The sequence below is a fragment of the Nocardioides sp. NPDC092400 genome, assembly GCF_040684155.1.
Taxonomy (GTDB): domain Bacteria; phylum Actinomycetota; class Actinomycetes; order Propionibacteriales; family Nocardioidaceae; genus Nocardioides.
Window position 1 is genome coordinate 418398 of record NZ_JBFBFJ010000001.1, and the last position, 53515, is coordinate 471912.

Here is a 53515-nt window from a genome sequence, read left to right on the forward strand (position 1 = left end):
CTCGCTGCGGCACCGCCTGGGCCGGCTCAAGGCCGCGCTGGCGGCCTGAGGCCCGGTGCGCCCGGGGCATCGCTGGCTCGCCCGCGGTGCGCCATAGTGGAGTGGTGAGCGAGCTGCGCGCGGGGAACCTGCTGGTGGCCACCCCTGCGCTGCTCGACCCGAACTTCGCGGAGTCCGTCGTCCTGCTGCTCGACGTCGACGCCGGTGGGGCGCTCGGCGTCGTGGTCAACCGCCCCTCGCCCGTCCCGGTCTCGGAGGTGCTGGGGAGCTGGGGCGAGGTGGTGGCCGAGCCCGAGGTCCTCTTCCAGGGCGGTCCGGTCGGCCCCGAGGGGGCGCTGGCGGTCGCGCTCCTGCGCGACGCCGAGGACGCCCCGGTCGGCTTCCGCGAGGTCGAGGGGCGGCTCGGCCTGCTCGACCTGGACACGCCGATGGAGCTCATCGACGGCACGCTCGTCGGCCTGCGCATCTTCGCCGGGTACGCCGGCTGGGGATCCGGCCAGCTCGAGGCCGAGATCGAGGAGGGCAGCTGGTACGTCGTGCCGGGGGAGCCCCGGGACGCGTTCCGGCTCGACCCCACCGGGCTCTGGCGCGACGTGCTGCGCCGCCAGCCCGGCGAGATGGCGTGGCACTCCACGCGACCGGTCGACCCCGACCTCAACTAGACCTCTGTCCCCGCCCCTGTCCACGCCGTGGGCATCCCGCGGCTGCCTCGTCCACGTCGTTCCTGACGTAGGCTGGCCCCGTGAGCCAGATCGGATTCGGGACCGGCACCGCCGTCGACGAGCGGGTCCGGGAGGACCAGCGCACCGTCCCCACCGACGACGGTGACCACGAGCGGTTCTCCCACTACGTGGAGAAGGACAAGCTCACCGAGGCGATGGTCATGGGCACCCCCGTCGTCGCACTCTGCGGGAAGGTGTGGGTGCCCAGCCGCGCCCCGGAGAAGTTCCCGGTCTGCCCCGACTGCAAGGAAGCCTGGGAGAGCATGCGCGACGACTCGGACGACGAGTGACCGGACGGCACGACCGCCCGACCGACCGCTCCAGCACCCAGCAGACCGAGGACCTCACCCTCACGCCGGCCCTGAGCCCGGCGTGGCCCGAGCGCGCCGCCTGGGGCACCGCGCCGTCGCTGCGCGCCTGGCAGCAGGCGGCGATGACGAAGTACTTCGCCGAGCAGCCGCGCGACTTCCTCGCGGTCGCGACGCCGGGCGCGGGCAAGACGACGTTCGCGCTGTCGGTGGCCTCCGAGCTCCTCGGCCGGCGCATCGTGGACCGGATCATCGTCGTCGCGCCCACCGAGCACCTGAAGCTGCAGTGGGCCGAGGCCGCCGCCCGTGCGGGCATCCCGATCGACCCGACGTACGCCGCGGGCAAGGGCAAGACCTCCGGTGACTTCGTCGGTGTCGCGGTCACCTACGCCGGTGTCGCGGTCAACCCGCTGGCGATGCGGATCCGCGCCGAGCGGTTCAAGACGCTGGTCATCCTCGACGAGGTCCACCACGCCGGCGACGCGCTGTCGTGGGGCGAGGGCGTGCGCGAGGCATTCGAGCCCGCCGCGCGGCGCCTGGCGCTGACCGGCACGCCGTTCCGCTCCGACATCAACCCGATCCCGTTCGTCACCTACGCGCCGGGGGCCGACGGCGTCCCGCGCTCGGTGGCGGACTACACCTACGGCTACGCCCACGCGCTGGCCGACCACGTCGTGCGGCCGGTGCTGTTCATGGCGTACTCCGGCGAGATGCAGTGGCGCACGCGCGCCGGCGACGAGATCTCCGCCCGGCTCGGGGAGCCGCTGACCAAGGACCTCACCAACCAGGCGCTGCGCACGGCGCTGGACCCGAACGGGTCGTGGATGCCGTCGGTGCTGGCCGCGGCGGACAAGCGGCTCTCGGAGGTACGTCGCCACGTGCCCGACGCCGGCGGCCTGGTGATCGCCACCGACCAGGACAGCGCCCGGGCCTACGCCAAGCTGCTCAAGCAGATCACCGGCGAGTCGCCGGTCGTCGTGCTCTCCGACGAGAAGCTGGCCTCGAAGAAGATCTCGGCGTTCACCGACAGCGACGACCGCTGGATGGTCGCGGTCCGCATGGTCTCCGAGGGCGTCGACGTCCCCCGCCTGGCGGTCGGCGTCTACGCGACCACGACGTCGACGCCGCTGTTCTTCGCCCAGGCCGTGGGCCGCTTCGTGCGGGCCCGGGCCCGGGGCGAGACGGCCTCGGTCTTCCTGCCCTCGGCGCCGTCGCTGCTCGGCTTCGCCTCCGAGATGGAGGTCGAGCGCGACCACGTGCTCGGCCGCAAGGTCACCGACGAGGGCGACATCTTCGCCGCCGAGGACGAGCTGCTGGCCCGGGCCAACGAGAGCGAGTCGGCGTCCGCGGAGCTGGAGATGTCCTTCGAGGCGCTCGGCTCGGAGGCACGCTTCGACCGCGTCCTCTTCGACGGCGGCGAGTGGGGTCACGCCGGCGAGGTGCAGGTCGGCTCGGAGGAGGAGATGGACTTCCTCGGCATCCCGGGCCTGCTCGAGCCCGACCAGATGCGCGAGCTGCTGCGCCAGCGGCAGAGCGACCGCGCGCGCAAGCAGAAGGCGGTCGCCACCCCGGCCGAGGCCGCCGGCGACTCCGTCGCGCAGCTGAGCACGCACGAGCAGCTCGCCGTGCTCCGCCGCGAGCTCAACGGCCTGGTCGCCGCCTGGCACCACCGCACCGGCCAGGCCCACGGCATCACCCACGCGGCCCTGCGCAAGGAGTGCGGCGGCCCGGCGGCCGCCGTCGCGAACGCCGAGCAGCTCCACGCCCGGATCGACCGGCTCCGCGAGTGGGCGGCGACGCGGAAGTCTTCCTGAGGCTCGCGTCTGCTGGGGTAGTCCGGCACGGGTGCGCCCTTCGTCGGGGTAGTTCGGCACGTCTGCGTCCTTCGCCGGGTAGTCCGGCACGGGTGCGCCCTTCGGCCGACCTCCAAGGGCGCGCACGTGGCGGACTACCCCGCCGAGCTCACCAAGGGCTCGTGCGTGCCGGACTACCCCGCCAAGGGCCCAGGAGACGCACCGACCCGGCCGAGGGTCCCTAGGCTGGCCCTGTGCCGGCCGAGACCTCCCAGACGCTCGACCGCGGGCTGCGCCTGCTCGGCCTGCTCGCCGGTGCGCCCGACGGGCTGACCGTCACCGAGGTCGCCGGCCGGCTGGAGGTGCCGCGCACCGTGGCGTACCGGCTGGTCAGCACGCTCGAGCAGCACGCCCTGGTCCGCCGGGACGGGCGGGGCCGGCTGCACGTCGGTCTCGGCGTCCTGCACCTGGCCTCGGCGGTGCAGCCGGTGCTGCGCGACCTGGCCGCGCCGGTGCTGCGCTCGCTCGCCGAGGCCGTCGGCTGCACCGCCCACCTGACCGTCGCCGAGGGCGAGGAGGCGCTGGCCCTGGCCGTGGTCGAGCCGTCCTGGACCGACTTCCACGTGGGGTACCGCGTCGGCTCCCGCCACCCCCTCGGCCAGGGCGCCGCCGGCCGGGCGATCCTGCTCGGGCGCGACCGCGACCCCGAGCGGCCCTCGTGGTGCGCGACGTCGGGCGAGCTGCAGGCGGGCGCCCGCGGGCTCGCCGCGCCGGTGCTCGGCGTCGACGGCCTCGCCGCCAGCATCGGCATCGTGACCCTCGGTGACCTCGACGCCGACCGGGTCGGCCCGCGGGTCGTCGCCGCCGCCGGTGAGGTGGCGGAGCGGCTGCGGCTGGAGTGAGGCGGAAGCTTCAGCGGCCGGCCGCTGGACCTGACGACCGCCCGGCCGCCATCGCGAGCGGCAACGTGCGGTACGGCACCTGGGTGGCCAGCGCGATGGTGGTCGAGCAGCGGACGACCGCGTCGGAGGCGACCACGGCGTCGATGACCCGTTGCAGGTCGGTGTTGGAGCGGGCGACGACCCGAACCAGCAGGTCGCCCGCGCCGGTGGTGGTGTGCGCCTCGAGCACCTCCGGGATCGTCGCGAGGTGCGCGGCGACGGCGTCGTGGCCACCGTGCTCGGCCCCGGAGCCCGACGCCGCCTGGCGGATCTCCAGGCTCAGGAACGCCGTCACCGGGTGCCCCAGGGCCGCCGGGTCCAGCTCGGGCCCCCATCCCGTGACGACCCCGCGCGCCTCCAACCGGTCGAGCCGGGCCTGGACGGTCCCGCGCGCGACGCCGAGCCGCCGCGACGCCTCCAGGACGCCGACCCGCGGCTCGTCGTGCAGCAGGGCGAGCAACCTGCCGTCCAGCTCGTCCATCGCGGTCCTCCCGGTTGAGCAGGTTGTCCACCCTGTCGGGCAACGATTGCACACTGTGCGTGACCTGGCCCACGCTGCGACCCATGACGACCACGCAGGACACCCCGACCACGGGCGGTGCGCTCACCGCTGACGAGCTCAAGGCCGACCTCACCCTCGAGCAGCTCCGCGAGCTGGTCGGCCTGGTGGAGTACGACGCCAGCCGCGACCCGTTCCCGGTGACCGCGATGGACGCGGTCGGGTTCGTCGTCGGCAACGCCACCCAGGCGGCGGCCTGGTACCAGCTCGCGCTCGGGATGGACCTCGAGGCGTACCGGGGTCCGGAGACCGGGTGCCGGGACAGCAAGTCCTACGTGCTGCGCTCCGGCAGCGCGCGCTTCGTGCTCACCGGCGGCGTCACGCCCGACAGCGCCGTGCTCGACCACCACCGGCGCCACGGCGACGGCGTCGTCGACCTCGCGCTCGAGGTCCCCGACGTCGACGCCTGCATCGAGCACGCCCGGTCCGTGGGCGCCACGGTGCTGGTCGAGCCGCACGACGAGACCGACGAGCACGGCACCGTCCGGCTGGCCGCGATCGCGACGTACGGCGAGACCCGCCACACGCTGGTCGACCGCTCCCGCTACTCCGGTCCCTACCTCCCCGGGTACGTCGCGCGCACCTCGACCCTGGTGCGGCCCGAGGGGCACCCGAAGCGGCTGTTCCAGGCCGTCGACCACTGCGTCGGCAACGTCGAGCTCGGGCGGATGGACGAGTGGGTGGACTTCTACCACCGGGTGATGGGCTTCGCGAACATGGCCGAGTTCATCGGCGACGACATCGCCACCGACTACTCGGCGCTGATGTCGAAGGTCGTCGCCAGCGGCAACCACCGGGTCAAGTTCCCGCTCAACGAGCCTGCCGTCGCGCGCAAGAAGTCGCAGATCGACGAGTACCTCGAGTTCTACGAGGGCGCCGGCTGCCAGCACATCGCGCTCGCGACCAACGACATCCTGCGCACCGTCGACGTCATGCGCGCCCAGGGCGTCGAGTTCCTCGACACCCCCGACTCCTACTACGACGACCCCGCGCTCCGGGCCCGGATCGGCGAGGTGCGGGTGCCCATCGAGGAGCTCAAGGCGCGGCGGGTCCTGGTCGACCGCGACGAGGACGGCTACCTGCTGCAGATCTTCACCAAGCCGGTCGGCGACCGCCCGACGGTGTTCTACGAGCTCATCGAGCGGCACGGCTCGCTGGGCTTCGGCAAGGGCAACTTCAAGGCGCTCTTCGAGGCCATCGAGCGCGAGCAGGAGGCCCGCGGGAACCTCTGACCCGCTCACCCCCACCCGGCGAGCGCCTGCGAGGTCAGCCCAGGTCGCCGACCAGCTCGGCCTCGGCCTCCGCCGGCGTGTGCGGGGCCGGGGCGTGCCCGGCCAGGGCGCGGCGCACGGTCGGCGTGCCGGCGAGCGCGATGACCACGCCGACGGCCACGGCGGCCGCCCCGAACCAGAACGGCGCGTGCACGTCGACGTGCTCGCCGAGCTTCAGCGCGACGTAGGGACCGACGGCGCCACCGGTGAACCGCAGGAAGGAGTACGCCGCGGAGGCGATCGGGCGCTCGACCGGGGCGGCGCCCATGACGGCCTCGGTGACCAGCGTGTTGGTCACGCCGAGGAACGCGCCGGCGACGACGATGCCGGTCGCGACGACCGGCTCGTGCTCGGCCAGCACCGCCATGGCGGCGAGGTCGGCGGCGAACAGCGCGAGCACGGCGACCAGCGTCGGCATCGTCCCGAACAGCCGCTGCAGCCACGGGGCCGCCACCACGGAGGTGAAGGCCAGCAGCAGGCCCCAGCCGAAGAACGTCCACCCGATGGCCATGATGTCGAACGTCGGCAGGGCGAACGGGCCGGCGGCCATCAGCGTGAAGAACCCGAGGTTGTAGCAGATCGCGACGAGCCCGATGAGCAGCAGTGCCGGGTGCTTGAGCGCGCGGAACGGGTCCAGCAGCGAGGTGCGCCGGCCCTGCGGGGGCGTGGTGGGCAGGAAGACCGCGGTGGCGACCAGCGCGATCGTCATGAGCACCGAGACGCCGAAGAACGGGCCGCGCCAGGACTGCTCGCCGAGCAGGCCGCCCACGAGCGGTCCGGAGGCGATGCCGAGGCCGAGGGCGGCCTCGAAGAGGATGATCGCCTGCGCGACCGAGCCCTTGGAGGAGCTCACGATGGTGGCCAGCGCCGTGGCCACGAAGAGCGCGTTGCCCAGGCCCCAGCCGGCACGGAAGCCGATGACCGCGCCGACGCTGTCGGAGGTGCCGGCGAGCCCGGCGAAGACGATGATCAGGACGAGCCCGGCCAGCAGCGTGCGCTTGGGGCCGATCCGGCTGGAGACCACGCCGGTGACGAGCATCGCGATGCCCATCACCGCCATGTAGCTGGTGAACAGCAAGGAGACCTGGCTGGGCGTCGCCTCGAGCTGGGCGGCGATCTCCTTGAGGATCGGGTCGACGAGCCCGATGCCCATGAACGCGATGACGCAGGCGAACGCGACGGCCCACACCGCGCGTGGCTGCTTGAGGATCGAGGGTGAGGTGCTCAACGAGCAGCTCCTTCCGAGGACGGTGGTTCTAGGGGGGACTCGACGAGGTCGCGGAGCACGGCGACGGCCGTGGCGACGTCCTCGGGGGTGCGGTGGGGGAGGGCGGCGAGCCGGGCGGCCACGGCCTCCCCGTGGGTACGGCGGATTCGGGCCAGCTCGTCGCGCCCGGCGGCGGTGAGGGTGACGACGCTCCCGCGGGCGTCGTCGGGGTTCGGCTGCTTGTCGACCCACCCGCGCTCGGCGGCCGCGGCGACGGCGGCCGACATCGTGGGCTGTGAGCACCGGTCCAGGGCGGCCAGCCGGCTCACGCCCAGCGGCCCGTGCTCGTCGAGGATCGAGAGCAGCCGCACCGCTGCGGGCAGGTCGACCATGCGGCGTACGGCGCGGACGAGGCGGGCGGCATGGACGACGAGGTCGCTCGCCAGCTCCAGGTCGGCGTCGGTGATCCTGTCCACTCGCTCCACTTTACATAGGCTGCCTATGTATCACGATGCACGGCGGGGGTGATCTGCGGCACGCGGTGCGCCACGATGGGCACGTGCCGACGTACCTCGCCTTCCTGCGTGCCATCAACCTCGGGGCCAGGCGCAAGTTCCCGAAGGGCGAGATCGTCGCGGCCGTCGAGGGGCTCGGCTGGACCGACGTGCGGACCCACATCAACACCGGGAACGTGCGGTTCGACTGCCCGCTGCGGTCGCGGGCGAAGGTGGAGGCGGCGCTCGAGGAGGCGTTCCACGAGCGGGCCGGGTTCGAGGTGCCGACCATCGTGCTCACGCCCGCGGAGCTGCGGGCGGTGGCCGAGCACGCGGCGTCGTTCGACCACGACGGCCGCCACTACGTGTCGCTGCTCAAGGAGGAGCCGACACCCGAGACGGTGCGGCTGCTGGAGGCCGCCAGCACCGCGGAGGAGGTGGTGAGGGTGGGTGGCCGGGGGGTGCACCTGATGCTGGGTGAGAACTACCACGAGGCCCGGCTGACCAACGCGACCGTGGAGCGCCACCTCGGCGTCGCCACCAACCGCAACCGGACCGTGGTGGACGCGCTCGTGGCGAAGTGGTGCTCCTGAGGTTCACCGGATCGTGATGCGTCCGGTGTCGAGAACGTCGGCGCAGTGGGATAGAACACTGCTCGCCCGGAATCCCGAGCCCCCCACACGAACCACACTCGGAGCACACATGAGCCAGCCCGTCCCCTCGCGCCGCGCCGTCCTCACCGGGACCGCCGCCCTGGCCGCCGCGGGGTACGCCGCGCCCGCCGTCGCCGCGGACGACCGCCTCCCGGCCGGTGCCGCCCGCAAGGGCAAGCGCGTCACCGTCTCGGTCCTCGGCACCACCGACCTGCACGGCAACGTCTTCAACTGGGACTACTTCAAGGACGCCGAGTTCGACAACGCCACCAAGGACGACATCGGCGTCGCCAAGGTCGCCACGGTGATCAAGGCGGCCCGCAAGGAGCTGCGGTCGAAGGGCCCGGTGCTCACCCTCGACGCCGGCGACACCCTGCAGGGCACGCCCCTGGCCTACTACTACGCGCGGGTCGAGCCGATCGGCGGGGCCGTCGTGCACCCGATGGCGCGCGCGATGAACCTCGTCGGCTACGACGCGGCCGCGCTCGGCAACCACGAGTTCAACTACGGCATCGACCTGCTGCGCACCTTCGAGGAGCAGGTGAGCTTCCCGCTGCTCGCCGCCAACGCGGTCGACCCCGCGACCAAGCGGCCGGTCTTCGAGCCCTACGTCATCAAGACCTACAAGGTCGGCCGCGGCCGCAAGGTGAAGGTCGGCGTGCTGGGCCTGACCAACCCCGGCATCGCGATCTGGGACAAGACCAACGTCGAGGGCCGGATGGAGTTCCCCGGCCTGGTGGAGCAGGCGCGGAAGTTCGTGCCGGAGATGAAGCGCAAGGGCTGCGACCTCGTCGTCGTCGCGGCGCACTCCGGCGCCGACACGTCCTCGTCGTACGGCGACGCGCTGCCGTTCCCGGAGAACGCCGCGTCCCTGGTGGCCGAGGAGGTCCCGGGCATCGACGCGATCCTGGTCGGCCACGCGCACAAGGAGATCGCGCAGCGGTTCGTGCGCAACAAGAGGACCGGCCGCCAGGTCGTGCTGTGCGAGCCGCTCTACTGGGGCATGCGCGTGGCCGTCATGGACTTCACCCTCCAGGAGGTCTACGGCAAGAACGGCAAGCAGAAGTGGGTGCTGGTCTCCTCCGGCTCCCAGGTGCTCAACTCCAACACCGTCGCCGAGGACCCGAAGGTCGCCGCGGCCGTGCGCCGGCAGCACGACACGGTCGTCGACTACGTCAACTCCGTCGTCGGCACCTCGGCCGTCGAGCTCCTCGGCGCCCGCGGCGTCGTCGAGGACGTCCCGATCATCGACTTCGTCCAGCACGTCCAGGGCGAGGCCGTGAAGGCCGGCCTGTCCGGCGCCGACGCGGCGCTGCCGGTGCTCTCGATCGCCGCGCCGTTCAGCCGCACCGCCCGCTTCCCGGAGGGCGAGATCACGATCCGAGACGTGGCCGGGCTCTACGTCTTCGACAACACGCTGCTCGGCGTGCGGATCACCGGCAAGCAGCTGCGCGAGTACCTCGAGTTCTCGGCCCGCTACTTCAAGCAGGTCACCGGCAGCGGCCCCTTCACGATCGCCGACCTGACCAACGCGGTCACCGCGTCCGCCCCGAACGGCACGCCGGACTACAACTACGACGCCGTCGCCGGCCTCGACGCGCCGCTGACCTACGCCATCGACGTCTCCAAGCCGGCCGGGTCGCGGATCACCGACCTCGCCTACGACGGGAAGCCGGTGACCGACGACCAGCAGTTCGCGCTGGCGGTGAACAACTACCGCCAGTCCGGCGGCGGCGGCTTCCCGCACGTCTCGACCGCGCCGGTGATCTACAACCAGCAGAACGAGATCCGTCAGCTGCTCATCGACTGGGTCGTCGAGCACGGCACGATCGACCCCGAGGAGTTCGCCTCGGTCGACTGGCAGCTGGTCTCCGGCGGCAAGCCGATCACGATCAGCTGACGGCGGCTGCTCCGGGCGGCCCGGGGGGGGTCGGGCTGCCCGGAATCGGCCATGTGACGCGACGTTCGCCGCTCTGTAGGCACGCTGCAGCGTGCCTACAGAGCGGGGAACAGCGCGTTGCAGCAGCGAACAGCGCGTTACATGCCCGGCGGCCGGCTCACTCGCCGCGGAACACCGGCGGCCGGCGCTCGGCGAAGGCCATGACGCCCTCGACGACGTCGGCGGTGCGCAGGAGCAGCGACTGTCCGGACCGCTCCCGCTCGAGGGCCGGGTCGAGCTGGGTGAGGGTGGCTGCGTTGACGGCCCGCTTGCTGGCGGCCAGCGCCAGGGGCGGGCCGGCGGCGAGCCGCGCGGCCAGGTCGGCCACCACGTCGGCGAACGACTCGTCGGGCGCCAGGTGGCTGACCAGCCCGGCGTCGTACGCCTCCCGGGCGCCGAGCGGCTCGGCGAGCAGGGCCATCCGCATCGCGCGGGCCCGGCCCACGGCCGCCGCGACGGTGGCGGACGCCCCGCCGTCGACCATCAGCCCGACCTTGGCGAAGGGCAGCAGGAACGACGCCGACTCGGCCGCGACGACCAGGTCGCACGCCAGCGCCGCGGAGCAGCTGACGCCGGCGGCGACGCCGTTGACCGCCGCGACGACCGGCTTGTCGCAGGTGGTGATGGCCCGGATCCAGCGGTTCGCGGTGTCCATCGAGGTGTCGTCGATCGTGTAGCGCCCGGAGATGTCCGCCCCGGTGCTGAACGCCCGGCCGGTGCCGGTGAGGACCACGACCCGCACGTCGTCGCGGGCGGTGGCCCGCTCGAGCTCGGCGGCCATCAGCACCGGCATGTCCGGGGTCAGCGCGTTGAGCGCCTGCGGCCGGTCCATGGTCAGCCGCAGCACCCCGTCGGTGAGCTCGACGCGGACCTCCGGAGCCGGCTCAGGCAACGTCGACACCGGCCTCGCGCAGCTCGGCCAGCGCGGCCTCGGTCGTGGCGGGCGCGACGCCGGCGCACAGGTCGAGCAGCACCCGCGTGGCGAAGCCGGCGGCCGCCGCGTCCAGGGCGGTCGCGCGCACGCAGTGGTCGGTCGCGATCCCGCAGACGTCGACCTCGGTGATCCCGCGCGCGCGGAGCCAGTCGGTCAGGGTCGAGCCGTCCTCGGCGAGCCCCTCGAAGCCGGAGTACGCCGCCGCGTGCTCCCCCTTGCGGAAGACCGCCTCGAACGGTGCGGGGTCGAGCTCGGGGTGGAAGTCCTCGCCGGTCGTCCCGACCTCGCAGTGCCGCGGCCAGGAGTGCACGAAGTCCGGGTCGTTCGACCAGTGGTCGCCGGGGTCGCGGTGGTGGTCCTTGGTCGCCACCACGTGCGCCCAGTCGGAGGCGCTCGGCCCACCGTCGGCCCGGCGCCGGAGCACCGCGGTCACGTCGCGGGCGACCTGCGCCCCGCCGGTCACGGGCAGCGATCCGCCCTCGCAGAAGTCGTTCTGGACGTCGACGACGACGAGCGCTCGAGTCATGCGGCGAGGCTAGTGCAGGCGCGGGGGCGCGCTCGCTCAGTCCAGCCGGACCGTCGGGATGACCGGCTCGCCGCGCGACATCTGCTGCGCGGCGAGGGGCAGCTCGGCGCGCGAGCGCAGGTGGCGGTCGCGGGCGGCCTCGAGCGGCTCGCGCCCGACCACCTCGCCGGCGCGCACCAGCGGCACGAGCAGCTCGCGGTCGTCGCCGTCGTCGTCGGGCACCCGGCCGGTCCCGACGACCTCGGCCTCGGCGGTGCCGTCGGCGCGACGGCGGCGCAGGGCGTACTTGCGGCCGCCGTAGGACACCTTGTCGGCGCTCCGCTTCGCCACCGGCACCATGGACCCGTCGTCGGCCTCGCGGGCGACGAGCTTGTAGACGAAGCCGCTGGTCGGGTGGCCCGAGCCGGTCACCAGCTGCGTGCCGACGCCGTACCCGTCGACCGGCGCCGCGGCGAGCGCCGCGATGGCGTACTCGTCGAGGTCGCTGGTCACGATGATCCGCGTGCCGGTCGCACCGAGGGAGTCCAGCTGGTCGCGGACCTGCTGGGCCAGCGAGCCGAGGTCGCCGGAGTCCAGGCGCACCGCGCCGAGGTCGGTGCCGGCGACCTCGACGCCCACCCGCACGGCCTCGGCGATGTCGTAGGTGTCGACCAGCAGCGTGGTGCCGGTGCCGAGCGAGGCGACCTGCGCGCGGAACGCATCGGCCTCGGTGTCGTGGAGCAGGGTGAAGCTGTGCGCCGAGGTGCCCGAGGTGGGCACGCCGTACCGCTGCCGGGCGGCGAGGTTCGAGGTCCCCGAGAAGCCCGCGACGTACGCCGCCCGCGCGGCCGCGACGGCCGCCTCCTCGTGGGTGCGCCGGGAGCCCATCTCCAGGCAGGGGCGCTCGCAGGAGACCATCGTCATCCGCGAGGCCGCCGACGCGATCGCGGAGTCGTGGTTGTAGATCGAGAGCAGCACCGTCTCCAGCAGCACCGCCTCGGCGAAGGTCGACTCCACCACCACCAGCGGCGAGTGCGGGAAGTACACCTCGCCCTCGGGGTAGCCCCAGACGTCCCCGGAGAAGCGGTACGACGCCAGCCACTCCCGCGTCGGCTCGTCGACGACGTCCTCGAGCACGGCCAGCGCCTGCTCGTCGAAGCGGAAGGACTCGATGGCGTCGAGCGCCCGGCCCACGCCGGCCACCACGCCGTACCTGCGGCCGTCGGGCAGGCGCCGCGGGAACAGCTCGAAGACCGAGCGGCGCTCGGCGGTCCCGGCGGCCAGCGCGGCCTGCAGCATGGTGAGCTCGTAGTGGTCGGTGAGCAGCGCCGTGGACGGCGCCGTGGACAGCACCGTGGACGCCGACGGCGCGGTCGAGGGTGAGGTGGTCACGGGAGAAGAGTGCCCACTTCCCGCTGTGACACCATGGCGGGGTGTCCGCCGCCAGTCCCGTCGAGGTCGAGCCGACCATCACTCCCGACGAGCTCACCTTCCTCTCCAAGCCCTGGGTGACCATCGTCTGGAACGACCCGGTCAACCTGATGTCGTACGTCACCTACGTGTTCCAGAAGTACTTCGGGTACGACAAGAAGAAGGCCGAGAAGCTGATGATGGAGGTCCACGAGGACGGCAAGTCCGTCGTCAGCCACGGGACCCGCGAGGAGATGGAGCGCGACGTGCAGGCGATGCACGAGTACGGCCTCTGGGCGACGATGGAGCGCGCCGAGTGAGCGGCTTCGCACGCCACCGACGCAGCGGGCGGGTCATCGCCAACTTCACCGGCTTCGAGGCCGACCTGCTGCGCTCGCTGGCCTCCCAGGTCGTCGAGCTGCTCCGCAACGAGGCGGCGGTGCCGAGCGAGACCCAGGACCCGTTCGAGGCCCTGATGGACTTCACCGGCCCCACCACCGAGCCGGACGACCCGGTGCTCGCGCGGCTCTTCCCGACGGCGTACCGCGACGACGCCGAGGCCGCCTCGGAGTTCCGGCGCTACACCGAGGGGGCGCTGCGCGATGGGAAGGCCCGCGCGGCCGCCACGATCATCGACGGCCTCGAGGAGGCCGGGCTGCCCGCGGAGCTGACCGAGGACGGCCTGATGATCGACGTCGAGCTCGACGAGCCGACCGCCGAGACCTGGATGCGGTCCTTCACCGACATCCGGCTCGCGCTGGCGACCCGTCTCGGCGTGGAGGACGGCGACGAGGAGTACTGGTACGCCCTCCCCGACGACGACCCCCGCGGCCAGGCCCACGACATCTACGAGTGGGTCGGCTACCTGCAGGAGACGCTCGTCGAGTCGCTGACCGCGCGTCGCTGAGGACCGGCCGCCCGGCGGGTGGGACACTCGGCGGCGTGCCGATCCCGCCCTTCGTCGCCGAGCTCCGCGAGCTCATCGGCACCCGGGAGCTGTGGCTGCCCGGCGTGACCGCCGTCGTGCGTCGTGGGGACGAGATCCTGCTGACCGAGCGGGTCGACAACGGCCGCTGGGCTCCCGTGACCGGCATCGTCGACCCCGGCGAGGAGCCGGCCGTCGCCGCCCGCCGCGAGGCGCTCGAGGAGGCCGGTGTCGAGATCTCGGTCGACCGGCTCGCGGCCGTCAGCGCCAGCCCGCGGATCACCCACCCCAACGGCGACCGGGGCGTCTACCTCGACCTGACCTTCGCCTGCTCCTGGGTCGCGGGGGAGCCGCACGCGGCCGACGACGAGAACACCGACGTGCGCTGGTGGCCGGTCGCGGACCTGCCGCCCATGCAGGACTGGATGCTCGCCCGGATCGAGGCCGGGCTGTCCGACGAGGTCGCCGCCCGGTTCATCGCCTGACCCGGCGCCGGGTCTCCGGCGCCGGGCGGCGCGCACCCGCCAGACGACTCAGACGACCCCGAGCGACAGCATCGCGTCGGCGACCTGGAGGAACGAGGAGATGTTGGCGCCGGCGACGTAGTTGCCGGGGGTGCCGTACTCGTCGGCCGCGGTCGCGCAGCGCTCGTGGACGCCGACCATGATGTCGCGCAGCCGCTCCTCGGTGTGGGCGAAGGACCAGGAGTCGCGCGAGGCGTTCTGCTGCATCTCCAGGGCGCTGGTGGCGACACCGCCGGCGTTGGCGGCCTTGCCCGGCGCGAAGAGCACGCCGCGCTCCTGGAACACGCGGGTCGCCTCGGGCGTGCACGGCATGTTGGCGCCCTCGGCGACGACGAGCACGCCGTTGTCGACCAGCACCTGGGCGGCGTCGGCGTCGAGCTCGTTCTGCGTGGCGCAGGGGAGGGCGACCTCGCACGGCACGTCCCACACGCGGCCGTCGGCGACGAACGTCGCGCCGGGGCGCTGGTCGGCGTACGCCGAGAGCCGGGCCCGGTCGACCTCCTTGACCTGCCGCAGCAGGGCGATGTCGAGGCCGGCCTCGTCGACGACGTACCCCGAGGAGTCCGAGCAGGCGACGACCTGCGCACCGAGCTCGGCGGCCTTCTGCGCGGCGTAGATCGCGACGTTGCCCGACCCCGAGACCACGACCCGCCGGCCCGAGAGCGACCGGTCGGAGGTGCGCAGCATCTCCTCGGTGAAGAACACCGTGCCGTAGCCGGTGGCCTCGGTGCGGACCTGCGAGCCGCCGTACGCCAGTCCCTTGCCGGTGAGCACGCCGGACTCGTAGCGGTTGGTGATCCGCTTGTACTGCCCGAACAGGTAGCCGATCTCGCGGCCGCCGACGCCGATGTCGCCGGCGGGGACGTCGGTGTACTCCCCGAGGTGGCGGTAGAGCTCGGTCATCAGGGACTGGCAGAAGCGCATGACCTCGGCGTCGCTGCGGCCCTTGGGGTCGAAGTCCGACCCGCCCTTGCCGCCGCCGATGGGCATGCCGGTCAGCGCGTTCTTGAAGATCTGCTCGAAGCCGAGGAACTTCACGATCCCGAGGTAGACCGACGGGTGGAACCGCAGGCCGCCCTTGTAGGGGCCGAGCGCGGAGTTGAACTCGACGCGGAAGGCGCGGTTGATCTGCACGCGGCCCCGGTCGTCGGTCCACGGCACCCGGAAGATCAGCTGGCGCTCGGGCTCGCAGAGCCGCTCGATGACGGCCTCGTCGACGTAGTGCTGGTGCTTGCGCACGACCGGTCCGAGCGACTCGAGCACCTCGAGCACCGCCTGGTGGAACTCGCGCTCGCCGGGGTTGCGGGCGAGCACCGTCTCGTAGTGCGGCTGCAGCAGCGGGTCCAGGGTGTCCATGGACCGAGCCTAGGCAGCGGCTCGGTCTGGTCCGGAGACCGGGCGGGGTGTCCGTCATGCGGGACGCCTCGCCTAGGCTCGTGACGTGCTCACCATCGACCAGGCGACGTACGACGCCATCGTCCGGCACGCGAAGCGCGACCACCCCGACGAGGCGTGCGGCATCGTGGCCGGCCCCGAGGGCAGCGACCGCCCCGAGCGGCTCGTCGAGATGGTCAACGCGGCGGGGAGCCCGACCTTCTACGAGTTCGACTCCACCGAGCTGCTCGAGCTGTACAAGCAGATGTGGGACAACGACGAGGAGCCGGTCGTGATCTACCACTCCCACACCGCGACCGAGGCCTACCCCAGCCGCACCGACATCGGCCTGGCCAGCGAGCCCGGCGCCCACTACGTGCTCGTCAGCACCCGGGAGCACGGGAATAACGAGGGCCCGGTGGAGTTCAGGTCCTACAGGATCGTCGCCGGCGCGGTGACCGAGGAAGGGGTCACCGTGGTCGCCGCGCTGCCCTGACCGACGCCCCGGCCCCACCCTGATCGCACCTATCGACAACCCCGTCACGAGGAGTCCGACGAACCATGGCCATCGAGGTCCGAATCCCGACCATCCTGCGCACCTACACCGACGGCGAGAAGGCCGTGACCGGTGACGGCGCCAGCCTGAGCGCGCTGATCGACGACCTGGAGGCGAACCACCCCGGCCTCAAGGACCGCCTCATCGACAACGGCGACCTGCGCCGGTTCGTCAACGTCTACATCAACGACGAGGACGTCCGCTTCATCGGCGGCCTCGAGGCCCCGCTCAGCGACGGCGACCAGGTCGTCGTGCTGCCCGCCGTCGCCGGCGGCTGCTGAGCGCGGACGACATGGCCGCGCAGGGAGACCGCCGCACGTTCGTCCTCGTCGACGGCGAGAACATCGACGCGACGCTCGGCAACTCCCTGCTCGGCCGACGGCCGCTCCCCGAGGAGCGGCCCCGCTGGGAGCGGGTGACGGCGTACGCCGAGCAGCTGTGGGGCCAGCCGGTCACCGGCCTGTTCTTCCTCAACGCCTCCAGCGGCCAGCTGCCCAGCAGCTTCGTGCAGGCGCTCCTGGCGATGGACTACCGGCCGGTCCCACTGGCCGGCCGCACCGACGAGAAGGTCGTCGACATCGGCATCCAGCGCACGCTGGACGCGCTGCTGCAGCGCGCCGACGACGTGCTGCTGGTCAGCCACGACGCCGACTTCGCCGAGCACCTCAACCGGCTGCTCGACGAGAGCGCCTACAAGCGCCGCGTCGGCCTCGTCGCCCTGCGCGAGTACGCCAGCGCCCAGTTCGACACCCTCGGCATCCGCGTCCACGACCTCGAGGACGACGTGCGGGCGTTCAACGTCCCGCTGCCCCGCGTGCGGATCATCCCCCTGGACGAGTTCGACCCCGAGCGCTTCCTGCGCTGACGCCCGCGCCGCGGGGGAGCGACCCGACGACCGGAAAGGCATGCTGCACCCATGCGCTACGACAACCTCCTCGCCTCGGTCGGCGGCACCCCGCTGGTCGGGCTGCCCCGCCTCTCGCCCTCCCCGGAGGTGCGGCTGTGGGCGAAGCTGGAGGACCGCAACCCGACCGGCTCGATCAAGGACCGCCCGGCACTGCGGATGATCGAGCAGGCCGAGGCCGACGGACTGCTCCGCCCGGGCTGCACCATCCTCGAGCCGACGTCGGGCAACACCGGCATCTCGCTGGCGATGGCGGCCAAGCTCAAGGGCTACCGGATCGTCTGCGTGATGCCGGAGAACACCTCCGAGGAGCGCCGCCAGCTGCTGCGGATGTGGGGCGCGGAGATCATCTCCTCACCGGCCGCCGGCGGGTCCAACGAGGCCGTCCGCGTCGCCAAGCGGGTCGCCGACGAGCACCCGGACTGGGTGATGCTCTACCAGTACGGCAACGCCGCCAACGCGCTCGCCCACGAGGAGGGGACAGGCCCCGAGCTGCTGGCCGACCTCCCCGGCATCACCCACTTCGTGGCCGGCCTCGGCACCACGGGCACGCTGATGGGGGTCAGCCGGTTCTTCCGCCGGGCCAAGCCCGACGTGCGGATCGTGGCGGCCGAGCCACGGTACGGCGAGCTCGTCTACGGGCTGCGCAACCTCGACGAGGGGTTCGTGCCCGAGCTGTACGACGCCGACCTGATCGACTCCCGGTTCTCCGTCGGCCCGCGCGACGCGGTGCGCCGCGTGCGGGAGCTGCTCGAGCTCGAGGGCATCTTCGCCGGCATCTCGACCGGTGCGATCCTGCACGCCGCGCTCGGCCAGGCCGCCAAGGCGGTCAAGGCCGGCGAGAGCGCCGACATCGCCTTCGTCGTGTGCGACGGCGGCTGGAAGTACCTCTCTACCGGCGCCTACGAGGGCACCGTCGACGAGGCCGAGGACCGCCTCGAGGGCCAGCTGTGGGCCTGACCCGGCTCCTGCTCGCGGTGCTCCTCGGCGCCGCGCTGCTGGTCGCGACGCCCGGGGCCGCCGGAGCGCAGCCGGTGCCGACGCAGCCGCCGCTGGTCAAGGGCGAGCCGGTGTACGGCGAGCGGCTCGTCGCCGGGGCGGGCACCTGGGACACCGGTGCCGGCTCCGGCTCCGAGGAGCTGACCCTCACCTACCAGTGGCTGCGTGCCGGCGAGGCCGTACCGGGCGCCACCGGCCGCACGCTCCGGCTCGGGCTCGACGACCTCGGCCGCCGCATCAGCGTCGCCGTCACCGCCACGGACCCGGCCGGGGAGAGCGCCACCGCGGTCTCCGCGCCCACCGCCCGGGTCGAGCGGGCCGACTTCGACGTGCGGGCGAGGCCGCGGGTCGCGGGCGTCGCCCGCTTCGGGCGCAGCGTCGCGCTGCGCGCCGGCGACGTCCGGCCCGCGCCGACGCGCACGCGCACCCGGTGGACCGTCGCCGGCGAGCCCGTCGCCGGCGAGCGCGGCCGGGCCTACCGCGTCCGGCCCGGTGACGTCGGCCGGCGGCTGCGGGGAGTGGTGACCCTCCGCGCGCCGGGCCATCGCACGACGGTCCTGCGCACCGCCGCGCGGCGGGTCGAGCACCGCGTCGACGTGCGCCGCACGGTCACCTACTCGGTGCAGACCCGCGGCCGGATCACCACCAGCCTCGCGACGTTCCGCCGCCAGGCGCAGGAGACCTACCTCGACGCCCGCGGCTGGCGCGGCGGGGGAGTCCGCTTCGTGCCGGTCCGGCGCGGTGGCTCGTTCACGCTCGTGCTCGCGGCGGCCGCGGAGGTGCCGCGGTTCAGCCCGGTCTGCAGCGCCACGTGGAGCTGCCGGGTGGGTCGCTACGTGGTGATCAACCAGGAGCGGTGGAAGCACGCCTCACCGGCCTGGAACGCCGCCCGCGGAGCCCTGCGCGACTACCGCCACATGGTCGTGAACCACGAGACCGGCCACTGGCTGGGCCGCGGCCACGCCTCGTGCGGCGGCCCGGGCCAGCTCGCCCCGGTCATGCAGCAGCAGTCCAAGGGGCTCGGCGGGTGCCGGTTCAACCCGTGGCCCACCCTCGGCGAGCTGCGCTGACCGAGTCGGCCCGGTCGCTCGATCGTCCGAGTCGGCTCAGTCGGCGGTGACGTCGAGCGGGTCGGTCCGGCCGAACGCGCTGCCCGGCACCGGGTCGAGCCCGAGCAGGCCGGTCACCACGTTGGCCAGGTCGCCGTTGCGGACCGGCTGCTTCCCGGCGTACGACGTGCGCGTGCGGCCGGGTGCCCTGCGGTCGGCGTTGAGCGCGTACAGGTCGGCCGGCTCGATGCCGGGCCCCCAGACCAGGAACGGCACCCGGTAGTTGGCGTACCGCGTCGCGTCGAAGTGGTCGCGGCCCTTGCCGCCGTGATCGGCGGTGAGAACGACGGTCAGCTCCCTCCGCAGCTCCTCGTCGGCCTCGACGGCCCGCAGGAGCTTGCCGAGCAGCCGGTCGGTGCGGGCGACGGCGTCGAGGTAGGGCTGGGACATGAAGCCGTTCGCGTGACCGGCGACGTCCGGTGTGGCGAGGTGGAGGAAGGTCAGTGCGCGGTCCTGGTGCAGCAGGTCGCGCCGGGCCGCCTTGACCAGCGCGAGCGGGTCCTCGTCGTAGGTCAGCGCGTCCACGCCCTGCGGCCAGGAGCGCTCGAAGAGCGTGAACTTCTCCTTCCCGGTGAAGACCGCCGACTCCCCGCCGCCGGCGTGCACGACGCTGAAGACCGAGGCGACGGCGTGGCCGGCGGCTCGCTGGACGGTCGTGCCGGGCCGGTGGGTGTTCCAGGTGACGCCGTGGCCGCCGCGCGCCCGGTCGACGCGCCGCCCGGTGACCATGCCGGTGTGGTTGGGCAGCGTCAGCGTCAGCTCCCGCTCGGTCCGGGCCGCCGTCGTCGCCGCGCCCTCGGCGAGCAGGCGGTGCAGCACCGGGGTGCGGGCCCTGCCGAGCCGGTTCAGCGCGGCGGGGTTCAACCCGTCGACGGAGACCGCCAGCACGCGGCCGTCCGGGGCGACGGCGCGCTCGGCCGGCTCCGCGCGCTCGGCCGGAGCCGGGGGCGCGGAGGTGCAGGAGAGGGACAGCAGGCCCGTGACGAGGGCGGCTACGAGGGAGGTCCGGCGCACCGGACCACGCTAACCCCGCCTCCGGCCCCGGTGTGACGTGCGCCGGGTTCCGGCGTGACGCTGCTCAAGAGTCCGTGCCTTCGGGGGTGGTTGCGCCTAACGTTGCGTCTCGTGCCGCTCGTGTCCAGTCCCGCAGCCGTCGGGGACCTCGACGCCCCCATCGGCATCTTCGACTCCGGCTTCGGCGGGCTGACGGTGGCACGGTCGGTCATCGACCAGCTGCCCCACGAGTCCATCGCCTACGTCGGCGACACCGCTCGCCAGCCGTACGGCCCCAAGCCGATCGGCGAGGTCCGGGAGTACGCCCTGGAGTGCCTCGACCACCTCGTCGAGCAGGGGGTCAAGGCGCTGGTGATCGCGTGCAACTCCGCCAGCGCCGCGATGCTGCGCGACGCCCGCGAGCGGTACGACGTGCCGGTCGTCGAAGTGATCTACCCCGCCACGCGGCGTGCGGTGGCCGCCAGCCGCACCGGGCGGATCGGCGTGATCTGCACCCGTGCGACCGCCGAGTCGATGGCGTACGACGACGCCTTCGCCGCGGCGCCCCAGGTCGAGCTCCTCACCCGGGCCTGCCCCCGCTTCGTCGACTTCGTCGAGGCCGGCGTGACCGGCGGCCCGGAGCTGATCGAGGCCGCGCACGAGTACCTCGACCCGCTGATCGAGGCGCGCGTCGACACGCTGATCCTCGGCTGCACGCACTACCCCCTGCTGACCGGTGTCATCTCCTACGTGATGGGCGACGCCGTCACCCTGGTCAGCAGTGCCGAGGAGTGTGCGAAGGACGTGTACAAGATGCTGACCGCCACCGGCCTGATGCGCGGCTCCGGGGAGCCGGCGTACTCCTTCGTCACCACGGGCTCGCCCGCCGAGTTCGAGACGATCGGCCGGCGGTTCCTCGGCCCCGAGATGGTCGCGGCCGGCCAGTTCGCCGGGGGCCTGCGGTGAGGCTCACGGTCGTCGGGTGCTCGGGGTCCTACCCGGGCCCGACGTCCCCCGCCAGCTGCTACCTGCTCGAGGCCGAGCACGACGACGGCACCGGTCCGCGCACCTGGCGCGTGCTGGTCGACCTCGGCAGCGGGGCGCTCGGACCGTTGCAGGCGGTCGTGGACCCGCTGAGCATCGACGCGGTGCTGCTCAGCCACCTGCACGCCGACCACTGCCTCGACCTGTGCGGCTACCACGTGCTGCGGCGCTACCACCCAGACGGTGCGCAGCCGCGGATCCCGGTTTACGGCCCCGAGGGGACCGCGGACCGGATGGCCCGGGCCTACGACCTGCCGCTCGAGACGGGCATGCACGAGGAGTTCGACTTCCGGGTGTGGGACGGCCCGGTCCGGGTGGGGCCGTTCGCGGTCGACCCGGTGCCGGTCGACCACCCGGTCCCGGCGTTCGGGCTGCGGATCGAGGCGGACGGCGCGGTGCTGGCCTACAGCGGCGACACCGGCCCGTGCACCGGCCTGGACCGCGTCGCGACCGACGCCGACCTCTTCCTCGCCGAGGCGTCGTTCGAGGAGGGCGTCGACAACCCGCCGAACCTGCACCTCACCGGCGCCGAGTGCGGCGACACCGCCACCCGCGCGGCCGCGCGCCGGCTGGTGCTGACCCACGTGCCGCCGTGGCACGACCCGGCCGTCGTGCTGGCCGAGGCGACCGCGACGTACGACGGTCCCGTCGAGCTCGCCCGCCCCGGCTCGGTCTACGAGCTCGGCTCCTGACGCCCCGCGCCGGTCCGCCTCAGACGAGCCCGGCGTCGTGCACGCAGATCGCGATCTGCACCCGGTTGGTGACGACCAGCTTGTCGAAGAGCCGGGACACGTGCGCCTTCACGGTCGGCACCGAGAGGTGGAGCTCCCGGGCGATCTCGGCGTTGCTCAGTCCGCGCCCGACCGCCAGGGCCACCTCGCGCTCCCGCTCGGTGAGCAGCGCCAGCCGCCGCTCGGCGCGGAGCGCGCGGTCGTCGGCGGGCTCGGCGTGCGCCGCGCGCAGCCGGTCGATGAGGGTCCGCGTCACCGAGGGGGAGAGCATCGGTTCCCCGTCGGCGACCTTGCGCAGCGCCTCGACGATCCGGGCCGGCGGGGTGTCCTTGAGCAGGAACCCGTCGGCACCCGCGGCCAGCGCCTCGACCACGTGCTCGTCGGCGTCGAACGTCGTCAGCACGATCACCCGCGGCGGGTCGGGCAGCCGGTGCAGCCGCCGGGTGGCCTCCAGCCCGTCAAGCACCGGCATCCGGATGTCCATCAGCACCACGTCGGGCCGCAGCGAGTCGCCGAGCAGCACGCCCTCGCGGCCGTTCCCGGCCTCGCCCACGACCTCCAGGTCGGCCTGTCCGCCGAGCATCAGCGACAGCGCCGACCGCACCAGCGGGTCGTCGTCGACGACCAGCACCCGGACCGGCCGCGCCGCGGGGCCGGCCACGGCACCGGCCGCCGGGCCGGTCACGCCGCCCACGGCAGCCACCCGTGCAGCACGAACGCCCCACTGTCGCGGCGGTGCTCCAGGCGCCCGCCGCGCAGCTCGGCGCGCTCCGACAGCCCGACCAGGCCGAGCCCGGCACCCGGGGTGACGCCCGTCCCGAAGCCGAGCGGGTTGCGCAGGCAGACGTCCACGCCGTGCTCGGGGGAGCCGCTCACCTCGATGGTCAGCAGTGCCCCCGGAGCGTGCTTGCGGGCGTTGGTGATCCCCTCTTGGACGATCCGGTAGACCGTGCGGCCGACGCCGTCGGGCACCGGGCCCGCCGTGCGGTCGACCCGGTCGAGGTGCTCGACGTGCAGCCCCGCCTCGGTCGCCTCGGCCACGAGCCGGGGGACGTCGTCGTACGTCGGCTGCGGGGTGTGGACGACCTCGCCGGTGTCCTCGTCGCGAAGGACGCCGAGCACGCCGCGCAGGTCGGTCAGCGCCTCGTGCGCCTTGTCCTGGATGACCGCCGCGCTGGCCCGCATCTGCTCGGCCGAGAGGTCCTCGCGGAAGCTCAGCGCCCCCGCGTGGAGCGAGATCTGGGAGATCCGGTGGGCCAGCACGTCGTGCATCTCCCGCGCGATGCGAGCCCGCTCGGTGCTGCGGGCGCGTGCGACCCGCAGCTCCTGCTCGGCCTCCGCGCGCTCGGCGCGGTGCCGCAGCGTCCAGAGCAGCTCGCGGCGGGAGCCGAGGTACATGCCCCAGCCGATGCACGCCGCCAGCACGATGACGTTGAGGGTGGTCAGCAGCCACAGCGGGTCGCCGCCGTCGTCCTGGGTGATCGTGAACAGCTGGGCGCCGGCCAGCCCCACGACGAAGACCACGGCGAGCTGCTGCCACCGCCGGCGGGTGGCGACGGAGACCGCCGCCAGCGTCGCCGGCCCGGCCGCCACGCCGGAGATCCCGGCGAACGCGCTGGTCAGCAGGGCGACCGCGAGCGGCCACTGCCGCCGCCGGGTCACCAGGAGGTAGGACACCAGCCCCAGGCCGAGGTCGAGCCAGAACAGCCAGCGGGCCTCCCGCAGCTGCGCCCCGGCCACCGGCAGCCACACGATCGCGGTCAGCGCGAGCATGGCGAGCAGCCGCCACGTCAGCCCCCAGGGCGTCAGCGGCGGCTGGAAGTCCTCGGGGCCCGGCCGGTCCACGGGGCCAGGCTAGGGCCGCCCGGCGACGTACCGTCAGCCTGCGCCGGTCGGCACCGGCCCCCTACTTTCGTCACCCCCGCCACCGCCGCGCGTCCGGTGCGCGGCGCCAAGCCCTTCGGGCAGGGTGGTCACCATGATCAAGGTCGACCGACTGACCAGGACGTACGGCGGCTTCACCGCCGTCGACGACGTGAGCTTCACCTGCCAACCCGGCCGCGTGACCGGCTTCCTCGGACCCAACGGGGCCGGGAAGACGACCACGATGCGGATCATGGTGGGTCTGACCCCGGCCACGAAGGGGCAGGTGACGATCGGCGGGCTGGACTACCACGACATCCCCAACCCCGGCCGCCACGTCGGGGTGCTCCTCGACGCCGGCGCCCAGCACGCCGGGCGCACCGGCCGCGAGATCCTCACCCTCGGCGCGAAGACGATGGGCCTGCCCATGTCGCGGGTCGACGAGATGCTGGCGCTGGTCTCGCTGACCGACGCCGAGGCCACGCGGCGGATGCGCAACTACTCCCTCGGCATGAAGCAGCGGCTCGGCATCGCCCACGCCCTGCTCGGCGACCCGTCGGTGCTGATCCTCGACGAGCCCGCCAACGGCCTGGACCCGGCCGGCATCCGCTGGATGCGCGACCTGCTCAAGGGCTACGCAAACCGCGGCGGCACCGTGCTGCTCTCCAGCCACCTGCTCAATGAGGTCGAGCTGGTCGCCGACGAGATGATCCTCATCGGTCGCGGCCGGATCGTCGCCCAGGGCGACAAGAAGACCCTGCTGGCCCAGTCGGGCCCGGCCGCGGCGTACGTCACCGCGCTCGACAACGACGCCCTGGCCGGCGCGCTGCGGGCCCAGGGCCACACGGTCACGCCGGCCGGCGAGGGCCTGCGGGTCGACGCCGAGCCCGTCGACGTCGGCCGCGCCGCCCTCCAGGCGGGGGTCGTCCTGACCGACCTGCGCAACGGCCGCCGCGGGCTGGAGGACCTCTTCCTCGAGCTCACCGCCGGCACCCAGCGCGAGGGCCACCCCGCCGCCGCGACCCAGCTCCAGGACCCGAACCAGCCGCAGCAGCAGCACCAGCAAGGAGCCCAGGCATGAGCACCGCACCCACCGCTCCCATGACCCTCGACGTCTCGGGCACGCCGAAGGTGCCGTTCGCCCGGCTGGTGTCGGTCGAGCTGCGCAAGATCTACGACACCCGCGCCGGCCGCTGGCTGCTGGGCGCGATCGTCCTGATCACCGCGGCGATCATGACGATCTTCTTCTTCGCCGCCGACCAGCCCGAGCGCACGTTCGGCAACTTCATCGGCATCTCCGCCACCCCGCAGGGCTTCCTGCTCCCGGTCCTCGGCATCCTGCTGGTGACCAGCGAGTGGTCCCAGCGGACCGCGATGGTCACCTTCGCCCTCGAGCCGTCGCGGACGAAGGTGATCGGCGCCAAGACCGTCGCCGCGCTCATCTTCGGCGTCGCGGCCTTCGCCGCCGCCCTCGTGGTGGCCGCCGTGTGCACGATGCTGGGCGGGGCCGACGGCGGCTTCGACGACGTCGAGACGAAGCTCTTCGTGCTGTTCCTCGCGCTGCAGCTGCTCACGATCCTGCAGGGCCTGGCCTACGGCCTGATCCTGCTCAACACCCCCGCGGCGATCGTGACGTTCTTCGTGCTGCCGATCGCCTCGAGCATCGTGTTCAGCCTGGTCTCGGCGCTGGAGGACCTCGCGCCCTGGCTGGACCTCAGCACCGCGCAGGCACCGCTGTTCAACAGCTTCGGCGGGTCCGGGCTGTCCGGTGAGGAGTACGCCCAGCTGGCCACGACCTCGCTGATCTGGATCGTGCTGCCGTTCGTCCTCGGTTGGATCCGCGTGCTGCGGGCCGAGGTCAAGTAGCCCGGTCCCGTCCCCGGCTCACCGTCGTCGGCCCGGCCCTCTAGCGTGGTCCCCATGACACGCGAAGACGGCCGGGCCGACGACGAGCTGCGCCCCGTGAAGATCACCCGCGGCTGGCTGGACCACGCCGCGGGCTCGGTGCTGGTGGAGTTCGGGAAGACCCGCGTCCTCTGCGCCGCCTCCGCCTCCGAGGGCGTCCCGCGCTGGCGCAAGGGCTCCGGCCTGGGCTGGGTCACCGCGGAGTACGCCATGCTCCCGGCCGCCACGAACACCCGCTCGGACCGGGAGTCGGTCAAGGGCCGCATCGGCGGCCGCACCCACGAGATCAGCCGGCTCATCGGCCGCTCGCTGCGCGCGGTGATCGACTACCAGGCGCTGGGGGAGAACACCATCGTCCTGGACTGCGACGTGCTCCAGGCCGACGGCGGCACCCGCACCGCGGCGATCACCGGGGCCTACGTCGCGCTGGCCGACGCCGTCGCCTCGCTGCGCGCCGCCGGCGCGCTGAAGGGCGAGCCGCTGACCGGCTCGGTCGCCGCGATCAGCGTGGGCATCATCGACGGCGTCCCCCGCCTCGACCTGCCCTACGTCGAGGACGTCCGCGCCGAGACCGACATGAACGTCGTGATGACCGGGGCCGGCAAGTTCGTGGAGGTCCAGGGCACCGCGGAGGGCGCCGCGTTCGACCGCAGCGAGCTCGACGCGCTGCTCGGGCTCGCCGAGAAGGGCTGCGCGGACCTCACCCGCCTGCAGCAGGAGGCGCTCGCCCGGTGAAGGTCTTCCTGGCCTCGCGCAACGCGAAGAAGCTCGCGGAGATGGAGCGCATCCTGCGCGAGCACGCACCCGCCATCGAGGTCGTCGGCCTCGACGACGTGCCGGCGTACGACGAGCCGGTCGAGGACCAGCCGACCTTCGAGGGCAACGCCCTGCTCAAGGCCCGGGCCGGCCTGGCCGCCACCGGGCTGCCCTCCCTGGCCGACGACTCGGGCATCTGCGTCGACGCGCTCAACGGCATGCCGGGCGTCCTGTCCGCCCGTTGGTCGGGACCGCCGAAGTCCGACGAGCGCAACAACGAGCTGCTGCTCGCCCAGCTGTCCGACGTGCCCGACGAGCGGCGGGGCGCCCACTTCACCTGCGCCGTGGCCTTCTGCCACCCCGGTGGCGAGCTGGTCGTGCACGGGCGGATGGACGGCCGGGTGCTGCACGGGGTCCGGGGGACCGGCGGCTTCGGGTACGACGTGCTGTTCGAGGCCGACGACCACCCGGGGCGCTCCACGGCGGAGCTGACCCGCGAGGACAAGGACGCCATCTCCCACCGCGGCCGCGCGCTGCGCGAGATCGCCCCGCTCGTCGCCGACGCGCTCGGCTGACCGCTCAGGCGACGGGCGTCGACCCGGCGGGAGCGGTGCCGCGGCGGACGAGGACCTTGGTGAGCAGCAGCCCCCACAGGGCCGCGAAGACGAACATGAAGACCGAGTAGACCGCCGCGGGCACCGAGATCTCGGTGTTGTCGAGCACCTCGACAGCGACGAAGATGGCCAGCGTGGCGTTGTGCACGCCGATCTCCATCGACGACGCGACCGCCTGGGCCTCGCGGACGCCGGCCGCGCGCGGCACGACGTACCCCACGACGAGGGAGAGGGCGCAGAAGACCGCGGCGGCGAGGCCGACGTCGGCGAGGTACTCGCCGACGCTCGAGCGCTGGTCGACCAGGATGCCGAGCACCAGGACGGCCAGGATGACCGCCGAGCCGGTGCGCACCGGTCGGTCCATGCGCAGCGCGAACGCCTCCGCGCGGGCACGCACCAGCATGCCGAGCACGACCGGCACGAGGACGACCGCGAAGACCTCGACCACCTTGGAGAACTGCAGGGAGACCTCGTCGCCGAGGCCGTAGTGGTCGATCGCGAGGTTGGTGATCACCGGCAGGGACGCGATGGCCACCACCGAGTTGATCGCGGTCAGCGACACGTTCAGCGCCACGTCGCCGCGGAACAGGTGGCTGAACAGGTTCGCGCTGGTCCCGCCGGGGCTCGCAGCCAGCAGCATCATGCCGACCGCCAGCAGCGGCGGGAGGTCCAGCAGCTCCACGAGGCCGAAGCAGAGCAGGGGCAGCAGGAGGAGCTGGCAGGCCAGGGCGACCGCCACGGCGCGCGGGGCGCGGGCGACGCGACGGAAGTCGTCGGGCACGAGGGACAGGCCGAGGCCGAACATGATGATCGCGAGCGCGATCGGCAGGCCGACGGTCGTGAGCGCGGAGTCCATGGCCGGACTCTAGTGACCGGCGTCACAGGCCGCCCGGGAACGGGCTGAGGTCAGTCGTCCTTCTTCTTCGTCTGCGTGGCGAAGGCCTTGGTCGTCAGCCGGTCCGGCAGGTGGGTGGCCAGCTCGGCCATCGCGCGGTTCTTCAACGACCCGGCCACGACGTGCGGCTTGCCGGCGAAGAGTGCGTCGAGCCCGTCCCGGGCGACGTCGTCCGGGTCGTCCTTCGGGCCCTGGCCGAGCGGGGTGTCGAGCAGTCCGGCGCGCCGGAAGAACTCGGTGTCGGTCGGTCCGGGCATCAGCGAGGTGACGACGACGCCGGTGTCCTGCAGCTCGTGGCGGATGCCCTCGGCGAAGGAGTGCACGAACGCCTTGGACGCGGCGTACGTCGCCTGGAACGGGCTGGGCGCGACGGCGGCGATCGAGGCGGTCATCAGGATCCGGCCGCTGCCGCGGGCCACCATGTCGTCGACCGCCAGCTTCGCGAGGTGGACGGTGGAGCGGACGTTGAGGTCGACCAGGCCGAGGTGGCGCTCCAGGTCGGTGTCGGCGAACGTCCCGCCGACACCCACGCCGGCGTTCAGCGCGACCACGTCGACGGGGCGTCCGGTGCCGGCCGCCTCCTGCCAGAGGTGCGCCACCTCCTCGGGGCGGGTCAGGTCCACCTGCACCGCGCGCACGTCGACGCCCAGCTCGGTCCCCAGGTCGGCCGCGGCGACGTGGATCCCCGGCTCCTCGGCGGTCACCACCACGTCGTACCCCCGGCGGCCGAGCTCGCGGGCGATCGAGAGGCCGATGCCCGTCGACGCGCCGGTCACCAGGGCCAGGCCGGTCTGCTTCGTGTCGTCCATGCCGCACGAGTACCCACGGGTGCGCCCGGAGAGACTCGAACTCTCACTGGCCAGGACCTAAACCTGGTGCCTCTGCCAATTGGGCTACGGGCGCGCGGCGCCGAGTCTAGGGAGCAGGCGTGCTCAGGCCAGCGCAAGGTCCTTGCGCAGCTTCGCGACGTGGCCGGTGGCCTTGACGTTGTACTGCGCGACCTCGACGGCGCCGTCCTCGCCGACCACCACGGTGGAGCGGATGACGCCCTGGACGACCTTGCCGTAGAGCTTCTTCTCCCCGAAGGCGCCCCAGGCGGTCATCACCGACCGGTCGGGGTCGGACAGCAGCCGGATGGTGAGGGCCTCCTTCTCGCGGAACCGCGCGAGCTTCTCGGGCCCGTCCGGTGAGATGCCGAGGACCTCGTAGCCCTGCGCCTGCAGCGAGTCGAGGGAGTCACTGAAGTCGCAGGCCTGCTTGGTGCAGCCCGGGGTCATCGCCGAGGGGTAGAAGTAGACGATCACCTTGCGGCCCCGCAGGTCGCTCAGCGTCACCTGCTCACCGGCGTCGTCGGTGAGCGTGAAGTCCGGTGCGGTGTCGCCGGGGGAGAGGCGGGGCGTCTCGGCCACGAGGGGCTCCTTCTTGCAAGTGATGTGCAACAACCTAGGCTGGGCGGGTACGACGTACCGCCGGGGACCCGACGGTACCGACCAGCACCGACGGTCGAGGCCGCCGCACCGGGAGGAGCCGCTCCATGCACGTGCCCGACGGGTTCCTGGACGCACCGACGTCCGTCGCCACCGGGGTGGTCGCCGCGGGCGCCATCGGCGTCGCCCTCTACAAGGCCCGCACCGAGCTCGACGACCGGACCGCGCCGATGGCCGGCCTGGTCGCGGCGTTCGTGTTCGCGGCCCAGATGATCAACTTCCCGGTCGGTGCCGGCACGAGCGGCCACCTGATGGGCGGGACGCTCGCCGCGGTGCTCGTGGGGCCGTGGACGGGGTTGCTGTGCGTCTCGGTGGTGCTCGTGGTCCAGGCCCTCTTCATGGCCGACGGCGGCATCACCGCGCTCGGCACGAACGTCGTGCTGATCGCCGTGGTCACCGCGCTGGTCGGGTACGTCGTGTTCCGCGCGCTGCAGGCCGTCCTGCCGCGACGGGTGGGCACGGTCGCGCCGGTCGCCGCCGTCGCGGCGTTCGTCTCGGTCCCGGTCGCCGCCGTCGTCTTCAGCCTGCTCTTCGCGGTCGGCGGCACCGCCCCGGTCGACACCGGCAAGGTGCTGACCGCGATGGTGGGCTGGCACGTCCTCATCGGCATCGGCGAGGCGGTCGTCACGGGCCTGGTGGTCGGTGCGGTCGTCGCGGCCCGGCCGGACCTGGTCCGCGGTGCCCGACCGGTCGTCGCGGCCCGCGAGCTCGAGATCCGGACGGTGGCCGCGTGAGCGGGCCGGCCGGCAGCCGCCCCCGGGTGAGCACCCGCGCCCTCGTGGTCGCCGGGCTCGTCGTCGCCCTGCTCGTCGCCGGCGTCGCCAGCTACTACGCCAGCGCGCACCCCGACGGCCTCGAGCACGTCGCCGGCGAGACGGGCTTCCTGGACTCCGCCGAGGACTCGCCGACCTCGAACAGCCCGTTCGCCGACTACTCGACCAAGGGCGTCGACGACGAGCGGCTCAGCGTGGGCATCGCCGGCGTGCTCGGGACGCTCGCCGTGCTGGTCCTGGCGGGCGGCCTCGCGCTGCTCCTGCGCCGGCGCGGGCCCCGGCCCGAGGCGGCCGACGACGAGCGTGACCCCCGTCGGGGCCACGAAGCCGAGCAGGTCTGAGTGGGCGCCGCCCACGGCCACCGCCTGCACCACCACGGCCACAGCGCCGTCCACCGCGCGCCGGCGCACCTGAAGATCCTCGCCCTCGTCGGCTTCGTGCTGCTCGTCGTGGCGACCCCCCACGAGTGGTACGCCGCGTTCCCGGCCTACCTCGCGGTGGTGGTCGGCGTCGTCGTCTCCGCCCGCGTGCCGCTGCTGTGGGTCGTGCGGCGGATGGTCGTCGAGGTGCCGTTCCTCGTCTTCGCGGCGCTCGTGCCCTTCGTGGCCCACGGCCCCCGCACGGAGGTCCTCGGGCTCAGCGTGTCCGAGCCGGGCCTGGTCGCCGCGTGGGGGCTCGCGGTCAAGGGCACCCTCGGCGTGATGGCGTCGCTGACGCTGGCCGCCACGACCGAGCCCACCGACGTGCTGCGCGGTCTGCGCCGCCTGCGCGTCCCGGCCCTGATGGTCGAGATCATGTCCTTCATGCTGCGCTACCTCGACGTCGTGACCGGCGACCTCGGCCGGATGCTGACCGCGATGCGCTCCCGCGGCTGCGACCCCCGCTCGCCGCGGCACTGGCCGGCGCTCGCGCGCTCGCTGGGTGCGCTGTTCATCCGCAGCTACGAGCGCGGCGAGCGGGTGCACCTCGCGATGCTCTCCCGCGGCTACACCGGCACCATGCCCGCGGCCGCCCGCACCGCCCCGGCCGGCGGGGGCGAGCGGTGACCGCGCCGGTGCTCGACGTCCGCGGCCTGGCCTACGCCTACCCCGACGGCCACCAGGCCCTCTTCGGCGTCGACCTGCACGTCCACCGCGGTGAGCGCGTCGCGCTCCTAGGTCCCAACGGGGCCGGCAAGACGACGCTGGTGCTCCACCTCAACGGCATCCTCACCGCGGGCGCCGGCACCGTCGAGGTCAGCGGGCTCCCCGTCGCCAGGAAGAACCTGCAGGAGGTCCGCCGCCGCGTCGGCATCGTCTTCCAGGACCCCGACGACCAGCTCTTCATGGGCAGCGTCCGGGAGGACGTCGCCTTCGGCCCGGCCAACCTCGGCGTCCGCGGCGCCGACCTCGACCGCCGCGTGATGACGGCGCTCGAGCAGGTCGGGATGGCCGAGCACGTCGACCGGCCGCCGCACCACCTCTCCTTCGGCCAGCGCCGCCGGGTCGCGGTGGCCACCGTGCTGGCCATGCAGCCCGAGGTGCTCGTGCTCGACGAGCCGTCCTCGAACCTCGATCCCGCCTCGCGCCGCGAGCTCGCCGACATCCTGCGCTCGCTCGACGTCACCGTGCTGATGGTCACCCACGACCTGCCCTACGCCCTCGAGCTCTGCCCCCGCGCGGTCGTCCTCTCCGACGGGAGCGTGGTCGCCGACGGGTCGACGTACGACGTCCTGACCGACGACGCGCTCATGCGCGCGCACCGGCTGGAGCTGCCGTTCGGCTTCGACCCGCGCTCGATCGGGCGCGGAGTGGGCACCGGGACCGCACCGCACCGCGCGGGTGAGGTCGGGGGATTGGTAGCGTCTCCCGGCACGCACACGAACCCAGGAGACCTCACGTGAGCAAGGGCAACGACACCTCCTCCCTCGAGCGCGAGATCGAGGAGACCCGCGAGCGCCTGGCGACCACCATCGACCAGCTCCTGCACCGCTCCAGCCCCAAGACGATCGTCGGCCGCGAGGTCGACTCGATCAAGGCGCACTACGTCGACGCCGCGGGCAACCCGCGCACCGACAACATCCTCAAGACCGTCGGCGCGGTCGTCGGCGCGGTCGCCGTCCTGGTGGTCCTGCGCAAGGTGACCTCCTGACCGTGGGGCGCGCCATGAACGACGGCACGCCGATCAAGATGCTGCACGACCGCATCCTGTGCGAGGTCGACAAGGACGCCGGTGAGCGCCGCTCCACCGGTGGCATCGTCATCCCCGCTACCGCGGCCATGGGCGCCACCCGGCTCTCCTGGTCCAAGGTCGTCGCCGTCGGGCCGCAGGCGCGCGCCGTCGAGGTCGGCGACCGGGTCCTGTTCGAGGCCGAGGACAAGGCCGAGGTCGAGGTCCACGGGGAGCTGTACGTCGTGATGCGCGAGCGCGACGTGCACGCCGTCGCCGCCGACCGGCTGGCCGACGAGGCGACCGGGCTCTACCTCTGACCCCGACCCCGGCTGACTGCCGGTCGGCGGTGGCACGGAGCGATCGTGGTCTGAGCTGATCGCCGCCTCTTCAGCGACCCTGTTGTCGCTGGACACCGGACGCGCCAGCCCGGGGCCAAGGGACGAAGCAGCACGACGCCGGCCAGTCAGACGCGCCGGGCGAGCACGACCACGTTGTTCTCGAAGACGGTGCCGTCCCAGTCGGTGCACGAGACCAGCACCAGCCGTCCCCGGCCGTGGTCCTGGCCGAAGAGCGCCTCGGCGCGCTCGGCGAGCTCGGCGCGGCTGATCACCTGGACCCCGGTCACCCGGTAGCGCACCGTGCCCTTCCGGGTGACCACCAGCACCCGGTCGCGCTTCTCGAGGGTGGGGATGCGGTTGAGCGCCCCGCCCCCGGTGTGGACGGTGTGCCCGGTGATCACGGTCTGGCCGCGGGCGGCGCCGGCGCGGGCACTCGCGTCCCACCAGCCGACCTCCTGCTCGTCGGCGGGTGGTTGCAGCACCCGCCCCGGTGACATGCCGATGGCCAGGACGGGTGCGGTGACGCCCTGCGAGGGGATCTTCAGGCGGACCGGCTGGGCAGGCGCCGGCGCGACGTACGATCGAGCGGCGTCGTCGCCGGCCGGGAGGACCGCGCCCGTCACGGTCATCCCGAGCCCCAGCACGAGCAGGCCGACCCAGACGCCGCGCGCGACCGCAGCGGCCCGTCGCCGTACCGCGGCGCCCCGGCGGGGCGTGTCGTCCTCGGCGCTCACGGGTCGGCCCGGCCGCTCAGCCGCGCAGGCTGCGACGGGTGGTGACGACGCCCGCGCCGAGCGCCGTCAGCAGGATCACGAGCAGGCCACCGGTGCCGAGACCGGCGCCGCCGGACCCGGCGGGCACGGAGGTGGGCACCTGCGGCTCCTCCGGCTGCGGGTCGGGGGTCGGCGTGGTGGGCTCCTCGGGGGCGTCGGGCTGGATGCGTCCGTTGGGGCCGCAGCTGCTGTGGCCGATCTCGACGTTCAGCAGCTCGACGCCGAAGCTGGCGGCCGCGGGCAGCAGCCGGAGGTCCAGGGCCGTGACGTCGATCCGGTCGCGGCCGCGCTCCTGCTTGTTCAGCGTGACGTCCAGGACGTTCTCCTCCAGCGGCGCGAGCTGCTCCCCGACGGTGCCGAGCGCGGACGTGAGGACCTCGGCCTGGTCGACGACCTGGCCCAGCGGGCCGAGCACGCCGTCGATGGCCTGCGTGAACTGGGTGCGCAGGGCCTGGAGGAGGAGGTCGACCACCGCGCCGAGGTCGGTGACGAGCTTCGTGTTCGGTGCGGGGTCGGCGGGCAGGTCGAGGAGGTCGACCTCCTGCCCCGCCAGCCGGAGGGAGGCGCCGGCGCCGGCGAGCGTCGTGCCGCCGCTGATCTCGCCGGGGCGGGCCACGCAGAAGGACTGGACGGCACCGAGGTCCAGCACGACCGCGGCGTCGGCGGAGGTGAGCACCTGCTCGAGCGCGGTCTGGAGACCGGCGAGCAGCGGGTCGAGCACCGGGCGCAGCGCGTCCTGGAGCTGCTGGTCGAAGCCGGCGAGGAAGTCGGAGCGGACCAGCTGCAGGTTCGAGAGGTCGAGGTTCGCGGCGTCCAGCTCGAGGTTGTCGCCGGGCCGCAGGCAGCTGCCCTCGTCGACCTCCACCAGCACCGCGCCGTCGCCGGCGAGGCCGGAGCAGGCGGCCGACGCGCCCTTGCGGCCCTCGACCTGGGTGCGCGCCTTCTGGGCGAGCGTGCCGGCCTGGAGGAAGTCCTGGCCGCCGAGCACCGAGATCGCCGGGCTGTCGCTGCCCTCGCGCTTCTCGCCGGACCCGTCGTCGGTCACCGAGTAGGTGCCCGAGTCGGCCGGCGTGCCCCCGATGGTCAGCCGCAGCGCCGTCGCGCTGGCCCGCGCGACCGGCTCGGCGGCGACCGCCGGCGTGCCGGTGAGCAGGACGAGCGAGCCGGCGGTGGCTGCGGCGGCGATCCGGGCGGCGGTGCGGCGTGTGGTCACGAAGGAGGCTCCCTGTCGCCGCTGCCTGCCGGGCGCGGCTCCGATGTCGACGGTTGTCCTTCGTCCAACGCCGGTGGCGCAGGCGGGTTACGGGTGCCCGCCGTGCCGTCCGCGGTGCGGACCGGCGGCGGGGACGGCACGAGGGCCGGTCCTCCCCCCGGGGAACCGGCCCTCGTGGCCTGCGCGCCACCTCGCGGTGGCTGGTCTCAGCGGACGCGGACGGTGTAGGTCCCCGTCGTGGCTCCGGTGGTCGACTCCGAGCCGGGGAGGACCAGGCGGTAGCGGTAGGTGCCCTTCTTCTGCTCGCGCGGGAAGGTGACGGTCGTCGTGCGGCTGGCCGGGGTGAGGGTCTTCAGCGTGCTCCAGGTGCCGCCGGCGCGGTAGCGCTGCAGGGCGAGGGTCTCGAGGCCGGGCTGCTCGACGTTGACCCGGGCCGAGGGGGCCGCCGAGCCCTTGCGGACGGTGGCGGCGCTGCGCCAGCCGTCGATGTCGGAGACGGCGAGCGGGACGTCGTACGTCGAGGCATCGCCGTCGTCGTCGATCCGGCAGGTCAGCGGGGCCTTGGCCGGCTCCTGGTGGAACTTCTCGCCGTAGTGGTAGTTGCTGCCGGCGACCTGGGTCCAGACGACCGCGTAGTCACGGACGCCGGCCGGCCACCTGGGGTGCTGGGCGTAGCTGAACGCGCGGGTGCCGGACCAGGTGGTCTCGTTGTTGTGGAAGTTGAGCGTGACCTCGCCGGCGGTGTCGGTCCAGACGCGGACGTTGATGTCGTTGGACTGGCCGTCCGGGATGTTCGAGGGGTAGTCGACCACGAGCGCGTCGCAGGACGGGTCGGTGTAGCGCCAGTTCCAGTCGAAGTTCCCGCTGCTGTCGACCGCCGGCTCGTTGACCGGGAAGGACGGCAGGCCGGCCTCCTCAGGGGTCGCGGGGAGCGGCAGCACCGGCTCGGTCGGGTCCGGGACCAGCACGGGCGGCGCGGTCGGCGTCGGCGTGGGCGTCGGCGTGGGCGTGGGGGTCGGCGTGGGGGTCGGCGTGGGCGTCGGCGTGGGCGTGGGCGTGGGCGTGGGGGTCGGCGTGGGCGTGGGCGTGGGCGTCGGGGTCGGCGTGGGGGTCGGCGTGGGGGTCGGCGTCGGCGTCGGCGTCGGGGTGGGCGTGGGAGCCGCCGCGTTGGCGACCTTCCAGACGGCGTAGCTGTAGTGCGAGATCGCCTTGCCCGAGCTGTGCTTGATCACGACCGTCCGGGTCGGGTTCGCCGAGTAGTAGGCGTACTCCGGGCCGTAGTTCTGCTTGACGCTGCCCGCCTTCACGCAGGTGGCGATCACGACGTAGCCCTCCGGCGCGGTGATCGTGACCGTCTGCGGCTCGCCCTTGGTGTCGATCTTGGTGCTGCTGAGCGGCACGCAGACCTGACCGGTGTTGGTGGCGGCCGCCGGGGCGGCGGTGCCGGCGAGGGTCACCACGGGGAGGGTGACGGCGGCCGCGGCGAGAGCCGCGAGGGAGGCGAGACGGGTGCGCACGAGTTCCTTCTTCTTCCACGGGAGGGGCGTTGAAGAGGACTCTTGCAGGCCGATCGCGCGGTTCTGTCGGAGTTGATCGAACCTTGCGCCGCGCGGGCCGAACCTTCAGCAGGTCTTGAGAAAACTCCAGTTCCGGCGGGCCCCGGGAGGAGGCTGGATGAGCCGGACGAGCAAGGACGCCGCCGGCCGGAGGGCCGACGGCGTCGCGGGAGGAGGAGTCTCAGCCGAGCTCGAGCTTGGCGGTGATCCGGGTGCCGTCGCTGCGGTCGATCGACAGGCTCTGGCAGATCGACTCGACCAGGGCGAGGCCACGTCCCCGCGGGGCGTACATGTCGACCTTGGTGACCGTCGGCTCCGCCTCGCTGCCGTCGTCGCGCACGCACAGGGTCAGCACGCGGTCCTCGACCCACCACGACACGTGGATGGCGTCGTCGTCGGACCGGCCGTGCTCGACCCCGTTGGTGACCAGCTCACTGACGACCAGCGCGGCGTCGTTGACGATCCGCGCCGGGACGCCGGCCTGGGTCAGGAAGTCGTGCAGCTGGTGGCGGGCGGCCGTGGCGGCGGCCAGCTCGAACGGGAGCCGGTAGGACCGGACGTCGCCGGTGCTCATGCGGTGCGGTACGGCATCGCGCACACGTGCAGCACGCGCTGCGCGACGGTCCCGTCCTCGGCGAGGAGGTCGAGCTCGGCGCCGGCGCTCCTCATGTTCTTGTGGGCCGTGGCCAGCACACCGACGGCGAGGCTGGGCATGAAGTCGACGTCGCTGAGGTCGACCACGAGGGACTGGGCGAAGTCCTGGCTGTACTTCTGCAGGACGTCGCGGAACCGCGGGCCGGCGAGCTCGTCGATCGTGCCGCTCACGCGCACGGTGCGGGTCTGCTCGTCGTAGTCCGCACTGAAGGGTCGATCCAACACGGGAGCCATCGTAACCGAGGCCGGGTCGGCCCCCGGCGCCTACCCGAAACGGATGGCGACGACGGTGGTGTCGTCGTCCTTCTCGCCCGGCACGGCCTCCACGAGGGCGTCCACCCAGGCCTCGAGCCCCTCCGTGCCCGGGCCGGTGCCACCGGCGGCCCGCAGCAGGCCCAGCGCGGCCAGCAGGTCGACCTCCCGACGCTCGACCAGGCCGTCGCTGAACATGAGCAGCGTCGACCCCTCGGGCACGACCACCTCGGCGGCCCGCGCGTGCCCCTCCCCGAAGCCGAGGAGCGGCCGGGCGGTGACGGGTACGTCGCGTGCCGCGACGCCGTCGAAGAGCAGCGGCAGCGGGTGCCCGGCGCTGACCAGCTCCACCCGGCGGGTCGCGGGGTCGACCACGGCCACGAGCGCCGTGGCCACCCGCTCGTCGATCATCGAGGACATCAGCCGGTCGAGGCGGTCCAGGCAGGTGCCGGGGTCGTCGCCGGCGAAGAGGTAGGCGCGCATGGCGCTGCGGATCTGGGTCATCGCCCCGACCGCGGAGACGCCGTGGCCGGCGACGTCGCCGACCACGTAGGCGACCCGGCCGCCGCCGACCTCGACCGCGTCCCACCAGTCGCCGCCGAGCTGGAAGGTGGACGCGGGCAGGTAGCGGGCCACGACGTCGACGCCGTCGACCTCGGGGAGGTGCTCGCGCAGGATCGAGCGCTGCAGCGACTCCGCGACGGCGATCTGCTCGCGCGAGCGCTGCAGCATGAGGCCGTTGACGTGGGTCTGCAGCGCCGTGGCCGCGTCGGCCTGCCAGGGCTCCCACGGCGCGCTGTGCCCGCGCACGACCTGCTGCCACTTCTCGAAGGACTTGCGCGGGGACAGCCGGACCTCGGGGCCCTCCTGCGCGGCGATCAGCTTGTTCGTCGGGTCGCCGCCCCAGTCGACGACCTGCTCGAGCTCGGGACGCAGCCACAGCAGCCAGCTGTCCGGCCCCGCGGCGATGCACAGGGCGCCCGCCGCCACCGAGGAGTGCGCCGCCAGGGCGGGGTCGAGCACGGCGAGGTGGTCGCTGGCCACGACGTCGCCGGTCGGGCGCAGCAGCAGCTGCGCGATGCGCCGTACGACGTCGTCGGGAGGGACGTCGCCGGCGGTGTGCAGCTGCTCGTCGTGGCACAGCGCGACGCCGCCGGCCTCCATGAGGCTCAGCAGGTCGGGGTCGCAGACCAGGCCGTCCAGGGGAGCGGTGCTCGAGGCGGAGAGCCGCGCCGTCATCTGCGCGAGGGTCGACTGCGCGGCCAGGGCGGCCTCGCGCTGGTCGGAGCGCTCCCGCTCGGCGACCATCTGGGAGGTCACCTGGCCCAGGAACTCCGCCGCGGCGCGTGCGTCCTGGCTGGGCCGGTGCGGGCCGGAGTAGTGGTGGCAGGCGACGAGGCCCCACAGCTCGTCGTCGACGATCAGCGAGACCGACATCGAGGCGGTGACGCCCATGTTCGTGAGGTACTCGACGTGGATGGGGGAGACGCTGCGCAGCGTGGAGTGGGACAGGTCCAGCGGGGCGCCCGTGCCGGGGTCGAGCACGGGGTGCAGCGGGACCGGGGTGTAGCCGATGTCGGCGATCAGCCGGGTCCAGTTCACCGTGTAGAGGCGGCGTGCCTGGGCCGGGATGTCGGTCGCGGGGTAGTGCAGCCCGAGGAACGGGTTGAGGTCCTCGCGGCGCTCCTCGGCGACGACCTCGCCGTTCCAGTGCTGGTCGAAGCGGTAGACCATGACGCGGTCGAAGCCGGTGATCTCGCTGACCTCGCGGGCCAGCTGCGCGGTGAGGTCGTCGACGGTGGTCGCGGCGGCGAGGCGCCCCATCGCGCTGCGTGCCGAGCGGTAGGACATCGGGAGTGCCCGGCCGCGCTCGACGGGCTCGACCTCGACCACCAGCCGCTCGCCGGAGCGGTGCACGCCCACGTCGACCGTGGCGCCCGCGAGGGTCCCCGGGCGGTCCGCGGGCAGCAGGAGGGTCAGCGGCTCGCGGGCCGTGGCCAGCTCGGCGTGCCGCAGGACCGCCTCGGTGGCGCCCGCACCGAGGAGGTCGGCCAGCGGTCGGCCGACCGCCTCCTCGAGCGCGATGCCGAGCATCTGGTCCACGTTGGCGGAGACCATGACGGTCGCGGTCGTGCCGGGGTCGATCGACAGCAGCACGCCGTGCGGCTGGATGGCCCCGGGGACGTGGATCGGCTCGCGGTCGCAGTTGTTGAGGTCGACGCGACCGTACGCCGGGGTGTGCGGCGACACCGTCTCGGTCACGCGGGCTCCTCGGCAGTCGCGGCAGGTCGCGCTGACTTTACCGGCCGGGAACCGGCACGGGGTCATCCGGGCGGGTCGGCACCTTCTCCCGCACGCGCGACCGCGGCGAGCACCTCGTCGAGGTGCTCGGCCAGCGAGGCCGGCCCGTCGTGGACGGCGACGGCGCCCGCCTCGCGCAGATCGGCCTCGGTGGTCCCGCCGGTGAGGACGCCGACGAAGGCGATCCCGGCGGCGTGCGCCGCCTCGGCGTCCCACACCGTGTCGCCCACCGCGAAGGACCGGTGGGCCTCGACCCGCTCCAGGCTGGCCGAGAGCAGGTCGGGCGCCGGCTTGCTCGACTCGGCCTCGTCACCCGAGAGCGTCGACCGGACCAGGCCGGCGCCCGGGACGAGGTCGAGCAGCCGGTCGGTGAGCTGCCGCTCCCCGGAGCTGGCCAGCACGATCTCCACGCGGGCGTCGCGCAGGGCCGTGAGCAGCTCCTCGGCGCCCTCGAGGACACCCACGTCCCCGAACCGCGCGTCGAGGTGGTGGGCGTGCCGGGCGCGGATGTCGTCGCCGACGGAGCTCTCCACGCTGTCGTTGGTGACCGCGGCGACCAGCCGGTCGCCCCCCATGCCGATCGCGCGGTGCAGCCGCCAGGACGCCACGTCGACGCCGACGTCGCGGAACGCGGCGCGCCAGCAGCAGACGTGGACGTAGACGGAGTCGACGAGGGTGCCGTCGAGGTCGAGCACGACGGTGTCGGGGCGTCGGTCGGGCGTCTGGTCGCTCATCGGTTCCTCGCAGGTGGGGGACGGGCGGGGTCGACGGTAGCCGGGCGGGTACCGGGCCGATCGACCGACGACGTACCCAACACCGACCGGGAGGAACCCGCGTGAGCGACCAGACCGACACCCCGCACGCCGAGGAGCGCAAGCTCGTCGAGCTTCTCGACGACATGCCGATCGCGATGATGACCACCGTCGACGCCCGCGGCGACCTGCGGGCGCTGCCGATGGCCCGCCAGGAGGTCGAGCCGACCGCGGACCTGTGGTTCATCACCGCTCGGGACACCCAGCACGTCGACGACATCCGGGCCCGTCCCCAGGTGGGGCTGACGTTCTCCGCGCGGGACTCCTGGGTCTCGCTGCGGGGCCGGGCCGAGGTGGTGGACGACGAGACCAAGCTGCGCGAGCTGTGGAACACCTTCGCCGAGGCCTGGCTGCCCGGCGGCCCCGAGGACCCGAACGCGGTGCTCATCCACGTGACCGTGGACCACGGGGAGTACTGGGACAGCCCCGGCGGCAAGGTGGCCTCGCTGATCAGCTTCGCCAAGGCCAAGCTGACCGGCGACACCTACGACGCCGACACCGGCAAGGTCGACCTCTGAGGCGTCCCCACGCATGACGAGGCCCGGCGCCTGGAAGGCGCCGGGCCTCGTGCCGTCCGGACGTCCGGAGCGTCCGGGAAAGATGTGCCGGCGGGTCGTGCTGCAGTCTTCGGGTCTGCGTAAGTCCCATGCCCTCGGATCCGTCGGCACCGGGGAGGTACCCGGGGCCGCGGGTGGCAATCACATCCGATGTGGTTTCCACCCGAACGGGTGAGGTCTGCGGCCGGTAGGACCGGGCCGCCGGAGGTTCAGACGGACTCGGTGGCCGCAGGGCCGGCGGACCAGGGCTGCGGGACCGCCTCGTGGTACGGCATGCCGGTGATGAACAGGACCCGGTGCGCGATGGTGCCGGGAGCGGCGACCAGCGCGAAGTCCACGCCGTTCTGGTCGGCCTGGCGCAGGCCGGTCGCGAGGACGCCGACGGCCACGCTCGGCAGGAAGTCGACGTTGCTCAGCTCGACGGCCAGCGCCCGCGTGCCCCCGGCCGAGTGCTCCTGGACCGCGGTGCGCAGCGCGGCGACGGCGTACTCGTCGATGGACCCGCCGAGGGTGAGCACCCCGTCGGCGTACGAGGACGAGAAAGGCCGTTCCAACATGCGTCGACCCTATCGGCCCTCGTGGAGAGCGGCCGAACCGAGTTCCTCACCCCTAAGGGTCATTCTGTCGTGGGCCCGCCCGCCGCGCCTGGAGTGGCCGACGGCACGGTCGGCAGCGAGGTTTCCGGCCCTCGGCCGCAGGTCACCGGAGCGGCATGACGCTGCTGACCGACCGGCGCCCGCTGCCGCCCGCCTCCCCGGGGGGCTCCCCGACCAATGCTCCCGACGGGCCCGGCACGGGCTTCCGTGACTGCCGGGGCACGTGGCACCGGCTCGACGTCGACGACGACGGGGGACAGGGCTGATGCTGCTCCCGAAGGCCCGCGGGACGCTGAGCGAGCAGCTGTTCGCCGCGCTGCGCGAGGAGCCGGGCACCCCGGTCCCGCTGGACGCCGCGGTCGCCGACGACGCCGAGGACCGGGCGATCGCGCTGTGGGCGTCCTACGAGCTGCACTACCGCGGCTTCGAGGACGTCGACGACCGCTGGGAGTGGAGCCCGGACGTGCTGCGCGTGCGCGCCGGACTGGAGGAGCTGCTCGAGCTCGAGCTGCGCGAGCGGTACGCCGTCCACCAGCCCGAGCGCACCGACGACCTGGCCAAGGACCTCTTCGACTACGTCGCCGGCCACGACGGGCCGTCGATGGCGCGCTACGTCCAGACCGACGCGACCGAGGCGCAGGTGCTGGAGCTGCTGCGGCAGAAGTCCGTGTACCACCTCAAGGAGGCCGACCCGAGCGCCTGGGTCGTCCCACGGCTCCCCACCGGCCCCAAGGCCGCGCTCATGGAGCTGCAGTTCGACGAGTACGGCGACGGCAACCCCGCCCGCCTCCACCAGCACCTCTTCGAGCGCGGGCTCGAGGCCGCCGGGCTGCGCTCCGAGTACGGCGCGTACGTCGACGAGGCCACCCTGGCGGTGCTGGAGGCCAACAACGTGCAGTCCTTCCTCGGGCTGCACCGGCGGCTGCGCGCCGCGTCGCTGGGCCACCTCGCGGCGTTCGAGGCCACCAGCTCGATCCCCTCGCGGCGGATGGCCCAGGGCCTCGAGCGGCTGGGCTTCCCCGACGAGATCGTCGACTACTACCGCGAGCACGTGGAGGCCGACGCCGTCCACGAGCAGCTGGCCGTCCGCGACATCTGCGTCCCCCTCGTCGAGACCGAGCCGGCGCTCGCCGACGACGTCTTCCTCGGTGCCTTCGCCTGCCTCGACACCGAGGACCGCCAGGCCCTCGACCTGCTGGCGAAGTGGGGGGTGGACGCGTGAGCGCCCAGCCCGTGGACCGCGCGCCGAGCGATCCGGCCGAGCAGACCGAGGAGGTAGAGGAGCAGGTGGCAGCCGCTCCGTCGCGGCCGGTGGTCGAGGAGCGGCCCACGATCGTCATGTGCCCGGAGGGGCCGATGCTGGTCCGCGGCGACCTGGTCATCGAGGACACGGAGGGCACCCGGCACCGCACCACGCGGCCGGTGAGCGCGGTCTGCCGGTGCAACAAGTCGGCCACCAAGCCGTGGTGCGACGGCACGCACAAGCTGCTGCCGAAGAAGCTGCGGCCCTAGCCCCGGACGCAGCCCGCTGCTCGGACCCCGGCGCGTGCCGGGCCGAGCAGCGGGTCAGGCGTGCCGCGGGTCGAGCAGCGGCTCAGGCCCGGACGAAGCGCGCGACGACCCCGCGCTCGAAGGAGCGCGAGGACTCCAGCCGGAGCCCGTGCGCGGAGGCGACCGGGTCGGCGAGGGCCTCGACCTGCTCGAGGGTGCCCAGCTGCAGCAGGAGCGAGGCGCCGGGCAGCAGGTGGGCCGCGGCGACCTCGACGCAGGCGATCGCCACGACCAGGCCGTCGACGCCCCCGTCGATGGCGAGCAGGGGGTCCTCGGGGAAGCGGGACGTGTCGGCGGCCGGCACCCACGGCGGGTCGGCCACCACGAGCCCGTACCGCTCGTCGGCGGGCACCATCGTCGCGAGGTCGCCGTTGCGGACCTCGACCCGGTCGCCGAGGCCGGCGGCGGCGGCGTTCTGGAGGGTGTAGGCGCAGGCCACCTGGTTGGCGTCGACGCACACCAGCCGCCGGTCGCTGTCGCGCACCGCGAGCAGGCCGATCTGGCCAGCACCGGAGCACAGCTCGAGGACCGGTCCCGGGGGTGCGTCAGGCAGCAGCTCGGCGGCCCACTCCGACTGGGCCACGGTCCAGGGTCGCGGCCGCAGGACGTGCTCGTCGAAGGTGATCGTCAGCGGCCCGAAGGCCATCTGCTCGCCGACGGCGGTGCCGTGCTGGGCCGTCACCGGCCGCTGCTCGAGGCGTCGGCGGGAGCCGCGAGGCCCCACGTCACGATGTCGCTGGTGGGCGCCTGGTTGCCGTCGTCGGTGTCGTCGCCCCGGATGACGCCGATGAGGAGGAAGGTCCCTCCCACGACGATCAGCAGGACGAGGACCGCTCCCGCGATGAGGTACCGGGCCCGGCGGTCGTCGACCGGCTTCTTGGCGCTCATGACGGCTGTCCGTCCCTGCGTTCACGGTCATCTCGCATGAGCGCCCTGTGTCCCGATCCCGAGGACGGCATGCAGTCGAGGGGACCCGGGGCGGCCGGGATGTGGTGGGATGCATCCATGGCCCAGCAGACGCGCCCCGTGCGCCTCGCGATCGTGAACGACTACGAGCTCGTGGTCGCCGGCGTCGCCGCGCTGCTGTCCCGGTACGACGACCGCGTGGAGGTCGTGGAGCTCGACAGCCGGATGCCGGTCGTGAGCGACGTGGACGTCGTGCTCTACGACTCCTACGGCCAGGTCCAGGGCGACCGGATCGACATCGAGAGCCAGCTCCAGGGGACCGATGCGAAGGTCGTGGTCTTCAGCTGGAACGTCCAGCCCGACCTCGTGCAGCGCTCGCTCGACAACGGCGCGTCGGCGTACGTGTCGAAGGGCATCAGCGCCGAGGAGCTGGTCGGCCTCATCGAGCGGGTGCACGACGGGGAGACGATCACCCCGGACGAGGACCAGCCGGCACGGTCGGGCGAGTTCGGCCGGTGGCCCGGCGCCGACCTGGGGCTGAGCCAGCGCGAGTCCGAGGTGCTGGCCCTGATCACCCAGGGGCTGTCGAACCAGGAGATCGGCGAGCGGGCCTACATCGGGATCAACACGGTCAAGACCTACATCCGCACGCTCTACCGCAAGATCGGCGTGACGCGCCGGGCGCAGGCCGTGGCCTTCGGCATCGAGCACGGCTTCCAGCCCGACCGGGTCCGCCACGTCGACGGCCGGACCCAGCGCGAGGGCTGAGCCCGGCCGACGGCTGGACGGGTGGGGCGGTCAGGTCGTGACGCGCCCCTCGACGACGTACGCCAGGCGGCGGAGGGACTCCACGTTGCGCCAGCCGAGCTGGGCGTCGCGGATCGGCTTGGGGACCAGTCGTCCGGGGCCGTCCTCGACGTCCTCCTCGATCGTCACCTGGGTCTCGGTGCCGACCGCCTCGAGGTGCAGCCGCACCCGCGCGGTGCCGGCGGGCCACCCGCGCGCCTTCAGCTCCAGGAGCGAGGGCGGCTGCGCGCGCAGCACCTCGGTGTTGTCGTCGATGAGGAGGGGCCACGTGCCGACGGAGTGGTGCAGCCTGGACCCGACCTCGGGCCAGGTCTCGTCGACGTCGCGCATCCGCGAGGCGCCGACCACCCACAGCGGGTAGAGCCAGCCGTCGCAGAGCACCTCCCAGACCTGCTCGGGCGTGGCGTGCAGGAGGCGGGTGGTGGTGCTCACGGCCGGAACACCACCTTGACCATGCCGTCCTCCTTGGCGCGGAACTTGGCGTAGGCCTCGGGGGCCGCGTCCAGCGGGAGGTGGTGGGTCGCGAAGTCCTCGGTGCCCAGCGGGTCACCGTCGGTGAGCAGCGGCAGGATGTCGTCGCTCCAGCGGCGGACGTTGGCCTGGCCCATGCGGAGCTGGATCTGCTTGTCGAACATCTGGAACATCGGCATCGGGTCGGTGGCGCCGCCGTACACGCCGGACAGCGACACCGTGCCGCCGCGGCGGACGCAGTCGATCGAGGCGTGCAGCGCGGCGAGGCGGTCGAAGCCGGCCTTGAGCATCAGCGGCTCGGCGACGGCGTCCGGCAGCAGGCCGACGGCCTTGATGGCCTTCTCGGCCGCGGGGTTGCCGTGGGCCTCCATGCCGACCGCGTCGATGACGGAGTCGGCGCCGCGACCGCCGGTGCGGCTGCGCACCTCCTCGGCGAGGTCGTCGACGGCGTCGAGGTCGATGGTCTCGGCGCCGCGGGCGCGCACGCGGTCGAGGCGCTCGGGGACCCGGTCGACGACGATCACGCGGTGGCCCTCGTGGATCGCGATCCGGGTGGCCATGTCGCCGATCGGGCCGGCGCCCATGACCAGCAGGACGCCCTCGGGCGGGAGCTCGGCGTACCGCACGGCCTGGTAGGCGGTCGGCAGCACGTCGGAGAGGTAGACGAACCGGTCGTCCGAGGGGCCCTCGGGGATCTTGATCGGGAGGGTGTCGGCGAACTGCACGCGGAGGTACTCCGCCTGGCCGCCGGGCACCTGGCCGTAGAGCTTGCTGTAGCCCAGCAGGCTCGCGCCGGTGCCGTGCTCGCGGTTCTGCGTGGTCTCGCATTGGCTGTGCAGGCCCTGCGAGCACGTCCAGCAGGTGCCGCAGCTGACGTTGAAGGGAACCACCACGCGGTCGCCGACCTTGAGGTCCTTCACGGCGGGACCGACCTCCTGCACCACGCCCATCGGCTCGTGGCCCACGACGTCGCCCTTGGTCATGAACGGCGAGAGCGGCTCGTAGAGGTGCAGGTCGGAGCCGCACAGACCGGTCGAGGTCACCTTGATGATCGCGTCGGTCGGGTCGACGATCGTCGGGTCCGGGACCTCGACCACCTGCATGTCACGGGTTCCCTGCCAGGTCACTGCCTTCATCCGGTGCTCCTCCTCGTCGGCCGTGGTCGGCCGGCTGTGCGTCGTCGGCGTTCGGTGCCCGTCGGGTACCCGGCCGCACCGCGCCACACACGAGGAGGGTCGCGGCGGTCACGTCGTGGGACCCGACCCTGGAGGAGAAGCGCTTTCACCCCGATGGGCTAGGTCGGGCGTGTCGGCAGGCGGGTATCGGTCGGCACGTGACGCTCCTCGACGAACCCGCGCCCGCGCGCGCCCCGCGTGCTCCCCGGTCCGGGTCGGCGGTGACCGTCGCCTCCGTGCCGGCCGGGCACGTGTACGTCCGCCACCTCGCGCCCGAGGCCGGTGGCGGTCCGCGGCGGTTGACCGACCCCCGGCCCGCCGGCCGTCCCGCGGACTCCCAGGTGTGGTGGCCGCCGGCCATGCTCGACCCCTCCTGGGTGCGGGGGCACGAGTTCGACCTGCTTCACCTGCACTTCGGCTTCGACGCGCGCAGCCCGGAGGACCTGAAGGCCTTCGCCGACGCGCTGCACGACACCGGGCGGCCGCTCGTCTACACCGTCCACGACCTGCGCAACCCCCACCACGAGGACCGCACGCTCCACGACGCCCAGCTCGACGTCCTCGTGCCGGCGGCCGACGAGCTGGTCACACTCACCGCCGGCGCCGCCGAGGAGATCCGGCGGCGCTGGGGCCGCACCGCCACCGTCGTCCCGCACCCGCACGTCGTCGACCTGCGCACCATGGCGGTGGCGCAGGACGTCCGCGCGCGCCGGGGCGCCGGTCGCGGCGACGGGTTCCGCGTCGGACTGCACGTCAAGAGCCTGCGCGCCGGCATGGCGCCGATGACGATCCTCCCGGCGCTCGTCGACACGGTCGCCTCGCTGCCCGGGGCGGTCCTGCAGGTCGACGCCCACCGCGACGTCCTGGACGACGACGGCGCGCGCCGGGACGACCGGCTCGCGACGTACCTGCGCGGGCTCGAGGCCGACGGCCTGGTCGACCTCCGCGTCCACGACTACTTCACCGACGACGAGCTGTGGGCCTACCTCGCCTCGCTGGACGTCTCGGTGCTGCCGTACCGGTTCGGCACCCACTCGGGCTGGCTGGAGGCCTGCCGCGACCTCGGGACCACCGTCGTGGCGCCGAGCTGCGGCTACTACGCCGACCAGGGGCCGGTGCTGTCCTACGTCCACGCCGAGCAGGAGTACGACGCCTCGACCCTGGCCGAGGCCGTGCGCACCGCCTTCGAGACCCGGCCCCGGTTCGGGGCGTCGATCGACGAGCGCCGGGGCCAGCGGGCCGAGGTGGCCGCCGCGCACGACCGCGTGTACGCGGCGGCCCTGGAGAAGGTCGGCCGCCGGTGCGCATCTGCCTGATCGCGTCCTCCCGGTTCCCGGTCGCCGAGCCCTTCGCCGGCGGCCTGGAGGCGATGACGCACGCCCTGGCGCGGGAGCTGGTCTACCGGGGCCACGAGGTGTCGCTCTTCGCCGGCCCCGGCTCCGACCGGGCGCTGCCGGTCGAGCTGCTCGACCTGCCGGAGTTCGAGCCCAGCGACGTCGCCATGAGCGACGTCAACGCCCCCTCGCGGCACTGGATGGCCGAGCACCACGCCTACCTGTCCCTGATGCTGCGGCTGGCCGGCGGGGAGGACCAGCGCTTCGACGTGGTCCACAACAACAGCCTCCACCACCTGCCGGTCGCGATGGCCGGGAGCATCTCGGTGCCGGTGGTGACCACCCTGCACACCCCGCCGCTGCCCTGGCTGGAGTCGGCCATCGCGCTGGCGCCGGGGGAGTCGTCGTTCGTCGCGGTCAGCCGTGCCACGGCGCGCGCGTGGTCGCACGTGACGGACGCCGCCGCCGTGCACAACGGGGTGGACGTCGACACCTGGCTGCCCGGTCCGGGCGGCGGCCCGGCGGTGTGGACGGGCCGCCTGGTGCCCGAGAAGGCCCCGCACGAGGCGATCGACGCGTGCCGCCGGGCCGGCGTGCCGCTGGTGCTCGCCGGGCCGCTGGCGGACCTCGGGTACCACGAGTCGCACATCGCGCCGCGCCTCGGCGGGGACGTGAGGTACGTCGGGCACCTCGACCACGCCGCCCTGGCCGGGCTGCTCGGCCGGGCCTCGGTCGCGGTGACCACGCCGGCCTGGGACGAGCCGTACGGGCTGGTCGCGGCCGAGGCGATGGCGTGCGGCACGCCGGTGGCGTCGTACTCCCGCGGGGCGCTGCCCGAGGTCGTGGCCCCGGGTGCCGGCGTCCTGGCCCGGCCCGGGGACGTCGACGACCTGGCCCGAGCGGTCCTCGAGGCGCGCGGCTGCGACCGCGGGGAGGTGCGCCGCCATGCCGTGGAGCACTGCTCGCTGACGCGGATGACCGACGAGTACGAGCGGATCTACGCCGACCTCGTCGACGACGAGCTCGCCGCGTGAAGGTCGGGTACTACGTCCACCACGTCGGGCGCGGCCACCTGCACCGGGCCACCTCGATCGCGGCGGAGCTGACCCGCGGCGGGGCGGAGGTCACCGGCCTCTCCACGCTGCCGCGGCCGCGGGGCTGGACCGGCCCGTGGGTCGAGCTGGCGCCGGACGACGGGGGCGTCGAGGTCGAGCGCGACGCGGTGACCGCCGGCGGCCGCCTGCACTGGGTGCCGCGCCGCCACGCCGGGCTGCGGGACCGGTCGGCCGCGGTCTCGGCCTGGATCGGGTCGGCCGACCCGGCGGCGGTGGTCGTCGACGTGTCGGTCGAGGTGTGCCTGCTCGCCCGGCTGCACGGCGTGCCGGTCGTCTCGGCGGTCCTCCCCGGGGTCCGCGACGACGGCCCGCACGGGCTCGGCGCGGACGTCGCCGACGCCCTGCTGGCCTTCTGGCCCCCGGCGGCCACCGGGATGGTGCGGCCGGACGGCCTCGCCCGACGGGTCACGGCGGTCGGTGGCCTGGCGCGGTACGCCGTCGCACCGCCCGGCCCGCGCCGGCCCGGGCCGCTGCGGGTGACCTACCTGGCCGGTTCGGGTGGCCACGAGCTGGACCCGGCCCTGCTGGAGCGTGCCCGGCAGGGGACGCCGGACTGGGAGTGGACCGTGCTCGGCGGCTCCGCGCCGTGGGTCGAGGACCCGCGCAGCGCCATCGCCGAGGCCGACGTCGTCGTCACCCACGCCGGCCAGAACGCCCTCGCCGAGGTCGCCGCCCTGCGCCGGCCGGCGGTCGTCGTCCCGCAGGACCGGCCCCACGACGAGCAACGCTCGACCGCCCGGGTGCTCGGCGCGGGCGGGTGGCCGGCGCTCGTGCGCGACGCCTTCCCCGCCGAGGGGTGGGCCGGGTTGCTCGAGGAGGCCCGCGCGCTCGACGGCGAGGGGTGGTCGGCGTGGTGCGACGGCGGCGCCGCCGCCCGCGCCGCCGCGGTGGTACGTCGCGTGGCCGACGGGGGAACCGCGTGAGCATGTCCAGCAGCCCGGCGGCCGCCCCGGGGCCCGCCTCCGAGAGTGCCCCGCGCGTGCGGGTCGGCGTCGTCACCGTCGCCCACGGCCGCCACGAGCACCTGCACCACCAGCACCGTGCGCTCGCCAGGTCCGACCGGCTGCCCGACGACTACGTCGTGGTGGCGATGGGGGACCCGGGCATCACGCCCGGCTCCGTCGACGGCCTGGCCCGGCGCGTCGTGCCTCTCGCGCTGCCGGCGGACGGGCGCCTGCCGCTGGCCACCGCCCGCAACCGCGGCGCGCGGGCGGTGCTGGACGCCGGCGCGGACGTGGTGGTCTTCCTCGACGTCGACTGCCTGGCCGGCCGCGAGCTGGTCGGTGCCTACGCCGACGCGGCCCAGCGCGAGCCGGACGTGCTGTGGTCCGGCCCGGTGACCTACCTCCCGCCGGGGCGGGGCGGGGGCGACCTCGACCGCCTCGACGAGCTCGACGACCCGCACCCGGCCCGGCCCGCCCCTGCTCGGGGCGAGCTGGTCGGCGAGGGCGACCCGGACCTGTTCTGGTCCCTGTCCTTCGCGGTGTCGGCGACCGGGTGGGCGCGCGTCGGGGGGTTCTGCGAGGAGTACGTCGGCTACGGCGGCGAGGACACCGACTACGGCCGCTCGGCGGTCGCCGCCGGCCTGCGGATCGGCTGGGTGGGCGGTGCCCGGGCCTACCACCAGCACCACCCGGTCGAGAGCCCGCCGGTGCGCCACCTCGACGACATCCTGCGCAACGGCGCGCTCTTCCACCGGAGGTGGGGGGAGTGGCCGATGCGCGGCTGGCTGATGGCGTTCGAGGAGCAGGGGCTGGTGCGGCGTACCGCGGACGGCTGGGAGCGCGCCTGAGGTCCGGTGGGTACCGGCCGGTCATGGACGACAACCTCGACGACCTCCGCTCCCTCGTGCTCGTGTGCACCCTGAAGTCCGGCGACCAGGACTCCAGCTCGGACCTCATCGGCCGCCAGGTCCTCGACCGGCTGGCGTCGTACGGCGCGCCGGGGGAGGTCGTCCGCGTGGTCGACCACGACGTGCGCTTCGGCGTCACCATCGACGAGGGCGACGGCGACGAGTGGCCGGCCATCCGGAGCAGGATGCTCGCGGCGGACGTGCTCGTCGTCGCGACCCCGATCTGGCTGGGCCAGCCCTCCTCGGTGACCAAGATGGTGCTCGAGCGGCTCGACGCCGAGCTCGGCGAGACCGACGAGGAGGGCCGGATGCTCACCTACGGCAAGGTCGCGGCGGTCGCGGTGGTCGGCAACGAGGACGGCGCCCACCACGTGGTGGCCGAGTGCCTCCAAGCCCTCAACGACACGGGCTTCTCCGTCGCGGCGAACGGCAGCACCTACTGGGTCGGCGAGGCGATGCAGGCGGTCGACTACGCCGACCACGACGAGACGCCGGAGAAGACCGCCGGCACCAACGACACGACCGCGAAGAACACGGTCCACCTGGCCCGGCTGCTCAAGGCCGCGCCGTACCCCGCCTGAGCCCCCGCCTGAGCCCCGCCGGGCCCCGCTTCCCGGGGCAGTCCCTCGCTTCCCCGGGTAGATCTGCCCCGGGAAGCGAGGGGGTCCCCGGTGGACCGGGGACCTCTGCGGCGGCACACCCCGGCTCAGGAGCGCAGCTGGGGGAGCACCTCGCTGCCGTAGGCGCGGATCATGTCGAGGTAGTGCGGGCCCATGTTGGCGACGTAGACCTCGTCGTAGCCGGCGTCGACGTACTGCTGCAGCTGGTCGACGTGGCGGGCGACGTCCGGGCCGGCGACGATGCTGCCGGCCGTCGACTCCCGGGTGACGAGCTGGGAGGCCTGCTCGAAGTGCTTGGGCGAGGGGAGCACCTGGGCGAGCTCGCCGGGCAGGCCCGCGTTGGCCCACAGCCGGTGGGCGTGGTCGACTCCCTCGTCCTCGGTGGCGGCCCAGGCGACCTTGACGCCGCCCTGGGTGGGCTTGCCGCCGGTGGCCTCCTTGAACTGCGCGACGGAGTCGGCGTCCGGAGCGGTGCTGACGAAGCCGTCGCCGATCGCGATGGCCGCCTGCAGCGCCTTGGGGCCGAACGCCGAGACGTAGACGGGGACCGGCTGCTCGGGGAGCGTGTAGAGCCGTGCGGTGTCGACCTGGTAGTGCTTGCCCTGGCGGGTGACGGTCTGCCCCGTCCACAGCTCGCGCATCACGTCGACGGCCTCCTCGAGCATCTCGAGCCGGACGTCGAGCGAGGGCCACGGGCCGCCGAGCACGTGCTCGTTGAGGGCCTCGCCCGTGCCCACGCCGAGGGTGAACCGGCCGTCGAGCATCACCGACGCGGTCGCGGCCGCCTGGGCGACGACCGCCGGGTGCACCCGCACGGTCGGGCAGGTCACGGCGGTGGTCACGGGCAGCGAGCAGGCCTGCGACAGGGCGCCGATGACCGACCAGACGAAGGCGCTCTCACCCTGCTCGTCGTTCCAGGGGTGGAAGTGGTCGCTGATCCAGAGGGCCTCGAACCCCGCCTCCTCGGCGGCGACGGCCTGCTCGATCAGCTGCTGCGGGGTGTACTCCTCGCAGGACAGGAAGTATCCGAAGCGCATGGGGCTCCTCCCGGGTCGGTGTGCGGCGTCCGGGAGGTACCCCGCGGGCCGGGCCCGCACCGCGGGCCAGACCACCCCGACGGGTGGTGATTGCACCGACGGCACCGGGGGCACCGGTCGAGGAGCACGGATCCCCCGCCGTGCCACGCGTCTGCCCCTGACCTGACCGTGCCCGACCCTGCCCGGAGGCGTTCGGATGGAGCTGCTCGACGAGCGCTACGAGCTGCGAGAGGTCATCGGTCGCGGTGGCATGGCCGAGGTCCACCGGGCCTGGGACCGGGTGCTGCAGCGGGACGTCGCGGTCAAGGTGCTCCTCGCCCCGACGGGGCTCGAGGAGGCCGAGACGGCGCGGCTGCGGTTCGCCGCCGAGGCCAAGCTGCTGGCCCGCCTGGACCACCCCGGCCTGGTGACGCTGCTGGACGTGGGCACGTCGACCGGTCGGCCCCACTTCGTGATGGAGCTCGTCGACGGGGGCACGTTCGCGTCCCTCCTGGCCGACGCCCCGCTGGACCCCGTGCTGGTCGCCGGCGTGGGCGCCCAGCTCGCCGACGCGCTGGCCCACGCCCACGCGCACGGGATCGTGCACCGCGACGTCAAGCCGGGAAACGTCCTGCTGACCCGTGACCGGCGCGTCAAGCTGGCCGACTTCGGCATCGCGCGGCTCCTCGGCGAGACCGCCGGGGTGACGCGGACGGGGAACACCGTCGGCACCATCGCCTACCTCGCGCCCGAGCAGGTCCGCGGCGAGGGGGTCGGGGCGGCGGTCGACGTCTATGCCCTGGGCCTGCTGCTCCTCGAGGCCGTCACCGGCGTGCGCGCCTACCCGGGCACGTCGACCGAGTCGGCCTTCGCGCGGCTGCACCACAGCCCGACGATCCCCCTGTCGCTGCCGACCGGGTGGCCTCGGCTGCTCGCCGCCATGACGGCCTCCGACCCCGCCGAGCGGCCCGCCGCGTCGGTCGCCGCGGCGGCCCTCCGTGCGCTGGCCGAGGGCCGCCCCGTCGTCGTGCCGGTCGCCGACCTGCCGCCGACCGTCACCACCGCCGCCGGGCCGCGGACCGAGTGGGTCCCGCGCCGGCGCACACGACGCCGTACGGCGGGTCTGGCGGCTGCTGCCGCGGCGGTCGTCGCCGGGATCGTCGCCGGCGCCGCCACCCTGCTGCCCGACCCGGCGGCGAGCGACGCGGACCCGGGGAGCAGGGCCGCCGCCGCGCAGGCCCTGCAGCCGGCCTCGGTGCTGTCCCCATCGGCGGCAG

At 73.7% G+C, this 53515-nt stretch carries 65 protein-coding genes and 1 tRNA gene (2 of these 66 only partly in view); 39 read left to right on the forward strand and 27 right to left on the reverse strand.

The window, feature by feature from the left end:
* The 5 genes from AB0N29_RS02030 to AB0N29_RS02050 form a co-directional block, all read left to right on the forward strand.
* On the forward strand, nucleotides 1–49 hold the end of the coding sequence (locus tag AB0N29_RS02030) for a hypothetical protein (protein WP_302270197.1). The gene continues 518 nt to the left of window position 1, outside the view; 49 of the gene's 567 nt are visible here — the last part of the coding sequence; the start codon falls outside the window, past its left edge; the stop codon is at nucleotides 47–49.
* A gap of 55 nt (nucleotides 50–104) precedes the next feature.
* Entirely contained in the window at nucleotides 105–662 is a 558-nt protein-coding gene (locus AB0N29_RS02035; RefSeq protein ID WP_364863715.1) for a YqgE/AlgH family protein, read from the forward strand.
* An 80-nt stretch (nucleotides 663–742) separates the two neighbouring features.
* On the forward strand, nucleotides 743–1012 hold the full coding sequence (locus tag AB0N29_RS02040; protein WP_302270200.1) for a DUF3039 domain-containing protein: 270 nt from the start codon (nucleotides 743–745) through the stop codon (nucleotides 1010–1012).
* Between the two features lie 71 nt (nucleotides 1013–1083).
* Nucleotides 1084–2844, forward strand: coding sequence for a DEAD/DEAH box helicase (locus tag AB0N29_RS02045; RefSeq protein WP_302271592.1), 1761 nt, complete (start codon nucleotides 1084–1086; stop codon nucleotides 2842–2844).
* Between the two features lie 233 nt (nucleotides 2845–3077).
* Nucleotides 3078–3725: a helix-turn-helix domain-containing protein gene (locus AB0N29_RS02050; protein WP_364863717.1), complete on the forward strand. Its 648-nt coding sequence runs from the start codon at nucleotides 3078–3080 to the stop codon at nucleotides 3723–3725.
* A 10-nt stretch (nucleotides 3726–3735) separates the two neighbouring features.
* Here the strand turns inward: AB0N29_RS02050 and AB0N29_RS02055 are convergent, their stop codons facing one another.
* Nucleotides 3736–4245 (reverse strand): Lrp/AsnC family transcriptional regulator, encoded by a 510-nt coding sequence (locus tag AB0N29_RS02055; RefSeq protein WP_364863719.1) that lies wholly within the window; start codon nucleotides 4243–4245, stop codon nucleotides 3736–3738.
* Between the two features lie 83 nt (nucleotides 4246–4328).
* Between AB0N29_RS02055 and hppD the strand changes: the two genes are divergently transcribed.
* Nucleotides 4329–5555, forward strand: a complete 1227-nt coding sequence (gene hppD, locus AB0N29_RS02060) for a 4-hydroxyphenylpyruvate dioxygenase (RefSeq protein WP_364863721.1) — start codon at nucleotides 4329–4331, stop codon at nucleotides 5553–5555.
* Nucleotides 5556–5589: 34 nt separating this feature from the next.
* On the opposite strand, the gene AB0N29_RS02065 is transcribed toward hppD, so the two are convergent.
* A complete protein-coding gene (locus AB0N29_RS02065; RefSeq protein WP_364863723.1) occupies nucleotides 5590–6822 on the reverse strand; it encodes an MFS transporter in 1233 nt (410 codons plus the stop codon).
* Nucleotides 6819–7277, reverse strand: coding sequence for a MarR family winged helix-turn-helix transcriptional regulator (locus AB0N29_RS02070; protein ID WP_364863725.1), 459 nt, complete (start codon nucleotides 7275–7277; stop codon nucleotides 6819–6821). The genes AB0N29_RS02065 and AB0N29_RS02070 overlap by 4 nt, the downstream gene beginning before the upstream one ends.
* An 83-nt stretch (nucleotides 7278–7360) precedes the next feature.
* On the opposite strand from AB0N29_RS02070, the gene AB0N29_RS02075 reads away from it, so the two are divergent.
* Together AB0N29_RS02075 and AB0N29_RS02080 are read left to right on the forward strand one after the other, a co-directional pair.
* Nucleotides 7361–7888 carry a DUF1697 domain-containing protein gene (locus AB0N29_RS02075; RefSeq protein ID WP_302270208.1) on the forward strand — a complete coding sequence of 176 codons (528 nt, stop codon included), beginning with the start codon at nucleotides 7361–7363 and terminating at the stop codon, nucleotides 7886–7888.
* Nucleotides 7889–7997: 109 nt separating this feature from the next.
* On the forward strand, nucleotides 7998–9848 hold the full coding sequence (locus tag AB0N29_RS02080) for a 5'-nucleotidase C-terminal domain-containing protein (protein WP_364863728.1): 1851 nt from the start codon (nucleotides 7998–8000) through the stop codon (nucleotides 9846–9848).
* A gap of 157 nt (nucleotides 9849–10005) precedes the next feature.
* On the opposite strand, the gene AB0N29_RS02085 is transcribed toward AB0N29_RS02080, so the two are convergent.
* From AB0N29_RS02085 to AB0N29_RS02095, 3 genes are read right to left on the reverse strand one after another with little or no spacing between them, the layout of a single operon-like run.
* Nucleotides 10006–10788 carry an enoyl-CoA hydratase-related protein gene (locus AB0N29_RS02085; RefSeq protein WP_364863730.1) on the reverse strand — a complete coding sequence of 261 codons (783 nt, stop codon included), beginning with the start codon at nucleotides 10786–10788 and terminating at the stop codon, nucleotides 10006–10008.
* Nucleotides 10772–11347 (reverse strand): isochorismatase family protein, encoded by a 576-nt coding sequence (locus tag AB0N29_RS02090; RefSeq protein WP_364863732.1) that lies wholly within the window; start codon nucleotides 11345–11347, stop codon nucleotides 10772–10774. The genes AB0N29_RS02085 and AB0N29_RS02090 overlap by 17 nt, the downstream gene beginning before the upstream one ends.
* Nucleotides 11348–11383: 36 nt before the next feature.
* Nucleotides 11384–12625, reverse strand: a complete 1242-nt coding sequence (locus AB0N29_RS02095; protein ID WP_364865423.1) for a nicotinate phosphoribosyltransferase — start codon at nucleotides 12623–12625, stop codon at nucleotides 11384–11386.
* 134 nt (nucleotides 12626–12759) lie between these two features.
* Between AB0N29_RS02095 and clpS the strand changes: the two genes are divergently transcribed.
* The 3 genes from clpS to AB0N29_RS02110 are packed head-to-tail and all read left to right on the forward strand — an operon-like array spanning nucleotide 12760 to nucleotide 14146.
* Entirely contained in the window at nucleotides 12760–13056 is a 297-nt protein-coding gene (clpS, locus tag AB0N29_RS02100; RefSeq protein WP_364863734.1) for an ATP-dependent Clp protease adapter ClpS, read from the forward strand.
* Entirely contained in the window at nucleotides 13053–13643 is a 591-nt protein-coding gene (locus AB0N29_RS02105; RefSeq protein WP_302270215.1) for a DUF2017 domain-containing protein, read from the forward strand. Before clpS ends, AB0N29_RS02105 begins: the two co-directional genes overlap by 4 nt.
* A gap of 35 nt (nucleotides 13644–13678) precedes the next feature.
* Nucleotides 13679–14146 (forward strand): NUDIX domain-containing protein, encoded by a 468-nt coding sequence (locus tag AB0N29_RS02110; protein ID WP_364863736.1) that lies wholly within the window; start codon nucleotides 13679–13681, stop codon nucleotides 14144–14146.
* 48 nt (nucleotides 14147–14194) lie between these two features.
* Here the strand turns inward: AB0N29_RS02110 and gdhA are convergent, their stop codons facing one another.
* A complete protein-coding gene (gene gdhA, locus AB0N29_RS02115; RefSeq protein WP_364865425.1) occupies nucleotides 14195–15532 on the reverse strand; it encodes an NADP-specific glutamate dehydrogenase in 1338 nt (445 codons plus the stop codon).
* Nucleotides 15533–15626: 94 nt separating this feature from the next.
* Here gdhA and AB0N29_RS02120 point away from each other — a divergent pair, with 94 nt between their 5' ends.
* The 5 genes from AB0N29_RS02120 to AB0N29_RS02140 all read left to right on the forward strand — a co-directional run bounded on the left by AB0N29_RS02120 (nucleotide 15627) and on the right by AB0N29_RS02140 (nucleotide 19088).
* A complete protein-coding gene (locus AB0N29_RS02120) occupies nucleotides 15627–16055 on the forward strand; it encodes a M67 family metallopeptidase (protein WP_364863738.1) in 429 nt (142 codons plus the stop codon).
* Nucleotides 16056–16120: 65 nt separating this feature from the next.
* Nucleotides 16121–16396: a MoaD/ThiS family protein gene (locus AB0N29_RS02125; protein ID WP_302270220.1), complete on the forward strand. Its 276-nt coding sequence runs from the start codon at nucleotides 16121–16123 to the stop codon at nucleotides 16394–16396.
* An 11-nt stretch (nucleotides 16397–16407) separates the two neighbouring features.
* Nucleotides 16408–16980 carry an NYN domain-containing protein gene (locus AB0N29_RS02130; protein WP_364863740.1) on the forward strand — a complete coding sequence of 191 codons (573 nt, stop codon included), beginning with the start codon at nucleotides 16408–16410 and terminating at the stop codon, nucleotides 16978–16980.
* Nucleotides 16981–17031: 51 nt separating this feature from the next.
* Nucleotides 17032–17979, forward strand: a complete 948-nt coding sequence (locus tag AB0N29_RS02135; protein ID WP_302270223.1) for a cysteine synthase — start codon at nucleotides 17032–17034, stop codon at nucleotides 17977–17979.
* Nucleotides 17970–19088: a DUF3152 domain-containing protein gene (locus AB0N29_RS02140; protein ID WP_364863743.1), complete on the forward strand. Its 1119-nt coding sequence runs from the start codon at nucleotides 17970–17972 to the stop codon at nucleotides 19086–19088. Before AB0N29_RS02135 ends, AB0N29_RS02140 begins: the two co-directional genes overlap by 10 nt.
* 36 nt (nucleotides 19089–19124) lie before the next feature.
* On the opposite strand, the gene AB0N29_RS02145 is transcribed toward AB0N29_RS02140, so the two are convergent.
* Nucleotides 19125–20141, reverse strand: a complete 1017-nt coding sequence (locus tag AB0N29_RS02145) for an alkaline phosphatase family protein (protein WP_364863745.1) — start codon at nucleotides 20139–20141, stop codon at nucleotides 19125–19127.
* Nucleotides 20142–20261: 120 nt separating this feature from the next.
* On the opposite strand from AB0N29_RS02145, the gene murI reads away from it, so the two are divergent.
* Together murI and AB0N29_RS02155 are read left to right on the forward strand one after the other, a co-directional pair.
* Nucleotides 20262–21086 carry a glutamate racemase gene (murI, locus tag AB0N29_RS02150; RefSeq protein WP_302270227.1) on the forward strand — a complete coding sequence of 275 codons (825 nt, stop codon included), beginning with the start codon at nucleotides 20262–20264 and terminating at the stop codon, nucleotides 21084–21086.
* Nucleotides 21083–21856 carry an MBL fold metallo-hydrolase gene (locus tag AB0N29_RS02155; RefSeq protein WP_364863747.1) on the forward strand — a complete coding sequence of 258 codons (774 nt, stop codon included), beginning with the start codon at nucleotides 21083–21085 and terminating at the stop codon, nucleotides 21854–21856. Before murI ends, AB0N29_RS02155 begins: the two co-directional genes overlap by 4 nt.
* Nucleotides 21857–21875: 19 nt before the next feature.
* Here AB0N29_RS02155 and AB0N29_RS02160 read toward each other — a convergent pair whose 3' ends face one another.
* Together AB0N29_RS02160 and AB0N29_RS02165 are read right to left on the reverse strand one after the other, a co-directional pair.
* On the reverse strand, nucleotides 21876–22580 hold the full coding sequence (locus AB0N29_RS02160; RefSeq protein WP_302270230.1) for a response regulator transcription factor: 705 nt from the start codon (nucleotides 22578–22580) through the stop codon (nucleotides 21876–21878).
* Nucleotides 22577–23740 (reverse strand): histidine kinase, encoded by a 1164-nt coding sequence (locus AB0N29_RS02165; RefSeq protein ID WP_364863750.1) that lies wholly within the window; start codon nucleotides 23738–23740, stop codon nucleotides 22577–22579. The genes AB0N29_RS02160 and AB0N29_RS02165 overlap by 4 nt, the downstream gene beginning before the upstream one ends.
* Before the next feature lie 133 nt (nucleotides 23741–23873).
* On the opposite strand from AB0N29_RS02165, the gene AB0N29_RS02170 reads away from it, so the two are divergent.
* The 4 genes from AB0N29_RS02170 to rdgB are packed head-to-tail and all read left to right on the forward strand — an operon-like array spanning nucleotide 23874 to nucleotide 26994.
* Nucleotides 23874–24839 carry an ATP-binding cassette domain-containing protein gene (locus AB0N29_RS02170; RefSeq protein ID WP_302270232.1) on the forward strand — a complete coding sequence of 322 codons (966 nt, stop codon included), beginning with the start codon at nucleotides 23874–23876 and terminating at the stop codon, nucleotides 24837–24839.
* The gene (locus AB0N29_RS02175) at nucleotides 24836–25624 is read left to right on the forward strand and encodes an ABC transporter permease (RefSeq protein ID WP_364863752.1); all 789 of its coding nucleotides are present in this window, start codon (nucleotides 24836–24838) and stop codon (nucleotides 25622–25624) included. The genes AB0N29_RS02170 and AB0N29_RS02175 overlap by 4 nt, the downstream gene beginning before the upstream one ends.
* Nucleotides 25625–25678: 54 nt before the next feature.
* Nucleotides 25679–26398, forward strand: coding sequence for a ribonuclease PH (gene rph, locus AB0N29_RS02180; protein WP_302270236.1), 720 nt, complete (start codon nucleotides 25679–25681; stop codon nucleotides 26396–26398).
* Entirely contained in the window at nucleotides 26395–26994 is a 600-nt protein-coding gene (rdgB, locus tag AB0N29_RS02185; RefSeq protein ID WP_364863755.1) for an RdgB/HAM1 family non-canonical purine NTP pyrophosphatase, read from the forward strand. Before rph ends, rdgB begins: the two co-directional genes overlap by 4 nt.
* A 4-nt stretch (nucleotides 26995–26998) precedes the next feature.
* On the opposite strand, the gene AB0N29_RS02190 is transcribed toward rdgB, so the two are convergent.
* From AB0N29_RS02190 to bcp, 4 genes are all read right to left on the reverse strand, one after another.
* A complete protein-coding gene (locus tag AB0N29_RS02190; RefSeq protein WP_364863757.1) occupies nucleotides 26999–27889 on the reverse strand; it encodes a bile acid:sodium symporter in 891 nt (296 codons plus the stop codon).
* A 50-nt stretch (nucleotides 27890–27939) separates the two neighbouring features.
* Nucleotides 27940–28737, reverse strand: coding sequence for an SDR family NAD(P)-dependent oxidoreductase (locus AB0N29_RS02195; protein ID WP_364863759.1), 798 nt, complete (start codon nucleotides 28735–28737; stop codon nucleotides 27940–27942).
* A 20-nt stretch (nucleotides 28738–28757) separates the two neighbouring features.
* A tRNA-Leu gene (locus AB0N29_RS02200) sits at nucleotides 28758–28831 on the reverse strand.
* Between the two features lie 29 nt (nucleotides 28832–28860).
* The gene (bcp, locus tag AB0N29_RS02205; RefSeq protein WP_364863761.1) at nucleotides 28861–29337 is read right to left on the reverse strand and encodes a thioredoxin-dependent thiol peroxidase; all 477 of its coding nucleotides are present in this window, start codon (nucleotides 29335–29337) and stop codon (nucleotides 28861–28863) included.
* 125 nt (nucleotides 29338–29462) lie between these two features.
* On the opposite strand from bcp, the gene AB0N29_RS02210 reads away from it, so the two are divergent.
* Genes AB0N29_RS02210 through AB0N29_RS02235 form a run of 6 tightly spaced genes read left to right on the forward strand, consistent with a single transcriptional unit; the run spans nucleotide 29463 to nucleotide 32656 of the window.
* Nucleotides 29463–30149 (forward strand): energy-coupling factor ABC transporter permease, encoded by a 687-nt coding sequence (locus tag AB0N29_RS02210; RefSeq protein ID WP_302270246.1) that lies wholly within the window; start codon nucleotides 29463–29465, stop codon nucleotides 30147–30149.
* Complete coding sequence (locus AB0N29_RS02215; protein WP_364863764.1) at nucleotides 30146–30529, forward strand: PDGLE domain-containing protein; 384 nt, start codon at nucleotides 30146–30148, stop codon at nucleotides 30527–30529. Before AB0N29_RS02210 ends, AB0N29_RS02215 begins: the two co-directional genes overlap by 4 nt.
* A complete protein-coding gene (gene cbiQ / locus AB0N29_RS02220; RefSeq protein WP_364863766.1) occupies nucleotides 30530–31234 on the forward strand; it encodes a cobalt ECF transporter T component CbiQ in 705 nt (234 codons plus the stop codon). It begins immediately after the preceding gene.
* Nucleotides 31231–32070, forward strand: coding sequence for an ABC transporter ATP-binding protein (locus AB0N29_RS02225; protein ID WP_364863768.1), 840 nt, complete (start codon nucleotides 31231–31233; stop codon nucleotides 32068–32070). Before cbiQ ends, AB0N29_RS02225 begins: the two co-directional genes overlap by 4 nt.
* On the forward strand, nucleotides 32067–32318 hold the full coding sequence (locus AB0N29_RS02230; protein ID WP_302270253.1) for a DUF3618 domain-containing protein: 252 nt from the start codon (nucleotides 32067–32069) through the stop codon (nucleotides 32316–32318). The genes AB0N29_RS02225 and AB0N29_RS02230 overlap by 4 nt, the downstream gene beginning before the upstream one ends.
* A 14-nt stretch (nucleotides 32319–32332) precedes the next feature.
* Nucleotides 32333–32656 carry a co-chaperone GroES gene (locus AB0N29_RS02235; protein ID WP_302270255.1) on the forward strand — a complete coding sequence of 108 codons (324 nt, stop codon included), beginning with the start codon at nucleotides 32333–32335 and terminating at the stop codon, nucleotides 32654–32656.
* Between the two features lie 146 nt (nucleotides 32657–32802).
* On the opposite strand, the gene AB0N29_RS02240 is transcribed toward AB0N29_RS02235, so the two are convergent.
* From AB0N29_RS02240 to AB0N29_RS02270, 7 genes are all read right to left on the reverse strand, one after another.
* Entirely contained in the window at nucleotides 32803–33411 is a 609-nt protein-coding gene (locus AB0N29_RS02240; RefSeq protein WP_364863771.1) for a class F sortase, read from the reverse strand.
* Nucleotides 33412–33427: 16 nt separating this feature from the next.
* The gene (locus AB0N29_RS02245) at nucleotides 33428–34663 is read right to left on the reverse strand and encodes a hypothetical protein (protein ID WP_364863773.1); all 1236 of its coding nucleotides are present in this window, start codon (nucleotides 34661–34663) and stop codon (nucleotides 33428–33430) included.
* A 206-nt stretch (nucleotides 34664–34869) separates the two neighbouring features.
* Nucleotides 34870–36180, reverse strand: a complete 1311-nt coding sequence (locus AB0N29_RS02250; protein WP_364863775.1) for a hypothetical protein — start codon at nucleotides 36178–36180, stop codon at nucleotides 34870–34872.
* Between the two features lie 220 nt (nucleotides 36181–36400).
* Complete coding sequence (locus AB0N29_RS02255) at nucleotides 36401–36793, reverse strand: ATP-binding protein (protein WP_302270262.1); 393 nt, start codon at nucleotides 36791–36793, stop codon at nucleotides 36401–36403.
* The gene (locus AB0N29_RS02260) at nucleotides 36790–37098 is read right to left on the reverse strand and encodes an STAS domain-containing protein (protein WP_302270265.1); all 309 of its coding nucleotides are present in this window, start codon (nucleotides 37096–37098) and stop codon (nucleotides 36790–36792) included. Before AB0N29_RS02260 ends, AB0N29_RS02255 begins: the two co-directional genes overlap by 4 nt.
* Before the next feature lie 39 nt (nucleotides 37099–37137).
* Nucleotides 37138–39387, reverse strand: a complete 2250-nt coding sequence (locus tag AB0N29_RS02265) for a SpoIIE family protein phosphatase (RefSeq protein ID WP_364863778.1) — start codon at nucleotides 39385–39387, stop codon at nucleotides 37138–37140.
* Nucleotides 39388–39449: 62 nt separating this feature from the next.
* Complete coding sequence (locus AB0N29_RS02270; protein ID WP_364863780.1) at nucleotides 39450–40160, reverse strand: HAD family hydrolase; 711 nt, start codon at nucleotides 40158–40160, stop codon at nucleotides 39450–39452.
* A 101-nt stretch (nucleotides 40161–40261) separates the two neighbouring features.
* On the opposite strand from AB0N29_RS02270, the gene AB0N29_RS02275 reads away from it, so the two are divergent.
* Nucleotides 40262–40756: a pyridoxamine 5'-phosphate oxidase family protein gene (locus tag AB0N29_RS02275; RefSeq protein WP_364863782.1), complete on the forward strand. Its 495-nt coding sequence runs from the start codon at nucleotides 40262–40264 to the stop codon at nucleotides 40754–40756.
* A gap of 248 nt (nucleotides 40757–41004) precedes the next feature.
* Here AB0N29_RS02275 and AB0N29_RS02280 read toward each other — a convergent pair whose 3' ends face one another.
* Nucleotides 41005–41352 carry an STAS domain-containing protein gene (locus tag AB0N29_RS02280; RefSeq protein ID WP_364863784.1) on the reverse strand — a complete coding sequence of 116 codons (348 nt, stop codon included), beginning with the start codon at nucleotides 41350–41352 and terminating at the stop codon, nucleotides 41005–41007.
* Nucleotides 41353–41507: 155 nt separating this feature from the next.
* On the opposite strand from AB0N29_RS02280, the gene AB0N29_RS02285 reads away from it, so the two are divergent.
* Genes AB0N29_RS02285 through AB0N29_RS02295 form a run of 3 tightly spaced genes read left to right on the forward strand, consistent with a single transcriptional unit; the run spans nucleotide 41508 to nucleotide 42903 of the window.
* The gene (locus AB0N29_RS02285; protein ID WP_364863786.1) at nucleotides 41508–41657 is read left to right on the forward strand and encodes a hypothetical protein; all 150 of its coding nucleotides are present in this window, start codon (nucleotides 41508–41510) and stop codon (nucleotides 41655–41657) included.
* Nucleotides 41657–42613 carry an iron-containing redox enzyme family protein gene (locus AB0N29_RS02290; RefSeq protein WP_364863788.1) on the forward strand — a complete coding sequence of 319 codons (957 nt, stop codon included), beginning with the start codon at nucleotides 41657–41659 and terminating at the stop codon, nucleotides 42611–42613. Before AB0N29_RS02285 ends, AB0N29_RS02290 begins: the two co-directional genes overlap by 1 nt.
* The gene (locus AB0N29_RS02295; protein WP_302270274.1) at nucleotides 42610–42903 is read left to right on the forward strand and encodes a CDGSH iron-sulfur domain-containing protein; all 294 of its coding nucleotides are present in this window, start codon (nucleotides 42610–42612) and stop codon (nucleotides 42901–42903) included. Before AB0N29_RS02290 ends, AB0N29_RS02295 begins: the two co-directional genes overlap by 4 nt.
* An 82-nt stretch (nucleotides 42904–42985) precedes the next feature.
* Here AB0N29_RS02295 and AB0N29_RS02300 read toward each other — a convergent pair whose 3' ends face one another.
* The gene (locus tag AB0N29_RS02300) at nucleotides 42986–43624 is read right to left on the reverse strand and encodes a class I SAM-dependent methyltransferase (protein WP_302270275.1); all 639 of its coding nucleotides are present in this window, start codon (nucleotides 43622–43624) and stop codon (nucleotides 42986–42988) included.
* Nucleotides 43621–43830 carry a hypothetical protein gene (locus AB0N29_RS02305; RefSeq protein WP_302270277.1) on the reverse strand — a complete coding sequence of 70 codons (210 nt, stop codon included), beginning with the start codon at nucleotides 43828–43830 and terminating at the stop codon, nucleotides 43621–43623. The genes AB0N29_RS02300 and AB0N29_RS02305 overlap by 4 nt, the downstream gene beginning before the upstream one ends.
* 117 nt (nucleotides 43831–43947) lie before the next feature.
* On the opposite strand from AB0N29_RS02305, the gene AB0N29_RS02310 reads away from it, so the two are divergent.
* Nucleotides 43948–44616 carry a response regulator transcription factor gene (locus AB0N29_RS02310; protein ID WP_364863791.1) on the forward strand — a complete coding sequence of 223 codons (669 nt, stop codon included), beginning with the start codon at nucleotides 43948–43950 and terminating at the stop codon, nucleotides 44614–44616.
* 30 nt (nucleotides 44617–44646) lie between these two features.
* Here the strand turns inward: AB0N29_RS02310 and AB0N29_RS02315 are convergent, their stop codons facing one another.
* Entirely contained in the window at nucleotides 44647–45087 is a 441-nt protein-coding gene (locus tag AB0N29_RS02315; protein ID WP_302270282.1) for an SRPBCC family protein, read from the reverse strand.
* Nucleotides 45084–46262 (reverse strand): zinc-dependent alcohol dehydrogenase, encoded by a 1179-nt coding sequence (locus tag AB0N29_RS02320; protein WP_302270283.1) that lies wholly within the window; start codon nucleotides 46260–46262, stop codon nucleotides 45084–45086. Before AB0N29_RS02320 ends, AB0N29_RS02315 begins: the two co-directional genes overlap by 4 nt.
* A 197-nt stretch (nucleotides 46263–46459) precedes the next feature.
* Here AB0N29_RS02320 and AB0N29_RS02325 point away from each other — a divergent pair, with 197 nt between their 5' ends.
* Genes AB0N29_RS02325 through AB0N29_RS02345 form a run of 5 tightly spaced genes read left to right on the forward strand, consistent with a single transcriptional unit; the run spans nucleotide 46460 to nucleotide 51183 of the window.
* Nucleotides 46460–47617 (forward strand): glycosyltransferase family 1 protein, encoded by a 1158-nt coding sequence (locus AB0N29_RS02325; RefSeq protein WP_302270284.1) that lies wholly within the window; start codon nucleotides 46460–46462, stop codon nucleotides 47615–47617.
* Nucleotides 47602–48669, forward strand: a complete 1068-nt coding sequence (locus AB0N29_RS02330; RefSeq protein ID WP_364863795.1) for a glycosyltransferase family 4 protein — start codon at nucleotides 47602–47604, stop codon at nucleotides 48667–48669. The genes AB0N29_RS02325 and AB0N29_RS02330 overlap by 16 nt, the downstream gene beginning before the upstream one ends.
* Nucleotides 48666–49673, forward strand: a complete 1008-nt coding sequence (locus AB0N29_RS02335) for a glycosyltransferase (protein ID WP_364863797.1) — start codon at nucleotides 48666–48668, stop codon at nucleotides 49671–49673. Before AB0N29_RS02330 ends, AB0N29_RS02335 begins: the two co-directional genes overlap by 4 nt.
* A 2-nt stretch (nucleotides 49674–49675) precedes the next feature.
* Nucleotides 49676–50542: a galactosyltransferase-related protein gene (locus tag AB0N29_RS02340; RefSeq protein WP_302270288.1), complete on the forward strand. Its 867-nt coding sequence runs from the start codon at nucleotides 49676–49678 to the stop codon at nucleotides 50540–50542.
* 23 nt (nucleotides 50543–50565) lie between these two features.
* Entirely contained in the window at nucleotides 50566–51183 is a 618-nt protein-coding gene (locus AB0N29_RS02345; RefSeq protein WP_364863799.1) for an NAD(P)H-dependent oxidoreductase, read from the forward strand.
* Nucleotides 51184–51308: 125 nt separating this feature from the next.
* Here AB0N29_RS02345 and AB0N29_RS02350 read toward each other — a convergent pair whose 3' ends face one another.
* Entirely contained in the window at nucleotides 51309–52259 is a 951-nt protein-coding gene (locus tag AB0N29_RS02350; protein WP_364863801.1) for a TIGR03557 family F420-dependent LLM class oxidoreductase, read from the reverse strand.
* A gap of 196 nt (nucleotides 52260–52455) precedes the next feature.
* Between AB0N29_RS02350 and AB0N29_RS02355 the strand changes: the two genes are divergently transcribed.
* Nucleotides 52456–53515 carry the 5' portion of a serine/threonine-protein kinase gene (locus AB0N29_RS02355; RefSeq protein ID WP_364863803.1) on the forward strand. Its footprint extends 299 nt past the window's final position, so only the first 1060 of its 1359 coding nucleotides appear in the window; the start codon lies at nucleotides 52456–52458; its stop codon lies beyond the right edge, outside the window.

What these genes read in the sequence shown, in the direction of transcription:
- AB0N29_RS02175 (WP_364863752.1), top strand. Translation starts at nt 24,836, where the DNA reads ATGAGCACCGCACCCACCGCTCCCATGACCCTCGACGTCTCGGGCACG.
- AB0N29_RS02135 (WP_302270223.1), top strand. Translation starts at nt 17,032, where the DNA reads ATGCGCTACGACAACCTCCTCGCCTCGGTCGGCGGCACCCCGCTGGTC.
- AB0N29_RS02195 (WP_364863759.1), bottom strand. Translation starts at nt 28,737, where the DNA reads ATGGACGACACGAAGCAGACCGGCCTGGCCCTGGTGACCGGCGCGTCG.
- AB0N29_RS02350 (WP_364863801.1), bottom strand. Translation starts at nt 52,259, where the DNA reads ATGCGCTTCGGATACTTCCTGTCCTGCGAGGAGTACACCCCGCAGCAG.
- AB0N29_RS02320 (WP_302270283.1), bottom strand. Translation starts at nt 46,262, where the DNA reads ATGAAGGCAGTGACCTGGCAGGGAACCCGTGACATGCAGGTGGTCGAG.
- hppD (WP_364863721.1), top strand. Translation starts at nt 4,329, where the DNA reads ATGACGACCACGCAGGACACCCCGACCACGGGCGGTGCGCTCACCGCT.
- AB0N29_RS02080 (WP_364863728.1), top strand. Translation starts at nt 7,998, where the DNA reads ATGAGCCAGCCCGTCCCCTCGCGCCGCGCCGTCCTCACCGGGACCGCC.
- AB0N29_RS02095 (WP_364865423.1), bottom strand. Translation starts at nt 12,625, where the DNA reads ATGCTGCAGGCCGCGCTGGCCGCCGGGACCGCCGAGCGCCGCTCGGTC.
- AB0N29_RS02290 (WP_364863788.1), top strand. Translation starts at nt 41,657, where the DNA reads ATGCTGCTCCCGAAGGCCCGCGGGACGCTGAGCGAGCAGCTGTTCGCC.
- AB0N29_RS02190 (WP_364863757.1), bottom strand. Translation starts at nt 27,889, where the DNA reads ATGGACTCCGCGCTCACGACCGTCGGCCTGCCGATCGCGCTCGCGATC.
- AB0N29_RS02310 (WP_364863791.1), top strand. Translation starts at nt 43,948, where the DNA reads ATGGCCCAGCAGACGCGCCCCGTGCGCCTCGCGATCGTGAACGACTAC.
- AB0N29_RS02055 (WP_364863719.1), bottom strand. Translation starts at nt 4,245, where the DNA reads ATGGACGAGCTGGACGGCAGGTTGCTCGCCCTGCTGCACGACGAGCCG.
- rph (WP_302270236.1), top strand. Translation starts at nt 25,679, where the DNA reads ATGACACGCGAAGACGGCCGGGCCGACGACGAGCTGCGCCCCGTGAAG.
- AB0N29_RS02305 (WP_302270277.1), bottom strand. Translation starts at nt 43,830, where the DNA reads ATGAGCGCCAAGAAGCCGGTCGACGACCGCCGGGCCCGGTACCTCATC.
- AB0N29_RS02255 (WP_302270262.1), bottom strand. Translation starts at nt 36,793, where the DNA reads ATGAGCACCGGCGACGTCCGGTCCTACCGGCTCCCGTTCGAGCTGGCC.
- AB0N29_RS02235 (WP_302270255.1), top strand. Translation starts at nt 32,333, where the DNA reads ATGAACGACGGCACGCCGATCAAGATGCTGCACGACCGCATCCTGTGC.
- AB0N29_RS02270 (WP_364863780.1), bottom strand. Translation starts at nt 40,160, where the DNA reads ATGAGCGACCAGACGCCCGACCGACGCCCCGACACCGTCGTGCTCGAC.
- AB0N29_RS02130 (WP_364863740.1), top strand. Translation starts at nt 16,408, where the DNA reads ATGGCCGCGCAGGGAGACCGCCGCACGTTCGTCCTCGTCGACGGCGAG.
- AB0N29_RS02170 (WP_302270232.1), top strand. Translation starts at nt 23,874, where the DNA reads ATGATCAAGGTCGACCGACTGACCAGGACGTACGGCGGCTTCACCGCC.
- AB0N29_RS02210 (WP_302270246.1), top strand. Translation starts at nt 29,463, where the DNA reads ATGCACGTGCCCGACGGGTTCCTGGACGCACCGACGTCCGTCGCCACC.
- AB0N29_RS02090 (WP_364863732.1), bottom strand. Translation starts at nt 11,347, where the DNA reads ATGACTCGAGCGCTCGTCGTCGTCGACGTCCAGAACGACTTCTGCGAG.
- AB0N29_RS02280 (WP_364863784.1), bottom strand. Translation starts at nt 41,352, where the DNA reads ATGTTGGAACGGCCTTTCTCGTCCTCGTACGCCGACGGGGTGCTCACC.
- AB0N29_RS02340 (WP_302270288.1), top strand. Translation starts at nt 49,676, where the DNA reads ATGTCCAGCAGCCCGGCGGCCGCCCCGGGGCCCGCCTCCGAGAGTGCC.
- AB0N29_RS02285 (WP_364863786.1), top strand. Translation starts at nt 41,508, where the DNA reads ATGACGCTGCTGACCGACCGGCGCCCGCTGCCGCCCGCCTCCCCGGGG.
- AB0N29_RS02345 (WP_364863799.1), top strand. Translation starts at nt 50,566, where the DNA reads ATGGACGACAACCTCGACGACCTCCGCTCCCTCGTGCTCGTGTGCACC.
- AB0N29_RS02125 (WP_302270220.1), top strand. Translation starts at nt 16,121, where the DNA reads ATGGCCATCGAGGTCCGAATCCCGACCATCCTGCGCACCTACACCGAC.